Here is a 57482-nt window from a genome sequence, read left to right as displayed (position 1 = left end):
TCTCTACACCCCGCAAGAATGCTGGAACTACTTTTGCGAGGCCGGATATGCTTCTACGTAAACTGGAAAAGCTTTAGTGGGCAAGCAGCACCGGCAGGTCGGTCTGTTCGATCATCGTATGGGTAGTGCCGCCGAAGACCGTCTCGATCAGCCGGGCGTGACCGTATGCGCCCATGACGACAAGGTTCGCACCGGTCTCCTTGGCACGGTCCTGGATGCACTTGCCGATCTCGCGCCCCCCGCTGGGGAATTGCGACAGCGTGACCTTGCAGCCGTGATGGCTCAGCCATCCGGCAACGTCTGTGCCCGGGTCCACGCCCTGCATTTCCTCGGTCATCACCGGATCGAAACAGCCGATGGTCACTTCCTCGGCGGCCTTGAGCTGGGGAAGGGCGGCATGGACGGCTTTCGAGGCCGCTTCGCTGCTGTCCCAGGCAACGAAGACCCGCGCGGCCGGTTCGAGGGGAGAGCGATTGAGCATCAAGCCGATCGGCGAATGAAACAGAACGCCGTTCGCGGCCTCGCGGAAGATGTCGGGTGCCTCGCGCAGATTGTCGGCCAGGTAGGCCACGTCGCAAACACGGGCGCGTCGCGCGACCTGGCGTTTCATCTCGGCTGGCACGCAGAGCACGGGCTGCACGTCGCCGGGGGCCGCCGCCTTTGACAGGATCGCTTCGATCTCGTCGCCACGTGCCCTGTGCTTTTCATGGGCTTCCTCCACCAGTTCGGCCCAGTTATCGGGAATGTTCATCCCGCCGTAGGGTGGCACCCCGTAGGCATACATGGGCAGGGCAGGTGCGGGCCCGAGAAGCTGGCAGCTCAGATGCGTCTCGGACGCTGCTGCAGCCTCGGCCATCCGGGAAATCACATCATCGGGCGTTTCGGCGTTCACCAGGAACAGCGTGGTCAGGTTGCGCATGGTCTTCCTCCGTAAGGGTGCCTGCCTGTCTCATCGCGGGCAGGCCTTTTGCAATCTCTGGCACTTCAGGGAAACCCGGCACTGATTCAGATCAATTGCAGCGCCGAAATGTCTGGCAAGAGTATGCTTGGGAAGTTTCGGAATTTACGAAATGGAATACAAGGACTACTACGAAATCCTCGGCGTGAAACGGGACGCCAGCAAGGACGAAATCAAGAAGGCCTTTCGCAAGGCCGCACGCAAGTATCACCCAGACGTCAACCCCGGGGCCGAGACCGAGGCTAGGTTCAAGGACGTGAACGAGGCCTACGAGGTCCTGAAGGACGACGAACGCCGGGCGGCCTACGATCAGCTTGGCAAGTCGCCACCACCGGGTGGCGGGCCATTCCGGCCGCCACCCGATTGGGAGGGCGGGTTCGAGTTCACCGGCGGCGGGCCGGAGGCCGAGGGCGTTTTCAGCGATTTCTTCGAACAGCTCTTTCGCCGGGGCGGTGGCCGGCAGGCCGGGGCGGGCATGGGTCGTGGGCGGGGGTCCGATACCCATGCGCAGATCGAGATCGCCATCGAGGATGCCTATCGCGGTGCGAGCCGTACGCTCAGCATGCGCAGTCCCGTGATGAACCCTGACGGCAGCATGACCCTGCAGGACCGCAGCATCGCCGTGCAAATCCCCAAGGGCATTCAGGAAGGCCAGCACATCCGGCTGGGAGGGCAGGGCGCGCCGGGTTTCGGGGGCGGACCGGCGGGCGATCTCTTTCTTGAGGTGAGCTTTGCCGCGCATCCGGTCTACCGGGCGGAGGGTCGCGATCTGCATCTTGATCTGCCCATCGCCCCTTGGGAGGCTGCGCTGGGTGGCCATGTCGTCATGCCGACACCGGGCGGTAAGGTCGACCTGTTGATCCCCAAGAACGCCCGCAATGGCCAGAAGATGCGGCTCAAGGGCAAGGGGCTTCCGGGAACGCCCGCGGGCGACATCTATGCTACACTGAAGATCGTGAACCCGAAGGTCACGACGGAGGAAGGCCGCCGGTTCTTCGAGGACATGGCCAAGGCGATGCCTTTCGATCCCCGTGCGCATCTTGGAGGATAGGGAGATGAAGCGAACGACCCATCGCAGCGAGATCGTGGACGCACTCAGTCTTGAGGACCTGTGCCGCTTTTGTCAGGCGGATGAGGCCTGGGTGATGGAACTGGTCGAATATGGAGTGTTGGAGCCAAAGGGCGCGCGGGTGGAGACCTGGCTTTTCCGCGGGCCGAATATCGTGCGGGCCAAGAAAGCGCGCCGGCTGAACCGCGACCTTGGGATCAACGCGGCGGGGATCGCCATGGTGATCGACCTGCTGGAGCAGCGCGACGAGTTCCGCCGCAGGCTGTCGCGCTACGAGCCGGTCTAGCGTTTCAACCGGTTCTTGGATTTCTGGTAGAGACGCCTGTTGAGCGCGATGAAGTGCGACAGGGACTGCCCAAGCGGTCCGCCAGAGTCGCGCTTGAGGTAAAGATAGCCAATGAAACTGGCGATCAGGCTGCCCGCCGCGTCGATCATCAGATCGCCCATCGTATCGTCGAGCCCGGATTTCTGCATGTTGAGCCCGAAGATGTTGTCCATGCCGTATTCGAAGATCTCCCAGGTCGCGCCGACGGTGACGGCAAAGCAGAAGGTGATCAGCGCCACCGCCGAGGGTGGTGCGGCAAAACGGTCGCCTTCGAAAAGCATGAAGACAAACAGGAACCCGATCAGACCGAAACCGACCGCGGAAAAGCCGTGCAGGAACAGATCCCACCACCAGAGCCTTTCGTAGAAATCCAGCGCCTCGCCCAGAAAGATCGAGGCGAAGACGAAGAAGGTCGTGGCCAGCAGGAAAGGCATCGGCAGTTTAAGCTCGAACCGCGAGGCAAGGACGGGCGGCACCAGCGAAAGGGCAAGGGTGGAAAAGCTCACGAAGGCCATCGACCAGCGCCCCAGCGCCAGTGCGATCAGCGTGCCGATCAGCAGCGCCGTCCAGATGCCGAGCATCACCCGACCGTGTTCCCTGAGCGCATTCATTATCTCTCCCGCCGCGTGGCGTTTAATCGAGGGCTTTCTGCACATATATGGTTATTATGACAGGCACCAAGCTTCGCATCGCAAGTTACAACATCCGCAAGGCACGCGGCCTTGACCAAAAGCGCAATCCGGGCCGGACGCTTGAGGTGATCAACCGTCTCGATGCGGACATCGTTCTTTTGCAGGAGGCAGACAAGCGCCTTGGTATGCGAAAACCGGCGCTGCCCCCCGCCATGATCGAGGCGGAGACGGATTTCAGATTGCTCGAGGTATCGCGTAACGGCGTCTCGTTGGGCTGGCACGGAAATGCGGTATTGCTGCGCGACGGGCTCGAGGTGACGGATGTAGATCACATCGAACTCCCCGGGACCGAGCCACGTGGAGCGGTGCGGTTTCATCTTTCTGCGGGCCAGGGGCTGACGGTTTTCGCGGCGCATCTCGGCCTGATGCGGCGCGACCGGCGGGCGCAACTCAAGGTCCTGAGCGACAAGGCGGCAGATGCCCCGCATGCGGTCATCGCTGGGGATTTCAACGAATGGTCAAAGCGCAGGGGTCTGGAGCCGCTGGCCAAATCCTTCGACACTTTCGCGCCGGGCCGGTCCTTTCACGCGCGTCGTCCGATGGCGGCACTCGATCGATTTGCGCTGAGCAAGGGATTGGAACTGCGCGACGGCGGGGTCGAGCAGGGCACGCTGGCGCGGATCGCCTCGGATCATCTGCCGGTCTGGACAGATATCCGCGTGCCTGCCGCCCCGGCTATTTGCTGAACATCACGGGAAGCTTTGCGTCTTTCAGAAGCGCGTGCGTCGTTGCTCCGATGACGAAGTCATAGACCTTTGAGTGGCCGAAGGCGCCGGTGACGATCATATCTGCGCCTCTCTCGAAAGCCACCGCGCTCAGAACCTCCGCCACACCTTTCCCGTTGAGTTCGCGGTGCTGAAGCGTTGTCTTGAGCCCGTGCCGCGCCATGGTTTCGGCGATGTCGATCCCGTCAACGTCCTTCATCTCGTTCTTGGGTCCCTGGCCCACGCGCAGCAGACAAACCTCGGCAGCGGGTTCACAAAGGCTCAGCAGGTCGTGCGCGGCACGGGCGGCTTCGCGGGTGTCGCTCCATCCGATCACGATGTTCTTGCCCACCTCGGGGCCATCGTAGCCCAGCGGGACGATGATCACCGGTCGGCCGCTCTCGCGGATTACCTGAACCTGTGCGTGGCGCTGATCGTAGCGGTCTGCCAGCTTGTCCTCGTGGGACATGATTACAAGGTCGGCCGCGCGCGCGCTTTCCACCATGCGTTCGTTGGCCGAGACCGCCTCAGCCCTGACGAGCCGGTACTCACTCTGAAAGTTTTCGTTCTGGGTGTATTTCTGGAAGGTCGCCTTGATCTCGGCACTCTGCTCCTTCTGGCTTTCGTTGAAGGACGCGAAGGCGGGCTCGGGGATATGCATCGCGATGCCCGGATAGACCACCAGCGCCTCGACCGTGTGCAGGCCGATCAGGTGAGCCTCATGTTTGCGCGCAAGCGGGACTGCCACCTTCATCAGCGTTTCCGCGTGATCCGGCGTGGTGAGGCAGACGAGGATGGTTTTCAGCGCCATGGCATTTGTCCTTCAAAATGGCGGGACCGTGCCATTCATGACGGCGGAAGGCCCCGAGGGTCGGGCGGCCCGGGCGTTTTTGCAACGGCCGGGCCAGCAAGCGCACATTCGTCAACTTCGTGCCAGTAACCAAGAAAAGCTGGCCCCGATCGGCTTCGTTGGCCGCGCGAAAAGTCACCGCCGCGGACCGCCCGCATTCTTTCTAGCAGAACGATCCGGGTTTCGATTGATCCGGATCAATAGGTCGCTTTCACGCCGCCTTAGAAAGAGGATGAACCAGAACGGGAAAGGAGGGACCCATGTCCAAGCAAAAAGCCTGGCTTGCCTTCATCTTCGTCGCCCTGTGGGCCGCGGTTTGCCAAGCCGAGACGGTACAGGTCCAGCACGGTGGCGATACCTTCGTCTCTGGCGGGACGATCAGTCAGACGCTCGACAGCAGCGGTGACGCCTTTGTCACAGGTCGGCGGGTGGTTGCAGGGGGCACGTCGCAGGGCGACCTGCATGTCACCGGATTCGATCTGACCATAAATACCAACGCAGGAGAGGACCTCTATGCGGCTGGCGCGTCCGTTGATGTGCGCGGCACCGTTGCCCATGATCTCACTGCGGCGGGCTTTTCGGTCCGTACCGCGCCTTCGGCGGAAACGGCGGGCAACGTACGGCTCTTTGGAAACACCCTCACCATCGAGGGCCCGGTTTCAGGCGCGCTTTCGGCAGTGGGCATGGACGTGATCCTGAACGCCCCCGTCGCCGGCGACGCGCGTCTTTTGGCCAAGTCGATCTCCTTCGGCCCGGACGCCGTCATTGGCGGGACACTGACCTACAGCACCGAAGAGAAAATTGCAGTGCCCGAAAGGGTCGCACCGGCGGCGCGTGTCGTCTTTGAAGAGGTCGAACTCTCGGATGCCTGGGATGAGTGGGAAGGGGTGCGCAAGGAGATGCCCGTGCTGCCGGGGTTTGCTTCCGTCTTCTTCGGCTTTCTGATTTCGTTGCTGTTCTTCGTTGTGCTGGGTGCGCTGATGCTGACCTTCATGCCCCGCAGGCTGGAGCGGATGCGCAGCAGTGTGGCCGCAGCACCCGGCAAGTCGATTGTCCTTGGCATTCTTGGCCTCGCCCTGGTCTTCGGTATGGTGCCGATCACGGCGATGACCATTGTCGGCCTGCCCTTTGTGCCCATCGCGATCCTTGCGATCTTCGTCTTCTGGACCCTGGCCTATGCGCTGGGGGCCTACAGCGTTGCGATGTGGGTCTTTGGCGCCATAGGTGGAGGCGAAGAACCCGGAAACGTGACCCGGCTGCTTGTTTTTGCCGGTGCGATCTGCGTGATCGCCTTGCTGAATTTCATTCCCTTCGTCGGATGGGTGGCGAACTACACGCTGGTTCTGCTGGGGATGGGGGCAATGACGCACGCCTTGTTTCACGCCATGCTGGGCAGTCCCGATGTCGCGCTTGACGTGGACATGAAGCCAATCGAAGGCCGTGAAACCTGAAGGAGGAAACACATGTCAGACCAAGGTTTGCAGATGATCGACCACGCCGCACAGGTGACGCACGAATGGATCAATGAACTGGCGGAACGGCTGGACTGGTCTTCGAAGCGTAGCGCGCTGCGGCTGATGCGCGTAACGCTTCAGAACCTGCGTGACCACCTGCTGGTCAATGAACTGGCGCAGTTCTCGGCCCAGCTTCCGCTGCTGATCCGGGGCATTCTGTTTGAAGGCTGGGTGCCGAAACGCACGCCGGTGAAAGACCGGAGCGCCGCGACCTTCATCGCGGCCATCGAGGAGAAGCTGGGACAGACGGCAGAATACCGCGGGGCCGAGGATATCCGCTGCGTTTTCGATATGCTGAACAACCGGGTAAGCCGCGGCGAGATCGAGGATGTCCGCGCGAGCTTGCCGGAGGGGATCCGGGGGCTCTGGTCCGCGCCTTGATCAGCGAGAAACCCTAGTCGTCCGATCCCAACGACAGCTCGAGAAGCGCACTGGGTTTGCGGATGATGATGGTGTGAATGTTCTCGACCGCGATCACGCCGCGCTTTCGCAACTGGGTCAGGGTACGGCTGACAGTTTCCGTCGTGAGGCCGAGAAAATCGGCGATGTCACCACGGCGCATCGGAAGGTCGATCTTGCAGTCGACGCCACAGGCGTCGCCGACCCGGTCAGCAAGCACGCAGAGAAACGACGCAACCTTTTCCACGGCAGACTTGCGACCCAGCATCATGAAGTGATCCTGCATCGCGCTGATTTCGCGCAGGGCGGCCTGCAACAGCGCGCGGTGCAGTTCGGGATCGCCATCGCCGCTTTCCAGCGCTGTGCGGCGATAGGGCTGCAGCGTTGCATCGACCAATACGTCGCAATCGGTGTGGTGGTATCCTCCCGAAGGGAATCCTACGATGTCACCGGGATAGCCGAAGGCGATGACCTGCCGCCTGCCGTCTTCCAGAAGACGCGTCAGCCGCAGCACGCCGGTTTTCACTTGGAAAAGCCAGTCGACCGGATCGCCTTCGAAAAACAGGTATGACCCGACCTTGAGATGGGTTTCGTTGTTCTTCGCAACCGCGCTGACAATCGGGGTCACGGGACGATTGCGTGTATTCTCACTGGGAATGGTGACGTACATGGTGCAGAGCCCCCTCTGTTTGCAGGGGGTAACTTGTGCATCCGATGTAACCGGCGCTATTTTGGTTCTGTGTCGTTTTGTATCAATTTGTATGCAACCCATGATAGTATGGGTTTTGAAGGCTTCTGCGTGACCGAATTTGCCCGAAAATGTCCGAAAGGTGGGCCGTGAAAAGGACAATCCTGGTAGTCGAAGATGATCCGAAGATACGGAAACTCCTGCGCAATGTTATGGAGGCGGAGGGATTCGCCGTGCGCGAATCCGAGACAGGTTCCGACGTTCTCGATATCTTGGACGAATCCCAGGTCGCGCTGATCACGCTCGATATCCAGCTTGGGTCGGACAGCGGGGTCGAGCTTGCCAAGCAGATCCGGCAGAAATCCGCCGTGCCGCTGATCATGGTCACAGGCAAGGATGACGTGATCGACAGGGTGGTCGGCCTTGAGGTCGGCGCGGACGATTACGTGACCAAGCCCTTCCACGTGCGCGAGTTGGTTGCGCGGGTGCGCAGCGTGTTGCGACGCTCCGAGGGCCAGCCCGCTAAGGGCGAGCAGGTCACCAAGCCGAGCATTCTGGAAGAAACCGAAAAGAGCCCGCATTTCCGCTTCGACGGGATGACGGCGATCCCCGACCGTCTGGAGTTGCGGGACCGGGACGGGTCGTTTTGCGATTTGACCAGCGGCGACTTCAAGCTGCTCAGCGTGTTCATGGAGCGTCCCAAGAGAGTGCTTTCGCGGGATCAGCTGATGGACCTGATCGGCGGCCAGAGTTGGAGCCCGCTTGACCGGACGGTCGACAATCAGGTCGCCCGCCTGCGCAAGAAGATCGAGCGCGATCCCTCCGACCCGAAATTGATCAAGACCGTGCGCGGTGTGGGCTATACCTTTGCCTGCGACGTGGAAGTGCTTCAGCCGCCGTCGTCGTCGGCAAAGAGTGCCTGAAGTCTCTGTGCCAGATCGATCTGACGGTAGGGCTTGTGGAGGATATCGCGGGGCTGTCCCTTGGCGAGACCGCTCGTGACCACGTCGCTGGCATAGCCGGAGGTCAGCAGAACTTTGATGTCCGGGAATTCGCTGGCGATCAGCGCCGCAAGGTCATAGCCGTTCAACGTGCCCGGCATCACGAGATCGGAAAAGACCGCGTCCACCTTGGTGCCTGATTGCAGCAGCGCGTATGCCGCATCGCCGCTCTCGGCCTCGATAACCTCGAAGCCGAGATCGCGAATGCGCTCGACGGACAGCTTGCGCACCCTTGGGTTATCTTCGACCACGAGGATTCTCTTGCCGCGGCCCGCGATGCCCGGGCCCTCCGTATCGCTCCCGGACGCTGCCAAATCCCCATCATCGACGGTGCCGGTGGCCGGGAAGTAAAGCCCGAAGCTGGTTCCCAGACCCTGCTCGCTGTAAAGCGTGATATGGCCGCCCGATTGGCGGACGAACCCGTAGACCATGGCAAGGCCCAGACCCGTACCTCCGTTTTCGGCCTTGGTCGTAAAGAAAGGCTCGAACGCGCGTTTCTGCGCTTCGGCGTTCATGCCGGCCCCGTTGTCGCTGACGGACAGGCGGACGTAATCGCCGGCGGCGATGTCGGTCTCTTGCGCGATGTAACTGTCGTCGATCCGGACGTTTGTGACCGAGATCAGCAGCTCGCCATTGCCGTCCATCGCGTCACGCGCATTGAGCGCGAGGTTCAAAATTGCGGACTGCAGTTGCGAGGGGTCAATCAGGACCTTGTCGACCTGTCTGGCGAATTCCGTCTTGATCACGATGCCGGAGCCCAGCATCCGGCGCAGGATCGACAGGGCGTCCTCGCACAATTGTCGCAGGTCCGCCTCGACCGGCTTGAGATCGCTTTTTCGCGCAAAGACCATCAGTCGCGAGGTCAGATCGGCCCCAAGTTCCGCCGCGTCCAGTGCGTCCTTGATGAGATCGAAGTTACTGTCCTGCGCGTTCCGCATCTCGAGCAGTTCGAGGTTCCCGATCATGACGGTCAGCAGGTTGTTGAAATCATGCGCGATCCCACCGGTCATCTGCCCGATCGCCTCGAGCCGCTGCGACCGCGCAAGCGCCGCCTCCGCCGATTTCTGTCGCGTCAGGTCGTGGAGAATGCCCACGAACATGCGGTTGCCCGCCGCCGTGGTCTCGCCAATCGAGAGATGAAGGGGAAAGACCGTGCCATCGCGCCGCTGGCCTTCTACCTCACGGCCGATACCGATGATACGGTTCTCGCCCGTTTCGATGTGGTGACGCATGTAGCCGTCGTGCTCCTGTGCCACTTTTCGGGGCATCAGCATGTTGACGGTGTTTCCGATCATATCCGTGCGCGAATATTGAAAGAGGGCGCGGGCGGCAGGATTGGCTCGATGGACGATCCCGTGCGCGTCCGCTACGATGATTGCATCCGCCGCCGCGTCCAGAATGGCGTTCAGCAGAGCGCTGTCTTCGATATCGATGTCCATGTTCCTACCCCAACCCCTTTGGAAGCCTGCCAAATCGAAGCCCCAAAAAGCAAGCCTTTCGCGGCCGAGGATGAAACGGGTATGTCAGTATTGATCCAATCCTTCTCACCTGTGCCGCAGCATGTCGGCGATCTGGAGGTAATTCGTCAGATCGGCCAGGGTGATCACGCCAAGGAGGCGATGGTCCCTGACCACGAGGAATTTCCGCCGCCCGGTTTTGGCGATATGTGACATCAGGTCCTGCGCCGACATCTCGGGCGGAACAGTTGTCGAAGCATCGAGGCCCGCAAAGACGTCGCCGACCTGGGTATTGGCCCAGTTCTCGCGGTCTATGCCGGAAAGGACGTCGGCATCCAGATGGCCCAGAAGTGCGCCGTCCTCGACCACGGGTACGAATTGGCGGTGATGGCGCAGCATGATCTGGTTGACGAAGGCGGAGAGGCTCATCTCTGGCGCCGCCACGATGGGGTCTGTCACCATCAGGTCCCGCACGGTCTTGCCCTCGAAGACGCTCTGGGCAAGCTGGTGCTGATAGCTGGATCGCGCGGCGGCGAGGATGAAAAGTCCGATCATGATCTGCCAGAGACCTGCAGCGATACCCCCCTGGAACAGCGCCAGAACCCCCATGAGCATCAGCGCGTAGGCGAAGATGCTGCCGGATTTCGCCGCCGTTTCCGTGGCCCGCAGGATGTCCCCGTGCCGGTACCAGAGATAGGCACGCAGCACCCGCCCACCGTCGAGCGGGAAGGCGGGTATGAGATTGAAGACAGCCAGGATGAGATTGATCAGGGCGAGGTATGAGAGCACCTCGGTCAGGGCAGCGGCGTTCGTGGCAAAGGCCGAGAACTGCGCGAGTATCCAGAACCCTACCGCCAGCAGCAGGCTCATGATCGGCCCGGCGATTGCCACCAGAAGCTCCACGCTCGCCGAACGCGGTTCCGCCTCCAGTTCGGCCACTCCGCCGAAGAGGAACAGCGTGATGCCCTTGATCTCGATACCGTAGTGACGCGCGACCACTGAATGCGCCATCTCGTGCAGCAGAAGCGAGGCGAAGAAGGTCAGCATCGCGAAGATGGCCATCGTCAGATAGGTTTGCGTGTCGAGGCCGGGGAGCGTTTGGGGAAAGTACTGTTGCGCGAGGCTCCAGGTGATCAGGGCGGCAATCAGCAACCAGCTTGGGTCTAGCTTGATATCGAAGCCGCCGAAGGTGAATATCCTGATAGAATTTGAGAACATCGCCTCGCCCTCCCCATGGCAGCAGTTTAGCGCTGCGCATCTGGTTGAAATTGATCTTGCTCAAACGCTGCGGACCCGGGCATAGCCCGGGATTTCACGTTGACAAATATCAACCTCGGGGCGCTTAAAGAAGGGTAGATTGACCACAACGAAGGACCGTGACCGATGCCTACAACCGCCAACTGGCGCGCGCATTTTCCGGGCTTGGCGCACATATCTGCCGATGTCTCCGAGATGCTGGACAAGAAGGCAAAGAGCGCGAAAATCGCCAAGGGTACGGTGATCTTTGGCCCGGGCAATCCGGCGCAGAACCTTTTGTTGCTGGTTAAGGGAACCGTGCGGGTTCAGCAGCTATCCGAGGCCGGTCGTGAGATCGTGCTTTATCGTGTGCACGCCGGCGAGAGCTGTGTGTTGACAACGGCGTGTCTGCTGGCTTTCGAGGAATATTCCGCCGAAGGCATCGCCGAGACCGATGTCGAGGCGATCCTGATTTCGCGAGACGATTTCGACGAGCTGGTGTCGGTATCGAAAGAATTCCGGGCCTTTGTCTTCGAGGCGTATTCGCGGCGGATCACCGATCTTTTCCTCGTCATCGAGGAGATCGCCTTTAAGCGGATGGACATTCGCGTCGCGCAAAAGCTGCTCGAATTGCGCGGCGAAGACAGTACGCTGCACCTGACCCATCAGCAGCTTGCCGTCGAACTGGGCACCGCGCGCGAGGTGATCTCGCGCCAGCTCAAGGAATTCGAGCGGCGCAACTGGCTGACGCTAAGCCGTGGCGTGATCGAGTTGCGGGATGTCGAAGCCATAGAGGCGCTGGCGGAAGCTGCCTGAGCCTTTGTGACAAACTCACGGACGGGCGCGCGCAATTGCAATAAGAGCGGCGCCAGACACTGCATATGGAGGTCGAAATGACTGCGAATGTTGGAAGTGCGGACCGCGTGATCCGGCTGATTGCCGGGCTGGTTCTGTTTTTTGCGCCCCTGCTGAATATCCCCGCCATCTGGTCGAGCGGCGCTCTGGCTTACGGCAGCATGGCTGTTGGCCTGATCCTGGCGGTGACGGCGCTGGTGCGGTTTTGCCCGCTTTATCGCCTGATCGGCGTATCGACCTGCAAGGTGTAAGCCATGGAAACCACATTTACCCCTTACGCTTCGCTTGCCGGTGGCATTCTCATCGGTCTCGCCGCAGTGCTGCTGATGCTGCTGCGTGGCCGGATCATGGGTGCGACGGGCGTTCTGGCGGGTGCGCTGCGCCCGGCCAGCCGGTATGACTTTACCTGGCGCGCGCTGCTCCTGCTGGGGATGTTCACCGGGCCGTGGATTTACTTTCTTGCCACCGGGGCGCTCCCCGCGATCGAGGTGCCGGTATCCACCGCAATGCTGCTGATCGGCGGTTTTCTCGTCGGTATCGGTGTCACGCTCGGGTCCGGCTGTACCTCTGGCCACGGGGTCTGCGGGATGGCGCGGCTGTCGCCGCGGTCCTTCGCGGCCACGGGCACCTTCATGCTGACCACCGGCATCACCGTCTACATCGTTCGTCACGTTCTGGGGCTTTGATCATGCGCAACATTCTCACACTGATCACGGGCATGATTTTCGGCACCGGCATCGCCCTGTCTGGCATGGCGAACCCGGCCAAGGTCATCAACTTCTTTGACATCGCAGGCAGCTGGGATCCCAGTCTTGTCTTCGTGATGGGTGGTGCCGTCGTCGTGACGTTTATCGGCTACCGGCTGGTGCTGGGCCGGGAACGACCCATCTACGAGCCGCAATTCGATATCCCCCAGAACCGCAAACTGGACACCAAGCTGCTTGCAGGCGCGGGCATTTTCGGTGTTGGTTGGGGCATCGCGGGTTTCTGCCCCGGCGGGGCGCTGCCGGTGGTGGGCACAGGGAATATCAACGTGCTCCTCTTCATGGTGGCACTGATTGCCGGGATGTTCTTTGCCCGCTTCCTGATGTCCCGCAGCGGTACGGGCGGAAAGGCCACCCAGCCCGCTGAGTAAAGGCGAGAAGAAAGGGCGGCCAGATGATATTCGCACTGCTGATCGGGTCTTCGATGATGATCGGCTCTCTGGCTGCCGCGATCTTCTTCTTCGGCGTCGCGGCCCGCGTGTTGCGATGGCTCGAGGAAACGCAGGCCTTCGGATACCGCCGGTTCACGAACCTTTTTGAACTGGCGGTGACGTTTGTCTGGATCCTGTTCGTGTTGTCTTTCTCCGTCTGGGGTTGGGCGGTGTTGTATCTGTCGCTCGGCCTTTTTTCGGGGATGGAGCCCGCGCTCTACTTTGCCATCGCCTCCTTCACGACGGTGGGCTACGGCGACGTGGTGCTCGAACCGGGTTGGCGTCTTCTTGCGGGGATGACGGCGACCCACGGTCTTTTGACTTTTGGCCTTTTCACCGCCTTCCTCGTCGAGGTATTCAATCTGCCAGTGCGGTCGCGGCGCGGTTGATTTCCATCAAGGTGCGTCCGCAAACGGGCCACTAGCCTGATCGCTGACCGAAACGAAGGAAAGACCGATGGTTGACCAAGCACATTTCAAGAAAGTGATCCAGGCCCGGCTCGAGGAATTGGGCGTGCGGATACAAGATATCGACGAGGAGCTGAGCCACGAGATGGACAGCGACCTCGAAGATCAGGCCATCGATCTGGAGGACGACGAGGTGCTCGAAAGCCTCGGGAATGCCGCCGAGAAAGAGGTGGCTCTGCTTAATGCCGCTCTGAAACGCATCGAGGATGGGACCTATGGCACCTGCCTGAAATGCGAGGAGCCTATTTCGGAAGCCCGTCTTGAGGCGGTGCCCTATGCACCTCTGTGCAAGGATTGTGCGACGGGGGCAAAGCGCTAGCGCTGCGGCGCACGGCCCACATGGTGCAGAAGGGGCCGAGAAGCTCGAAAACCACAGTAGCACCGACCGTCAGGATCATGATCTCGTCCTTCCAGTCCGGCAGCGCCTGACCGGCCAACAGCGCCATGCCGATGGCGACACCCGCTTGCGGCAGCAGCGCCACGCCGAAGAGATTTCGATGCTCAGGCGCGGAACGGGCGAGGGCGGACCCAAGCCAACCGCCCAGAAGGCGCGCCACCGTGCGTAGCATGATGAACGCCGCCCCGATGGCCCCAAGTGCCATCACGGAAGGCAGATGGAGCGACGCGCCCGCGAGGATAAAGAAGAGGATCATGAAGGGCCACTGGATGTGCTCGATTTCGTGAAAGGCGCGATTGTGATGCCGGGCGAAATTGGCGATCAGCGCGCCGACGCACATGCCTGCGATCAGGAACGACACATGCAGCCAGAGTGCAAGCCCGGCAGTCAGAAAGGCGATGGCCAGCGCCTCCACCTCCAGGGGCTCACCTTCCTCGATCCGGCCTGTCAGGAAGGCGGCGGGCAGGCCGATGGCCAACCCGAGCAGGAGCGCGCCGCCGATCTCGGCGAAGGCTGACACGCCCGCCCCATTGTCAGACCCGCTCATCTGAAGAGCGACGCTGAGGCAGAGGCTGAAGGTGATCAGCCCCCAGGCATCGTCGATCGCGACGATGCCCTTCACGCTGCGGGTGAAATCGTTGTCGATGCCGGACTGTCGGATCACGTCGAGCGTAGCAGCCGGTGCGGTCGCCGTGGCGATACTGGCCAGCACGAGCGCCAAAGCCGGGTCTGTCCCGAGCGCGGTCAGACCAAGGGTGACAAGGGCGAGCGTCACAAGCACGATTGAGACGGAGACCACGATTATCTCGATCCCGTGCGCCTTAAGGCTGTCGAGCTTGAGCGATCCGCCCAGCAGGAAGGAGACGAAGGTCAGTGCCGCCACCATGATCGTGTCTGTCAGGGAGGATATTCGGTCGGGGAGCAAGCCGCCCCATCCCGCGGCCAGCCCGCAAAGCAACAGCAAGGTGACGCGCGGCACGCGCGTGCGGCGTCCGACCTGGTCGGCCAGCAAGCCGACGGAGAACAATGCCCCGAGCGTCAGCAATGCGTCGGAATAGATCATCTCTGGCGCATGTCCGTGGTGCAGGGGAAGCCCACGCGCGTCAGCCGACGGGTTGCTTCGAAATGTCTCCGGCCCGGTTCCATGATCCGCCGGATCATTCCTGGATACTTTCGAGGTAATTGGCGAGGGCGACCAGACCGGCGGGAACGACGATTTCCTTGCCGTCGCTTTCGACGCGTACCAGCGTGCCCAATTCGCCCGTGCCGAATTCGGGCATCGCGGCGGTTGGATGGTCGGGCCCGACCTTTCCCTGCACGATCTCGATCACGTAGGCGCGGGGAAAGCGTCCGCGGTTCTGCCGGGAGAGGCCCACGAGGGACGGCGGCACCTCGCCCAACCCCAGGGATGCCGCACCGGCGCCCCGCGCGTCCGTCCCGTGGCAGACGGCGCAGTTCTCGGCATAGAGCGTCATTCCGGTCGCCACATCCATGGTAACGGGGCCGGGCTCGGGCGTGCAGCCCGCTGCGGCTGCCACTATGGCGACTGTCAGGGCTTTCGGGATCATGCGGGCCAACCTCGCTTGTTCTGTTTTCGGTGTCCGCCCAGACTGGCAATGACGGGCGTAGACCGCATTGATCTACCGCAAGCGGCATCCGCCCGAAGACCATAGCTTGGATATATCGCAAATCGCGCGCAGCTGTCGCTTCCCGTATTTGGTGAATTCTCGATTCGGTGGTACCCTTGGGCATATTTCAGAAAACCCATTTCAAAAGGAGACCTTTCAATGACGCACCACATGCGCGCGGCCAGTGGCCTTTCGCCGTCTCCTTTCAGCAGTCAGGACAAAAGGCACATACACACCTTGTGCGCATAGGGCTGCGGCCTGACGTGAAGGAAGAATGGGCTCAACAAGGGTCGACAAGAAAGAGGGGGACAAGGATTTGGCACAAGACAGCTACAACAGCCTCGAACGCGGCGGGGTGCCCGAGGGACGTGACCCGCTATCGGTCGAGCTTGTCACCGCGGCACCGACGACCTCTGAGGCGATGAGGGCCCGGGTGGCCGCGGCGCTGCCCGACGCGGCATTCGATGTCGAAGCGACTTTCGACGCGGAAGAGGACCGGTATTTCTTTGTCGATTTTCCCGACATCGATCCGCATGGCCAAGAGATAAAGGTATTCGAGTTCGCCCGCGCGCTGCGTCGGGATACGGATGCACAAGAGTCAAACCCGGTTCTGCCGGACAGCCTTTTCGGGGCGCACCACGTGGCGGGGGAAAACGAGGGCCTCTTCAGTTTCTGCGAAACGCCGCGCGATAACGGGCGGCCCTTTGGCTGGCATCACCCGGAGATCGACACCATCGGGGCCTGGCAGCACACGCGGGGTGACGGTTCGGTGGTGGCGGTCATCGACACCGGCTACAGCGATCATGCGGAGCTGCAGGGCGTGACCACCTCGACCGGAGAGATCAACCTGGTCGAGGGCGGGACAGATGCCCATGATCAGTTCAGCACCGGGCTATTGAAGAACCCCGGGCATGGCACCCTGGTCATGTCCGTCGTGGCGTCACGCGGTACGGCGAACAGCGCAGGCCAGACCGGCGCGCCGGGGGCGGTTACCGGAACGGCACCCGCCGCCAAGGTCATGCCGATCCGCGCCATCCGGTCGGTGATCGACTTCAACCAGCGCCGGATTGCGACGGCGATCGACCACGCGGTCGCCAATGGTGCCGCCGTGATCGCCATGGCGCTGGGCGGACCCACCCGCGTGGCCAGCACAGAGGCCGCCTTGCGGCGCGCGGCGAATGCGGGCGTCGTGATCGTTTGTGCGGCAGGCAACTGCTGGCCTGCCGTCGTCTTTCCCGCAGCTTACGCGCCTCTCGGCGTCTGCACTGCCGTTGCCGCCCTGCAGCCCGATCGGCGACCCTGGAAGAAAAGCGGGCGTGGCGGGCAGGTCAGTTTCTCGGCCTTCGGGGAGCAGGTCTGGGGCGCGGCCAAGAACAAGGCGAGCGATCCCGACGGCGGCATCCGCGCCAGCCAGGGGACGACACTCGCCACGTCGATGACGGCGGGCGTCGCGGCGCTTTGGGTGGCGAAACACGGGGGGCGCGCTGCGCTCAAGCAGATCGCCGATCAGCGCGGCACAACGGTACAGGCGATGTGGATTAGCTGCGCGACACGCAACATGCAGCCGCCCGCCGTCTGGAACGGCGCGCTCGACCTTGGGGCGGGCGTGCTGAATGCGCATGCGGCGCTCGAGGCGGATTTGCCCGGGGCGACTGAAGCGCCTGCCGCGCCGGAGGCCGAGGCGGTTTCCACCCTCAACATCCTTCAGATGCATCTTGCCGGAAGCAGCGAAGCCATTGCAGCCGAAGCGGTGACAGCCGAGATGGCCGATCTCGCGCCCGAACTCATCTGGCTGAGTTACCGCCGGGGGGCCATGAAACGCATGCTGGAGACCGATAGTGAAGCCGCACTGAGCGAGGACGTGCCAAGTCCGGCGGTCGCCGCAGCCTTGGCGGCTTCGCCTGCGCTGCGATCGGCTATCGGAGGCTGATTTCGGACTAAAGGAAAGGGATGCCGATCACCGCTGAAAACCTGCGCGACGTTCTGCAGCGCCATGCTCCCGTGGTGGAACTGGCGCTTGAGCAGCTTTTCCCCGATCCGGTACGGCCCATGAACCTCGACGGGCTGCGGGTGCTGGCACAGGACGGCCAGGACCTTGCCGATGTGCTGAAACAGGTGATCGACCAAAGGAACCTCGGCGACAGCGTCGAGGCCTTCCTCAACGCCCGTGGGATCGAGCTGATTCCCCGAAGCGAGGCGGAAACATGGGACCAGAACATCCCGCCGCTGGCCGGTGCCGCCATCCCCGAGCCGGTGCCCAACGACTTCCCGCTTGAAAAGATCGGCGGATTTGCCCTGCGCGCCTCGGCCTTTCGTTGCCGGATCGAAGTGGACGGAGTGACCGAGGGGTCGGGGGCCTTCATCTCGAACCGGCTGGTGCTCACCGCTGCGCATGTCATCGACAAGGTGATTGCCGCCGAACGGCAGGCGGAAGAGGACGGGGGCGCGGCCCCCGCTTTGCCCAAGATCACCGTCAAAACATCGGACGGGCGCGAGTACGAGGCGCGCTGCGTCTGGTACTCTCCGGTCCATGACAGCGAGCGCAACGGCCAGTTGCCGCCTGCAGCCGAGGTGGACAAGCACCGGGATGCAGCGCTTTTGCGGGTGGGGTTGCCGCTGGGGCTCAGCTATGGCTATTGCACGCTGCCAGAGCCCCCGGTCGACTGGGTCGGGTCGCGGCTGATGACGCTGGTGCATTATCCGCAAGGTAATATCCGTGGGCTGACGCGGGGACGGGTTCTTCGCGACGGGCTGGACGACATCCGCTTGCGGCACGACGTGGATACCGCGGGCGGCTCTTCGGGCGGGCTGGCCTTCGATCGCGACCTGCAGTTCATCGGCATCCATCAGGGCCGCTGGAACGATTTCCGCAAGCTCGTCCCGCACGCGGTCTTTGCCTCCGCCCCGGGCTTCGTCGATGCCATCGCGCGGGACAGGCCAAGACGCTATCTCTGGTCACTCGACGACGACATCGACGGCCAGTTGATCATCGGACGCGGCCAGTTCTTCGCGGGTTTGGCGAAAATGGTGGAGGAGCCTGCCTCGCTCATGCGGGGGATCTGGGTGCGCCGGACGGATACGACAAAGACCACGGGTCTGAGCTTCAGTTTCGAGATGCTCAGGGCCTTCCTGAAGAACCGCATCCGCCCGTCCGATCCGGAAACAAAGCACCTCTGCTTCCAGATCGCCACCGACCTTGAAGAGACCGATCTGATTTCGACGTTGGCGCTGGAGGTTTTGGGAGCGCTCGCTGCCGGGGCCGCCCCCGGAGTGCGCGCCGGAGAGACGAGCGACGTGGCAGAAGCACGCGACCGCGCGGTGAGGCTTGCGCAGGATCTGCAGCGGCGGGCGGCCGACGAGGGTGCGACTTTCTGGCTGTTCTTCGAACCGCCCCCCGATGGCAAGCTTTCGGACAGCGCGCGCACCCAGTTCGAACACCTGGCCGAATGGCTGGTCACTCACAGAAATCTGCGGCTCGTCCTTGTCGGGTTCGAGCAGTATGCCTTGGCCCCGTTGAAATTCCAGCGTGCCCAGGAGGCGGATACCGCGCGCAAGCCCGGACTGCTGGTCGATCCGCTGGGCCGGTTTACCGATGCCGATGTGCAGGTAACGCTGCAGGCGATGCTGTCGGATTTGAACAAGGAGGACAACATCAACCCGATCATCATGCAGGACCTCGTCCAGCAGGTGACCAACGGGCTCGATGATCAAAGCACCGGGGTCTACATATTCGATGAGCTTGAGCGCGCTGTGAAACGGATCAGGCTGCTGGTCAAATTGCGTACGGGGGTTGGCCTGTGACCGACGACCAGACGCAATACGAAGATTTGCGCGCGGCGCTCTTTCTGCAAGCGGCCCTCGTGGACGACTTCCTGCCGCGTGACCTTCTGACCGAGGTGGTGCCGGCAGAATTCGCCGACGATATCGTCCTGCGTGGCCAGCTTCTGTCGAGCCTGCGTGAGAAATGCGCGACGCGCGGCGAAAGATGGGAAATGCGCCCCATCGCCAGGCGCAAGATACTCAGCAAGGACCCACCACAGGGCGCGCTGCCCGACACCGAGATCAGCGCGGCACTGAAAGGAGAAAGCATCTATGCGCCCGAAGGGCTGGAAAAGATGGTCCGCGATACCGCGCCCATCGACACGCTTTCGGTCGCGGTGGCCACGCTGGAGCAGGCCGGACCGGCGGCACCCGGCTACGGTCAGCTTCTCGCGCTGAGCAGCAAGCTGGACCTTGCCCGCCGTCAGCAGGCGACGGATGCGCTGTTGGGAGATGCCTTCGTCGGGCGGGAGCAGGAGATCGCGGCACTGCTGGATGTGCTGGACAACCCCGAGCGCGCCGCCCCTCTGCACACGCTTCACATCCAGGGGCTGCCCGGCGTCGGCAAGACCTTCCTGTTGGAGCAGCTTAGCAAGCTCTGCCGCGCGCGCCCGCGCATCGTCATGGTGCGCCTTGACTTCGACAGGTCGTCCCTCAGCGCGGGCGCGACAGACGCCGTTTTCGACGAAATTTCCCGCCAGATTGGCACCGCCATTCCGGAGATTGCCGGCGATCTGCACGAGCTGCGTCTGCGCAGCGCCGAACGGCGCACGCGGATCGGGACAGAGCGGGCCGATGCCGTGCCCTTCGACCTGCTGCACCGGATGATCGACATCATGGCCGGAAGGGACCGGCAACTTCTCTTCCTGCTCGACACGCTGGAGGTGTTGCATGGCCATGGCGCAACTTTCGTGCACCGCCTCCTGGGCGATCTGGACCGCTTTGCCGACAAGGAGCGGTTGGAGATCAGTATGATCTCGGCGGGGCGTGGCCCGATCTTTGCCGAGGACGATGCGCGGTTGCGCAGCCTGATGCGGCTGGAGGAATTGGACGACGAGGTCACGCGCGCGATCCTGCACAAGCGCAACGTGCCGCCCGAGCTGCACGAGCGCATCGCTTCGTTGTCGAAGGGCAATCCCCTGCGCTTGATACTGGTTGCACGCGCCTTGCAGGAGGGGAACGGGGACGGGACGCTTGCAGACGATCAGATCAGGGATGCCGGCACCGGATATCTCTATCGTGCGATCCTGTCGCGCGTTCCGACCGAGATCCGCGAGATCGCCGCCGAAGGGCTGATCCTGCCGGAACTTGGGAACTGGGAGCTTCGCAAGATCATCGGCCCGGCGCTGGAAATCCCGATGGACGAGGTCCAGGCGGGCGAGCTTCTCGACCTGCTGGAAATGCAGCGATGGATGGTCCGGCCTGTGGGCGACGGTCGTTTTGCCCACATCGACGACGTGCGGCGCGAGATACTGGAGCTGACTTATTCCGAGAGCCCCGCGCATACCCGGCGGATCAATGAGGTGGCGGCGGAGGTATTCGCAGACATCGACCCGGTGCGTGCCCTTTACCACAGTCTGCAACTGACCCGCGCGGGCGCGGAGATGCCCGGCATCGACCCTGAACTGGCGCGGCAACTGACCGAAGCGTTGCTGGAAGACCTGCCACCGGATGCGCAGGACGCTGTCCTTCGGGCACAGGGCCAGCGGTCGCGGGTGGTGGAAAGCGTCGAGACATCGGCACCCCCCGACGATGGCTATCGACGGCTCGCACAGAAAAGCGCCGTCACGGCACCGCCCGAGGCGGTCTGGCTTCGCGCGCTTCCCGAGGTATCACACAGCCGCCTTGCGCTTGTGGACTTCGATGGGGATGCCGCGCCCATCGACACGGGCGGGCTGGCCGATCTGCGCAACATGCTTGAATCCCGCGAACGGCGCGAGGCCTCCTTCATCATGAAACGACTGCTGGCCCAGCCCTTCCGGCTGGAGGGAGAAGCCGCGCTGCTGGCGGTCACGCACCAGTGGCAGACCGGCCATTGGTCGATGGCACGGACGCTTTTCGAGAAGCTGCCGGATGACCTGATCGATCATGCGATTGAAGAGGACATCGGCCTCAGCGGTCTGGCCCTTCTGGAAATCTGGGCCGAGTTCCGCTTTGACCGTCTCTGTAAACGCATGGAGGAGCCGCATGTCTTTGACGCAGTCCAGCACGCGGTCAGTCTCAGCCAGCGCACGGGACTTTCTGGCGGCGCGCTGGCCTTTGCGCATCTCGTTGCCGCGGGGCCCGAGATGGCAAGCGAGCACGGCAGCCTTGGGATGGTGTCGCGGTTCATGCCCGAGCAAGCCACGCGGTTCGATCGCGCAAGCGCAGAGCGCAGCAACGCGTTCCGGGCGGAATACGGCTTGTTCTTCAAACCCGGAGAGCAGGATCCGGCATCGCTGGACCTGCCCGCGGTTACGCAGGTCATGGCACCGCTCAATCCCTATGCGGAGCCTATCCGCGCCCTGCTGGAGGATCTCTCCGGTGACGCGGACAGCAAGGTGCTGCGTGACGCAGCGGCGCTGGGCGGGATGTTGGCCGAGCTTGCGGAGCTTTTCGTGCCTGACATGGAGGGCACGGCTGAGGCGCAGGCGCGCGCGGGTGACAGGGCCGAGGAGGCGGTGCTGCTTATCCATGCGCTGGGTCTGATCGCCGAATTCGCGAGAGGCTACAGCTTCTTTTCGCCCATTCCCGATCTGCCGACCATCGCCCGCGCGGCCGAGCGCTGGCAACAGGCGACGCTTGGCATCTGGCGCTTTGGCAGGGGCATGCCCGAGGGCTGGGAAGGGCCTTCTCAAGATGCGCTGGTGCAGAAGCGCGCCGAAGTGTTGCTGGGCTCATCTGACCCGAGGGGGCGTGCCCTTCGGATGATCCGCATCTGGGACGATCCGGGCGGCGTCACCGGCGATGCGGGTGCTGCGATCCTGGGCCGCCGTCTGCAAGCGCCCTACGCGAGGATATCCGGTCTGCAAACGCTGGAAGACAGGCTCGCCGCGCTCGACGATATGGGGCTCGCCGGGGTTCTGCAGGCCCCGGTCGCGGTCCTTTCCCAACTTGGCGTGCCGGAGGCCGAAATTTTCTGAGGCGTGCTCGCCTGGCCTAAACGATTGAAAAAAGGAGATTTGACATGGGCAATCGCGAAGAAGAGAGCCGTGGACGGCTGGAACGGCTGAGCGCCAGCGGCGCAATCGAAAAGGCCCGCGCGGTGATCGACGCGTCGCCGCCGATCCTTGAGGAACTGGGGATGAGCGTGGACATGGCTACGGAACTGATGGACAAGCCAATCTCGGGGTTGGAAGCGGCGGGCGGTGAGCCCTCTCAGCTTGAAGCACTTGTCCTGATGGTCGGCCGTCCGCCTCTGATCGTCAAAGATGGCGAGGTGCAGGGCAAGCATACCCTGAACGAGGATTTCCCGCCCGGCATCGACGGGCTCATTACCGGGGTCGAACCGATCCTGCCTTTCGTGGGTCGGGTGGAATTCCTGCACCATGACATGGCTTGGGGCGGTACGGCCTGGGTGATCAAGGAAGAGACCGATCATTTCCTCATCTGCACGAACCGACACGTGGCCGAGATCGTCGCGCGGCGCACCTTCAGGGGCGATGGTGTGTTCACGTTCGCCCCGGCCAACGTGCCTTACGGTGCGCAGGTCGATTTCGTGGAGGAACTAGACGCCGATCCAAATCCCGATGCCGTTTTTCGCATCGACAAGTTTACCTACTTGGCCGACGACGCCTCGGCCGATGTGGCCATCGGCCGGATCGAGAAGCCCCGTGCCGACGCGCCTTTCAAACTCAAGGCGCTCGATCTTGCCGACGCGGATGGCGAGGACGACGACATCGTCGCCGTCGTGGGCTACCCGGCGCGGGACGGGCTGCGCAACGATCCCACGCAGATGGAAAAGTATTTCAAGGGCCTCTACGATATCAAACGCTTCGCGCCCGGCAAGCTGAAGGTTCGGGACGGTGTCAGCATCCTCGGTCACGACTGCACCACACTCGGCGGCAATTCCGGCAGCCCGGTGATCCGCCTGTCGGATGGTAAAGTCGTCGGTCTGCATTTCGCGGGGCGCTTTGCCGTGGGCAATTCGGCGGTGCGTGCAAGCACGCTGAAAAAGGTGCTGGACGGTACAGCCAAGCCGCAGGTGCTGGTCTCGGAAGGGTTTCAGCCGGAGCGCCCGGATGGCGCGCATGATGCGGACCACTTCGACGGGCGCAGCGGGTACGACCCGGCTTTTCTGCAGGTCGCGCCCGTGCCCTTGCCGAAGACACCGGCCGGCATCACGCTTTCGAAGCCGTCGGATGCCACGGCGGAAAGGCCGCACGAACTGCGTTACCAGAACTTCGGGGTCCTCTATTCCGGTGAACTGAAAAGCCCGATCCTCGCGGCGATGAACCTCGACGGAACGCTGACCAGGCCGCAGAAGCGGGGCAGCGACAAGTGGTTCTCGGACGGGCGACTGCCCGCTGCCGACCAGCTTGGCAAGAACGACTACGATGATTCCGCCATCGACCGTGGGCATCTCGTTCGCCGCGCGGCGACCAATTGGGGCGAGACGGAGGAACAGGCGAAGCAGTCGAATGCCGACAGTTTCCATTACACGGTGGCAAGCCCCCAGCACATGTCCTTCAACCGCAGCCGCTCACAATGGCTGGGAATCGAGGACTACATCATGTCGAACGCGCGCACCCACGGGTTCAAATGCTGCGTCTTTACGGGGCCGATCCTTGTCGGCGATGAGCCAATGCTCAAGGACACGGGCTCACCCATTCCGCTCAACTTTTTCAAGGTGGTTACGATGCTGGCGGAAGAGGAAGGTTCGCTCGGCATCCTGCGCCCGCACGCGACTGCCTATGTGCTGAGCCAGGGGCAGCTGATCCAGCGGTTGCTGATGGATCAGGGTGATAGGGAGACAGTGGAGGGCTTTGAGTTCGGTGCCTTCAAGACCTTCCAGACCCGGATCGCGGACCTGGAGGAAATGAGCGGCTTTGATTTCGGGGATCTGAAGTCTGCTGACCCGCTGGCCCGACGCGTGGCGCAATTGGCCAGTGAAGGCCCCGCACCACGGCCCGTGGTCACGGTGCATGGCTACGAGAATATCGTCCTCTGAAGAGGGCTATCAGTAAGACTTTCCGCGTGCGTTGACAGGCCAAAGCGTCTCGACCTTGCCGTTTCGCAGCCCGACGTACCAGTCGTGCAGATTGCAGGTCGGGTCGCAGTGGCCGGGAACAAGCCGCAGCGTGTCATTGATCTGCAGAGCACTCTCAGGGTCGGTGACCACGCCATGTTCGTCCGTGCACTGCACATATTCGACATCCGTCCGGCCAAAGACAACGGGGAGCCCGCTGTCGACCGATTGCACCTTGAGCCCCGCATCGACGATGGCGCGCCCCCGTTTGACATGGCTCATCACTCGGGTCAGCAGGAAAAAGGCATTCTCCCATGCGCCCGCGTCGATGCGTTCCCCATTTTCGTCAAGGACGCGGCCGTAGTCCGCATCCATGAAAGCGTAGGAGCCGCATTGAACCTCTTTGTAGATGCCTGACGCCCCCTCGAATGGGTAGGAACCGGTGCCACCGCCGCCGATGATGTCACAGGCCAGCCCCTCGGTATCGAGCGCGGCCACAAGGGTCTTTACCTGCGCAATGGCGACGTCGGCCTTCGCTTTGCGTTCCGCGTAAGACCGCAGATGTTGCATCGCGCCCTGGTAGGCTTGGATGCCGGCGAATTTCAGACCCGGTGCCGCGTCAATCGCCCTGGCGATGGCGACGGCATCGGCCGTCTCGGTCACACCGCAGCGGTTTGCGCCGCAGTCGATCTCGACCAGCGCCTCAATCTCGGTGCCGTTGGACTGCGCGGCTTTGGAAAGCTCGGCGACGTTGTCCAGATCGTCGACGCAGACCAGCGCGCGTGCGCCCAGTTTGGGCAGCCGCGCAAGGCGGTCGATCATCACTGGGTGTCGGACCTGGTTGGTGATCATCACATCCGTGATCCCGCCCCGGACGAAGGCCTCTGCCTCGGACACCTTCTGGCAGCAGACGCCGCAGGCGCCGCCCAGACGCTGCTGCAGAAGGGCGATGTCCACTGATTTGTGCATCTTGCCATGTACCCGGTGCCGCATCCCTTGGGCGCGGGCCCAGTCGCCCATCTTGCGGATGTTGCGTTCGAGCGCATCCAGGTCGAGGACAAGGCAGGGGGTGACGATATCGGATTCGTCCATACCGATGGTGGCGGGCACGTCATAGCCAAGTTCCAGGTTCTCCGATCGATCCTCGCCCTGCATGGTTCTGCCTCCGTGCGTATTGGTCTTCTGTCCTGAGGTAGCGAAGTGAGATCGAGAAGAAAAGACAGGTGAGAAGCGGATCGTCCGATCTGGAGTTCGTGGCGTCGATGAAGGGGATGTCGTCAAACCCGGTTCGCCGGAAATGCCCGCTCAAGCAGGTGGCCGAGTGCTTGCTATCTCCGCGCCAACGGAACAAATGCTGGGATGAATGAGCACAATGCGCACGACAAGTCCGTCGACGTCCGGGTGTCTTCCAACTTAGCCCGAGTCAGAACAATTGACGCAAGAAAGAAGGGGCCCCGCTGATTGATAAGGTTCCGATCCTCAGGGTGCAATCGAGAAGGCATTCACCGTTGCGGAGACATTACGCAGATCCACCGCGCCCAAGGGTGTCACGCGGGCGTCTTTGCCCACTACCCTTTCGGTCGCAACGATGGCGTGCTCCGTCATCTTTCCACGGTCACAAAGCCGTGCAGCGACATTCGCCGCATGGCCGATCACCGTGAAATCCAGCCGCTCGCGCGAACCGACATTGCCGTAGAGCACGCTGCCGAAGTCGATCCCTATGGCGGAACTGCAGGTCGGCGTGTCTGCCCCGCGTGGCTGGTCGAGCGCGGCAACAATCGCCCTTGCTGCCTCGATCGCCTGCGCGCAGGCGGCCTCGGCATCGTCCCCTGCTGGGAAGACGGCGAGCACGGCATCGCCGATGAATTTGAGCACTTCGCCGCCGTGTGCGTCGGCAAGGGTCGAGACGGTCTCGAAGAAATGGTTGAGCAGGTCGAGGTAGACATCCCTTTCCAGGCTTTCGGCCAGGCGGGTCGAGTCGCGCATGTCGCAGAACATGATGGCTGCGTCGATCTTGTCCCCGTCTCCACGGCGGATTTCACCGCCAAGGACTCGCGCGCCGGACCTCTTGCCGACGTAGGTCTCCAGCAAAGACCGGGCGTTTTCGCGCTGGGTGAAGACTTCGTAGAACCGGCTGATGGTGGAGGCACATTCGAAGACCAACCCGAGGTTCGCGGTGGTGAACCCGTCGGGATGATCGCTGGCAAGGGTCAGCACGTTCATCTGCCCGTTCGAGAAGGGAAGCGGCATCGCGACATAGTCCGTCGCGCCGCGGTCCTGCAGGTCCTGCAGGATCGGAAAGCTGTTCTCGGCGATCTTCTCACCGAGCTTCTGCCGGATGCCACCAAGTCCTTCGGAAACATGCCGGAGGGGCGAATTTACGAAGCCCGGATGATCGTAGATCTCGTATGACGGGGCGAAGGTCGTGACCTTACCCGTCGCCTTGTCCCAGACATAGTTCTTGCCCGCGATCAGCGGGTGCAGGGACCAGATCATCACGCTCAGCCGCGACAGGCGGATGCCCTGGTCAGACAATCTCTCGCAGAGCGCGGTGGTCAATTCCTCGGGCGATCCGATATAGGCGGCCTCTCGCAGCAGCCAGTCGGTGAGCTGCCCACTGATGTGACCGGACCTGTCCGGCTCCAGCCGGTTTTCGCCGATGTCGATCTCCGCTCCCACGGTCGGCATGAATCCCAGGTGCCCCTCGATCCCGCGACTTTCCGGAAGGGCGTCGTCGTAGGACCAGACGGCGTTCGGAAAGGATTGACCGTCGATAGTGAGGTCGCGGTAGCGGGCGGTGCCTTTGAAGGGGCAAAAGGTCTGCAACTCGGTCTGCGGCCCCAGATCGGCCAGCACGTCCTCTTGCGGGAAATAGACGACAGGGGGCAGCCTTGTCTCGTACATGACCTTCGCCGACGTACTTGAGGCGAGAACCGCTCCGTCGCGCACCGCGGTCACGCGCCCGACGAGCGGCACGGTGCGAATGCCGTAGCCCTCGCTCTTGGTGTCGGTACTTCGAGACATACCAGCCTGTAGTTCCTTCCTGATCCTGTCACCTCTGCACATAAGGCTGGCTGCCGGATGCCGAGCCGTCAAGGCCAGGCGGCGAGGGCGCGCTTCACCTGCGCGTGAGCGGTTGATCCAAATCATGGGACGGCAGGGCGAATTGGTCGATCCTGAAACGAGCACGGCGATGAGGGTTACGCGGTCGATCGGCGCGGGACGTGCCCAAGGGTTTGCTGCCCTCGCAATGTGCTGAAATGAACCGAGACCCGGAAAAGCATCCTGACATGGAAGGCGACACCCTGAACCAGCTTGAGATCGGCACCGGATTGATCGGCGGGCTTGCGCTGTTTCTATTCGGGCTGGATATCCTGACGCGCGCGCTCAAGCAGATCGCGGGCGCATCGCTCAAGGACGTATTGGGGCGGATGACGGGAAACCGGGTAAAGGGGCTCCTCGCCGGTGCGGGGATCACGGCCGTGATCCAGTCGTCCTCGGTCACCACGGTCCTGCTGGTGGGCTTTGTATCGGCGGGGCTGATGAGCACCGCTCAGTCGGTTCCCGTCATCATAGGGGCCAACATCGGTACAACGATCACCGCGCAGGTTCTGGCCTTCAAGGTTACCGCGCTTGCGCTACCGCTCTTGTCGGTGGGTTTCTTCGCGGGATTGATCGCCAAGAGCAGGTCAACCCGCGAGTACGGTCGCATCCTGCTGGGGCTTGGCATGGTGTTCTTCGGCATGTCGATCATGGGGGATGCCATGGCGCCGCTGCGGGTCCATGGCCCGGTGATCGACTTTCTCGCTTCGCTCGACAACGTCTGGCTTGCTGTGGTCATCGGCGCAGGCTTCACCGCGTTGGTCCAGTCTTCTTCGGCAACGACGGGCATTCTGATCGTGATCGCGGGGCAGGGGTTGATGTCGCTTGAATCCGCCGTCGCCGTGATGCTCGGCGCGAACATCGGCACCTGTGTCACCGCGCTGCTCGCCTCCATCGGTCACCCGCGCGAGGCCGTGCGCGCGGCGCTTGTGCATACGCTGTTCAACGTGGGCGGCGTCATGATCTGGATCTGGTTCATCCCGCAACTGGCGGGTTTCGCCACTTCTCTCTCGCCCGCGGGGGAGGTAAACATGCCGCGTCAGCTTGCCAATGCGCATACGCTCTTCAACGTCCTGAACGCGCTTTTCTTCATCGGCTTCACCGGACCGATGGCGGCCCTGTCACTCCGGCTTCTGCCTGACCGTGCGGGACGGGAAGAACCCGAGTTCGCTCCGCATTTCCTCAATTCCGAGTTTCTCGGTGTGCCCGCGCTTTCGATTGACGCGCTGCGCCGCGAGATACATCGCCTGGGCGGACTGGTGCGCGAGATGCTGGAGGCGGCTGTCCCGGCGCTGACGTCCGGCAGCCCGCTCGACGTTGACCGGGTGGCGGTCATGGACCGGCCTGTCGATCTGCTGCACCGCGAGATCGTGCGCTATACCCGCGAGATTTCGCTGCGCAGCCTGCCAGCCGATCAGTCGGACCTGTTGGTGGGGCTGATCAAGATCGCCAACGACCTCGAACATGCGGGCGACCTCGTCGCGACCAGCCTTGTCACATCGGCGCGCAAGCGCATGGAGGAGGGGATCGACATCAGCCCGGCGACCGCGGGCATTATCGCCGAGCTGCACCGCGAGGTTGTCGATGCCTTCGATGGCACCATGCAGGCGCTTGATGCCCAAGACGCAAGTCTGGCCGAGGCGGTGCGGGCGCGCAAGCCGACCTTTTCCAGCATGATCGACCGTTTCGCCCTGCACGAGTCCGAGCGCCTGCGCATCGGAGACGGCAAGCGGCTTCAGACATACACGCGCGAGATCGAGTTGACCGAAACGCTCGATGACCTCTTCAAGATCATCCGCCGTATCGCGCGGACCGAGCTTGGTCTGTTCCGGGCGCCGCCGGAAGCCAAGCCGGACTGACCGAGATCAAGGGGGCAGGAATTCTGGCGTCCTAGTCTGAATGCGGGCGTGAGGAGGAGAACAAGAATGGAAGAGGCGCAGCATCACATCGTCGGTGCCGGGATCGCGGGGCTTGCGGCGGCCGTTTACCTGATCCGGGATGCCGGTTGCGCGGGGCGGGACATCCATATCTACGAACAACTCGATGTGGCGGGCGGTGCGCTGGACGGATCGGGGGATGCCGAAGCGGGATATCTCACCCGGGGCGGGCGCATGTTCGAGGAGCATTTCGCCTGCACCTTCGATCTGCTGGACACGATCCCCTCTGCCGACGATCCTTCCGTCTCTGTCACGCAAGACATCATGGCCTTCAACCGGATGGTGCCCGGCTCCTCCAACTGTCGCCTTGTGCGCGGGGGCAAGCCTGCGGAGGACCGGTTCGAACTCACGCTCCATGCGCAGGATATCGTCGATATCAACCGGCTGATCCTGATGTCGGAAAGGTCCTTGGCCGGGCGCAGGATCGAGGATTTCTTTCAGCCGTCTTTCTTCGAGAGCAACTTCTGGCTGATGTGGTCAACGATGTTTTCGTTTCAGCCCTGGCATGCGCTTGTCGAGATGCGCCGCTACTTGCGCCGGTTCATACATCTCTTTCCCGGTTTCACACGGATCGCCGGGATCCTGCGCACCCGGTATAACCAGTACGATTCGCTCATCGCGCCTGTTCTTCGATGGCTGGAGGAGAAGGGGACCGTCGTTAAGAAGGGCCGCCGATTGACCGATGTTAAGATCGACGGAACGCTCGACGACCGCCGGATCACGGCCCTGGTCTTTGAAGATGGGGGCAAGGTGGATATGTCGGACAAGGACCGGGTCTACCTCACGCTTGGTTCCATGACAGACGGGGCTGTCGAGGGGACCAACGATCGCGCACCAAGCCTTGACGACACCTTCGGCGGCGCCTGGCGTCTCTGGCACCGGCTCGCCGCACGGCACGAAGGTCTCGGGCGGCCGGAGGTCTTTTGCAGTGATCCCCAGAAGACGGCATGGCATTCGTTTACCGTGACGCTGGACGGCCCGGAGTTCTTCGAATTCATGGAGGATTTCACCAACAATCGCACCGGAACGGGCGGGCTTGTCACTTTCGCGGACTCAGGCTGGCTGCTTTCTGTCGTGCTTTTTCATCAACCCCATTTCCGCGATCAGAAGCGTGGCAAATACGTGCTCTGGGGCTACGGGTTGCGCGGCGACCGGGACGGCGATTTCGTGGGCAAACCCATGTGGCAGGCCACCGGCAACGAGATCATCGAGGAGCTGTGCGGCCAGCTCCGGCTTGCCGACACCCAGAGGAGATGGTTCGCTGGGGCGCCGGTGAAGCCCTGCCGCATGCCTTTCATCACCAGCCAGTTCATGCCGCGCCAGCCCGGTGACCGGCCGGCTGTCCTGCCGCAGGGTGCCGCTAACTTTGCCGTGATCGGGCAGTTTTGCGAGCAGCCAAGGGACTGTGTCTTCACGGTGGAATACTCCGTGCGCTCGGCACGCAACGCGGTTGCGGGTCTCACCGGGCGCGTCAGTCCGCCGCCGCCGGTCGCGCGGACCGACATGGACCCGATGGTCCTGATCCGGGCGGCGCGGGTGCTGGTGGGGATGTAGACGTGCGTCCGGGGGCAGCTCTCCAAAGCTCTGAAATGCCGGAAATCCAGGCAGTTCTTACTATTCTGAGCGGTTCCGGAAGAGCCGATCAGACCCTTCGGTTGAATTTCCAGAGCTTGAATTGCGCGCCGCAGTCAACTGCGCCGTCCTTCCATCAACCCGCTCGATTCAAAAAGGATATCGGGCTAAGCTTTGGTGCGGAGACCTGCATGAAACGACATTTGCGCGCGATACTTGCCGCCGACATGGTCGGCTACAGCCGGCTGATCGAGGCGGACGAGTTCGGCGTGGTGCAGCGGCAAAAGGCGCATCTTTCGGAACTGATTGAGCCGCTGCTGGCCAAGCATGACGGCCGCCTCGTCAAGCTCATGGGAGACGGTGTTCTTGCCACCTTCGATAGCGTGATCGACGCGGTTTCATTCGCGGTAGAGGTCCAAAGAGCGATGCCGGGGCGCGAGGCCGCGCATCCCGAAGAAACGCGCATTCGGTACCGGATCGGCGTGAACCTCGGTGACGTCCTAGAGGATGAGGGGGACATATTCGGCGACGGCGTGAACATCGCCGCACGGCTGGAGGAAATGGCCGATCCCGGCGGAATTTGCATCTCCGGCACGGCTTATGACCATTTGAAATCGCAGGTCGACGTGGGCTATGAGCCGCTGGGCGAGGTCAGCGTCAAGAACATCGAACATCCGGTTCGGGCCTACAGGGTATTGCTTGATGCGGACGCGGCCATTGTACCGGCAGAAAAGCGACGCAAGCGTCCGTTCATTCCAGCAGTTCTGGTTGCCCTGCTTGCGCTGGGCGTAGGGGGCTGGCTCGCCGTCGACCGCTTGGGATTTCCTTCATCCGACACGCAGACCGATATGCTGGTATCCGAAAACCGGCAGGATGACAGACCATCCATCGCGGTGCTGCCGTTCAACAACCTCGGTGGCGGGCCGGAGCAGGATTATTTCTCGGACGGGATGACGGAGGATCTGATTACCGATCTCAGCCAGGTCTCCGGCCTGTTCGTGCTCGCCCGGAATACCACCTTTGCCTACAAGAACCGTGCCGTGAACGTCCAGAAGGTCGGTGAGGAACTCGACGTCGCATTCGTGCTCGAAGGCAGCGTCCGAAAGGCGGGCGAGCGGGTGCGCATCAATGCCCAGCTGATCGACGCCAAGACAGGCGGGCATGTCTGGGCCGCGCGCTACGACGGAGAGCTGACCAATGTCTTTGCCTTGCAGGACACGGTCGTTCAGCAGATCGTCGAGGCGCTGTCGGTCGAGCTTGAGGCGGATGAGGAGGAACGCCTGAAGCGGGATGTCCAGGTCAATTCAGAGGCCTACGACCTGGTGCTGCGCGGGCTTGAACGGATGCGGCGCTTTTCCCCGAATACGAACCTCGAGGCGCGGGAGTTCTTCGAGGCCGCGCTGGAGGTCGACCCCGATTATGGGCGTGCCCTTGCCGATCTTGCCCTGACCTACGCCATGGAGGCCGAACAGCACTGGACGGATTCGCCGCAGGTGGCCGGGCAGAAGGCGATCCAACTGGCAGAGGAGGCGCGCGCCATTGATCCGCGGGTGGCGCAGACGCATTTCGTTCTTACCGTGGCCTACCGCGTGGTGGGTCGAGTCGAGGACTCTATCGATGCGGCCCATGCCGCGCTGAAGCTTGATCCGAACTACGCCGATGGCTATGCCACGCTGGCCAGCAGCCTGAATTACGCCAACCGTCCCGAGGAAGCGCTTGCCGCGATCCGCCTGGCGATTGAGCTGAACCCGATTGCCGCCTTCTTCTACACCTGGATCGAGGGACAATCCTACTACATCCGCGGCGATCTGAGCCGCGCGCGGGAATTGTTCGAACGCGTGGTAGAGCGCAACCCCGCATTCACCGCCGGGCATCGCATGCTGGCTGCGACTTATGTCGAGCTGGACATGCAGGACGATGCCGAATGGGCCGCGCACGAGGTCATCGCGACGGCGCCCGGTTTCACCGTGGATACGGATCCGACCTTCCTGACGTTCACCGACGAGGCGACCCGTCTGCGCTACAAATCCAGTCTGCGCTCCGCTGGATTGCCCTGAGCGCAGATTCGCAGCTGGGATGTCTGGTTTGCGAAGTCGGCGATTGGAAACTCAATGCCTACGGGGAGCTTTGGAATAGCGCAATCAGAACGGCCATGTTTCCCGCTGTGTACCGCGTGGTTTCCTGAAAGGTCCTCGAAACAGGTCCTGCATGCGCGATGGCAAAGGTGATCGTGTCCCCCCTGTATAGGACGTCATTGCGGGACTTGCCGCGCAGGAAAGGTCACCCCGACACTCAGCCCGCCCGCCCGGTCGCATAGAGAGGCGACGTGGTATCCATGCTTTTCTGCAATCTCGTTCACGATCGACAGGCCCAGCCCCTTGCCCTCCTTGCCTTCTGCGGTTTCGAAGATACGGGTGGACCGGCCCTTGGCGCGTTCGAACTCCGCACTGGACAGCCCCGGGCCGGTGTCGTGAATTTCGACCCGCAGATCGTCACCCCGACGACGGACACAAAAGAGAATCTTGCCGCTGTCGGTGTACTTTATGGCATTCGACAGCAGGTTGGAAATCACCCGCATCGCCGCAAGGGGTTCGACGCCGATGTCGTTGCTTGACGGATAGTACCGCAGATCCAGCCCCTTCGCCGTCGCATCGGGCAGGAACATCTGCATCACGCTGTCGGTGACCTTGCGCAGCCCGAAGGCATTCGCATCGTCCGCTGGCCGGTGGGTCGCCAACGTCTCTGCCGTCACCTCGTTCTCGCGCTGCTGGGTGGCGGCGGCCATCAGGTCCTCGATATAGGCGAACGAACTCTCCATCTCCTCAACCGCTGCCGGAGTATCGCGTTTCTTGTCGAGCATCGCCCGAATGTTCAGCCGTAGCACGGCGAGGGGCTGTTGCAGGTCGTGCAGGGTGTCGGCGCTGGCGATGTCACGGTCGCGCAGTTTTTCGGTCTCTTGCGCATAGCGCTTCTCGAGGTCGGCCAGACGGGCCAGCAGTTTCAGATTGCGGTTCTCTTCCTCGTAGCGTTCGGCGATGGCCTTCTGCCGCGACTGGCGCAGCTGATTGTAGCGATCTGCGATGGACAGACCCATAAGCGTCGCGTCGATCACCATGACCGAGCGGATGGCATCGTTCTGGAAGTCCTGCGAAATTTCGATCCCCAGCCAGTGCCGCATGCTCATGATCGCAGCAGCACAGAGGAAACCGATCCATGCAAGCACGAAGAATCGGACTTCTTTGAAGCGGGTCAGGGCAGCAACAAAGCCGGAGAAGGCGCACATGCTGACAGAGATCAGCGACAAAAGCACGAGGACCTTTTTCAGCATCTGTCGGTCAAGGAACAGTGAGGAGATCACAAGGGCGGTGGCCACGATGATCACCGCCCAGAGCAGCTTGTCGATGACCGGGTTGTTCACCCGCGTGTTCAGGAAAACACGCGCGAAATTCGGTGCAAATATGATGATCGCCGCACCCAGGGGAATCGAGGCAAAGCTGTTCCACGCGGGGCTTTCCGGCCAGAGGTACTGAAATGTCACCCCGTCGCTGTGCATCACGTAGAGAAGGGCCGCCATCCAGTTGCAGATATAGGCGGGAAAAACAGCGTGCCGGTACACCGCAAATCCCAGCAGGGCGAGCAGCACCGGCAGGATCATCATCCCGTAGTAAAGGAAGTTCTTGGCTGTGCGCGTGGCCGCCGTCGCCGCGAAGCTTGCCGCTGTTTCGAACGCAAAGGCCAGGTGCGACGAGCCTTCCGACCAATAGGTGATGTAGAGAGTTGCGGTTTCGCCCGGCGCCAGCTCCATCGGCGCGACCATTTCGGGGTAGGGAATAGGGCGTTTGTCGAACCCGTCTGTCAAGCCAACGTCATAGGTGGTGTCGATGCTTCCGTCGGACCTGACGATGTGCACTGCCAAGAACTGTTTGAAGTTCTCCCGGAAATGAATGCGCCATGAATGGATGTCGTCTGTCGCGTTGAAAATCTCGAGGCGCAGCCAGATGTTCTCGTCGACATAGCCGAAGTCGGGAAAGGTGGTCTCGACCGGTCTGAAATCTTCCCTCGGCAGGTCCGCCACTTCGTCGATGCCCAGTGCGCGCGTCGGGTCCAGCAAGTACGCAATATGGCCTTCAAGGGTGTCGGGCAGGCGTGGACCGGTAAGCTCGGTCACGGAAACTTGCGCGGACACGGGTCCTGCCTGGGCCGTCAAAACGCTTGTGACGACCAGAAAAACAACCAAGATGGAGCCAAGACACCGCAGAAGCGGCGGAAGGAGCCGATGGCAAAGGGCAGTCACTACCGCACCATCGTCGCGGACGATCATCGGCTCATCGCCTCCGGCCTTGCGGTCGAGCTTGAGTTGCGCGGCCACGATGTCGCGGGTATTGCCGAGAACGGTCTCGATGCCATCTCGATGATCAAGGCGCTCCAGCCCGATTGCGCGGTCCTTGACATCAACATGCCCGGCGCCAACGGGGCCGAGGTCTTTCTAGAGGCCAAGCGTTGGTCTCCCGAAACCCAGTTCGCCATCCTGACGGCCCACCCTTCGGCAAGTCTGTTTGCCAGCCTGATCGAGGCGGGTGTGAACGCGATCTTTCTCAAATCTGATGATCCAGCCGAGATCTGTGACGGTATCGCACGGATGCTGAGGGGACAGACGGTGCTGTCCCGCTCGGTCGTCGGGGTGGTCACACCACAGACCGAGACACAGGAGCTGACCAATCGCGAATTGCAGGTGCTACAGGGCATTGCGCGCGGGCTTTCCAATGTCGCGATGGCCGAAGACATGGGCATCAGCGCCAAGACCGTGGATACGCATCGGACCAACCTGATGAAAAAGCTTTCGGTTCATTCATCCGCGACGCTCCTGATGAAGGCGGTCAAGCTTGGCCTGATCTCGGTCGACAGCTAGATCGGCCGCGCCGTTGGCAGGCCCTTGCCAGTTTTCGGTAGCTACAGCCTACGCGCAAGAAAAAACCGTGCACATCAGGCGATCACACCAATTGCCCATCGCGGCACCCCAGTGCATTGCGGCACATGAACGGGTCGGTCAGCGAGTGTCAGAGATCGAGCGCTCTCCGCAGTTGGCGCGTCAATTGTCGGCAGAGGCGAGGGCGTCAGCGTAGGTGTCGCGCAGCACGTTCTTCTGAACCTTTCCCATGGTATTTCTGGGAAGGTCGTCGATCAGAAGAAGCTTTCGGGGATGCTTGAACCGCGCCAGTGATTTGCCCGTCTCGGCGGCAATTGCATCGAGGTCCGGATCGGCGCCCGGTTCAGGCACGATCAGCCCCAGGACCGTTTCACCGAAGTCTGCATGCGGCACGCCGATCACGGCACTTTCCAGGACGCCGGGTTGCGCGTCGAGCACCAGTTCGATTTCCTTTGGGTAGATGTTGTACCCGCCCGAGATGATCAGGTCCTTGTCCCGCCCGACGATCGACACGTAGCCGTCCTCGTCGATCTGGCCCAGGTCGCCTGTGATGAAGAAACCGTCTTCCCGCAGGTCCTCCGCCGTCTTTTCAGGCATCTGCCAGTAGCCCTTGAAGACGTTTGGACCGCGCACTTCGATCTGTCCGATCTCGCCCTGAGGCAGAGCTTTCCCCGTCGCCGGATCGGTGATCTTCAGCTCGACGCCCGGCAGCAGAAATCCCACGGTCCCCGCGCGGCGTTCGCCGTCGTAGGGGTTGGAGGTGTTCATGTTCGTCTCGGTCATGCCATAGCGTTCGAGGATACGGTGACCGGTGCGCGCCTCGAAGGCCTTGTGCGTCTCTGCCAGCAGCGGAGCGGAACCAGAGACGAAGAGGCGCATGTCGGCGACAAGCTCGGCAGTGAAACGCGGATCGTCGAGAAGGCGTGTATAGAAGGTGGGTACGCCCATCAGGGTGGTCGCCTTTGGCAATGCGGCGATCATCTGGTCAAGGTCGAATTTAGGGAGGAAGATCATCGCGCCCCCCGCCGCGAGAATGACGTTCGTCGCCACGAAGAGACCATGGGTATGAAAGATCGGAAGCGCGTGAAGCAGCACGTCGTCCGATGAAAAGTGCCAGTAATCTACCAGCGTCTCGGCATTGGACAGCAGATTGTTCTGCGTCAGCATCGCCCCCTTGGACCGTCCCGTGGTGCCGGAGGTGTAGAGAAATGCGGCCAGATCATCGGGAGCCCGCGCAACCGTGTCGAACTGCAGGGGCAGGTCCTTGGCTGCCTCGCTCAGGCTCCCGCTGCCATCGGCGTTCAGCGTCTCGATCCTTGCGCCATAGCTTTCGGCCAGTGGCGCGAGATCGGCGCGCTTGGTTTCGTCGCAGAGAACCAGCTTTGCGCCGCTGTTCTCTATGAAATAGGCCAGTTCGCTTGTCTTATAGGCGGTATTCAGCGGCAGGAACACCACGCCCGCCTGCACGCAGGCCCCATAGAGCGCGAGCGCCTGGGGTGTTTTCTCGAGTTGCGCCGCCAGCCGGTCACCGGGTGCAAGCCCCGCCTGTGTGATCGCATGGGCGATTTGCGCGACCTTGCCGAGAAAGTCTTCGTAGCTCCAGATGCTGCCGTCAGCCAGATGAAGGAAGGCCTCCGACTTGCCTGCGTGGGCACCGAAAAGGGTGTCGTAAAGCGGGTTTGTCATGCGCGACTCCTAGGGTGTGAGCTTTTCCGCAGCCGCGCTCAGCGACCGGATTTCGGACGACATTGCGACTTCCTGGGCGCTGGCGAAACGCTCGTGGTTCTGCGAGACGCGCTCGAGGTCATAGAGGTAGTTGACCATCACCCCATGCGACTCGCGCAGGCCCTTGTCGGAGGTATCCGCGCCGGCATGCACGCGGTAAACCTCTGCACCATTGCCGAGGTGAAATCGGGCAACGGGGTCCAGCGGCAGGTTGTCGGGCCGTTTCGCGGAGGTCAAATAGTGTGCCGCCAGCGCCTTGAGGCGATCGGCATCGTCGGGCTCGGCGGTATCCGTCCGGTCGTCAAGCCAGCGTCCAAAGCCCGGGATGGGTGACAGGGTCACGAAGGTCTTCAGCCCGGAAAGCGCGAGCGACAAATCGGCCGCCACCTGCTTGATCAGCGAGTTCCCGAAGGAGATGCTTGCGAGCCCAGCCTGACAGTTCGAGATCGAGTAGAATGTCGCGGTGTCCGCGTCCTCCGCTGCCAGCGGCGCGCGGTCCTCGGCAAGCAGATCCTGAATGGAGCTTGGAACGCCCGTCGTCAGCGCCACCTCGACAAAGATCAGCGGCTCGTCCGGGATCGCAGGGTGAAAGAAGGCAAAGCAGCGCCGGTCGGCGGGCTCCAGCCTGCGGCGCAGATCGTCCCAGCTGTCGATGGCATGGACCGCCTCGTAGGCGATGATTTTCTCGAGGATATGCGCGGGGCTCTCCCAATTGATCGGGCGCAGCACCAGAAAGCCGCGATTGAACCAGCTTGCAAAAAGGTGTCGGAAGTCGAGATCGAGCGCTTCGAGCGCGGGCTCGCCCCGGCCCAGCCGCAGAAGGTCCGCCCGCATCGCGACGAGCGCCTTGGTCGCGCCCGGTACTTGGTTCAGTCGCCGGATCAGTTCCTGCCGCGGCGGTTCGGCCGCCATCATGAACGCGCGGTAACTGTTCTTGGTCTGGCCCTGCTCGTAGGCATCAAGCGCGTCACGCACGGCGCTTGGCAGGATCGTCATGTCCTCGGCAAGGTGGTGGAAAAAGGCGCGTTTTTCCGCGTCGTCGGCCCGGGCAAAACGGGCAAGGATGCTGCGCGCGACGGCCACGCCAGACACCTCTCCGGTGGACCCCATAAGGTCGACAGTGAGCGCCTGGAATGGCCGGTCGTCGTCTACAGCGCCCCGGCCCGAGCGGTTGTAACGCCGCTCGAAAACCGTCGAGAGCAGATCGGCCAGAAGGGTCATAGCGCGGGGCCCATCACCATGTCCGGCAGCCAGAGCGCGAGGCCCGGGAAGAGGCAGAGCAGGATGATCGCCACCACCATGCAGCCCACGTAGGGCATGGAACCCACGAGAATCGTCTTGAGCTTGATATCGGGCGCGATGCCATTGATCACGTAAAGGTTCAGGCCCACCGGGGGCGAGATCAGGCCGATTTCCATGTTGATCGTCAGGACAACGGCAAACCAGATCGGATCGAATCCAGCGGTCGTGATGATCGGCAACAGGATCGGTGCCGCCATCAGGATCACCGCGACGGGCGGCAGGAAGAAACCCGCAACCAGCAGGAAGAGATTGATCATCCCCATCAGCACCCAACGGTTCACGTCAAGCGAGCCGATCCATTCGGCGATGGATTGCGTGATGAAGAGCGAGGACAGCATGTAGCTGAAGACGCCCGCCGCGCCGATGATGAACAGGATCATCACCGATTCCTTGGTGCTGTCGCGCAGCACTTCCCAAATCTTGAGAGGGCTCCAGAGTTTGTAGATCACCATGGCGATCACGAGGCACAGCAGGGCACCGACTGCTGCCGTTTCGGACGGAGTCGCGATGCCGCCGTACATGGCATAGAGCACGCCGAGGATGATCAGGATAAAGGGCAGGACGCGGGGCAGGATTTCGAACCGCTCGCGCCAGGTGTAGGAGCCCGCGCGCAGCACGTGGGCGTCGCCGGACTTCCAGGTGGAATAGAGCGACCAGAGCATGAATAGTCCGACCAGCATCAGCCCCGGAATAACGCCCGCGAGGAACAGCCGTCCGATGGAAGTCTCTGTTGCGATGCCGTAGACGATCATCGTGACGGATGGCGGGATCAAGATGCCCAGCGTACCGCCCGCCGCGATGGAGCCTGCGGCAACCTCGTCCGGGTAGCCGCGCTTGCGCATCTCGGGGATGCCCATCTTGCCGATGGCCGCGCAGGTTGCGGGGCTTGAACCGGACATGGCCGAGAACAGGGCACAGGCGCCGAGGTTCGACACCACGAGGCCACCCGGCACACGGGTCAGCCAACGCTCCAGCGCCTCGTAAAGGTCTGCGCCCGCGCGGGTCGAGGCGATCGCCGCCCCCATGATGATGAACATCGGGATCGACAGCAGGGCAAAGTTGTCGAGTTTGCCGAAGAAAATCTCGGGCATGAGGCTGAGCGCCGACATGCCGTCAAAGACGATCAGGAAACCCGCCGAGACGACCAGCAGGCCTGCCGCGACCGAAATGCCTGAGAAAAGCACGCCGACCGTCGCAATCGCGACGATTGCGCCAAGTGTCAAAGGGTCCATCAGTCAGCCCTTTCCGCGATATCGGCGAGTGTCGCCTCGGCACCGAGGCCGAAGGGATCCTCGATCTTGAGGAGCATTGCAAAAAAATCGGCCGCCAGTTGCAGTGCATAAAGGCCAAAGCCAACAGGCAGCGCGAGGTAGGGCACCCAGAGCTTGGGGTTCCAGGGCGTGTTGGACGTCTCGCCCCAGTCCCACGCCTCATGCCAGAAGTGATAGCCGTACCACAGCATCGCCCCCGTGATGGCGATGGTGAGCAGCAGCACGAAGAAGGCCAGCAGCTTGCGCAGACCAATCGGCAGCATCAGGGGCAGAAGGTCTACGTTCACGTGGCCACGCAGGTACTGGACGTATGGCAGGCCAAGCATTGTCGCGGCGATCATCATGTAGGTCACGCCCTCGGTCTGCCAGATCGTCGAGCCGTTCAGCACGAACCGGATAAATATCATCTGGCAGGTGATCGCCACGGCGGCGAGGATTAGCAGCGCCGCGACGATCCCGGAGAGCTGGCTGAGCCAGCCGATGACGCGGATCACGGGGTTGCCACCATGGGGCGCGGTGACATGGGGATGGGACGAGCCGGACATGTCGGCCTCTCTCTTCTTGGCAGGAGAAATGAAAAAGGCCGGACAGCGCGTTGCGCGTCCGGCCTGTCAGGTCACTCGACGGCGAGTGCCAGATCGAGCAGTTTCTGGCCTTCGGGAGAGCCTTCGAGGAATGCCTTGTACGCAGTCTCTTGCGCGATGGCACGCCATGCGTTGAACTCTTCCTCGGACATCTCGGCGATCTCCACGCCGTTCTTGGCAAATGTCTCGCGTGCCGCGCCGTCTTCCTTCTTGGCCTCTTCGAGGTAGAAGGCCTCGGCCTTAGCGGAGGCATCCATCAGCGCCTTCTGCTGATCGGCATTCAGACCGTCAAAAACGGATTTGTTCATCAGCATCGGCTGGTACATGAACCACAGCGCGTAATCGCCAGCGGGCGTAAAGCAGGCAACCTGCTCGTAAATGCGATAGCTGACAAAGGACGAAGAGGAGGTGTTGGCCGCATCCAGAACGCCGGTCTGCATGGCGTTGTAGATCTCGGCCGAGGACATCGAGGCGATCGAGGCGCCCGCACCTGCCAGCATCTGCTCGAATGCCTTGCCGGCCGCACGGGTCTGAAGGCCCTGAACGTCATCGGGGCCTGTGATGCACTTCTCCTTACCGGCGAAGCCGCCCGCAAGATAGCCGTGCACCAGAACCATGACGTCATCCTCGGCCATGATCTTTTCGATCTCTTCCATGAACGGGCTCTCGTTCAGGCGCGCGGCGTGATCGTGGTTCTTCACGAGGCCCGGCATTAGCGTCAGGTTATAGGCGTTGCGCAGGCCGCCCGCGTAGGACAGGGGAAAGACGATCATGTCCACCTGGCCGCGGGACAGGGGCTTGTACTGCTCACGCGCCTTGAAAAGCGACTGGCTGGGGAAAATCTTGATATCGAGGCCGACATTCGCAGCCGCAACTTCGTCCGCGACGATCTGGGCGACCTTATGGCGCACGTCGCCCTCAGACCATTGGTGCGAGACGCGAAGCTCCTGCTGGGCCTCGGCGGAAAACGCGAAAACGGATAGTGCCGCGGCGGCGGCGATTGCAGTAAATTTCATGCTGGTTCCTCCCAATTGCGGCGCGCAGCACGCCACTTCACGACAGACGTTTTAGTGCATCGTGATCGATGGTCAATATTTTTGTATACAAGAAAGCAATTATTGTCCTCTAGAGAATTTGACTGTATACAAGGCTTATGGAAAGAAAACGCTCAGATCTGATTGCCGACGCGCTTGAGGCGCTGATCCTCGAAGGTGGATTTGCCGACGGCGAACGGCTAGACGAACAGCAGCTTGCCCAGCGCTTCGATGTGTCCCGCACGCCGCTGCGCGAGGCCTTTCAACGGCTGGCGCTTTCGGGACTGGTCGAGCAGATACCGCGCCGGGGCGTCTTTGTTCGCCAGCCCGGGCCGGTGGAAATGATGGAGATGTTCGAGGTCATGGCCGAGCTTGAGGCGGCCTGCGCCCGCCTGGCTGCCGCGCGCATCAGCGAGGAAGCCCTCCAAAACCTGCATGCCACCAACGAGCGCTGCAATGCCGCCGTCGAAGCGCGCGACCACGACGGCTATTACCGCGAGAACGAGCGGTTTCACGCGATCCTGTACCAGCAGTCCGGCAACGGCTTTCTCGAGCAGGAGTGCCAGCGCCTGCACAAGCTTCTACATCCCTTCCGCCGTTTGCAGCTGCGCCTGCGCGGGCGCCTGCGACAGTCCATGGCCGAGCACGAAGAGATCGTTTCGGCGCTCGAGGCAGGGGACGGGCACCGGGCCGCCGAGGCCATGCGTGCCCATGTCGCCGTGCAGGGCGAAAAGTTTCACCACCTGGTCGCGTCACTGAAACACGCCGCCGAATAAGGCATGTTCCGCATGGCCGGGCGCACCTCCGCTTGTTGATCATCGCGGTCGACATGCATTACCAAAACACACAATGACTTGGTGACCGCAACAGTCGGGGAGGCCGTCGATGAATGGGCCGGATGCCATCCCGGGTCCGGAATACGTTGCCTGGGCAAAAGCACAGACGCAGGCTCTGGGGTTGTCAGCCGAACGCGCGCAGAACCCTCCGGCGGAGCGAATTGCACAGCTCGCCTCGATGTTTCACGAGGGGCAGTACCTCGCAGTCACCGAACGCATCCGGCGCGAACTGGTTACATATCCGGCCTCCTTCCAGCTTCTGAACATCGCGGGCATGGCGCTGCGGAAACTTGGTCAGTTCAGCAAAGCAACCGATGCATTTCAGAAGGTCGCGGCCCTCTTGCCGGGCAGCGCTGCGCCGCTGAACAGCCTCGGCGTGGCGTTTCAGGAGGAGGGAATTCTACGCGCCGCAGCGCGGTGTTTCGAGAGGGCCATCGAACTCGAACCCGATCTGGCGGGGGCGCACTACAACCTCGGCAACCTGCGACGAGACCAGGGGGCACCGGAAGAGGCGCTCGCGGCTTACCGCAGGGCCGCGTCCCTTGCCCCGAAGAATGCCGAGGTATTCAACAACATGGCGAACATGTTGCAGGACATGGGGCAACCTGAGGAAGCTGTCGCATCTTATGAACAAGCCGTGGCGGCCTGCCCTGACTAAGCGGAAGCCCATTACAACATGGCTCGCTCCCTGAAACGCCAGGGCAGGATCGACGCTGCAATCGCGGCGCATCGGCGCGTGCTTTCACTGAGGCCGGATCATTTCAACGCCCGCGTCGGCTTGGCCAATGCCTTGAAAGAGGCCGGTGAAATGGACAAGGCGATCAACACCTACGCCGGGGTCGTGTTTTCGGAAGCCCCCGACCTCCCTGCCGAGGCACGGTTCGACGCGGTGCGCAACTTGCTTGCCCTTCCCATCGGGACGCTGGACCGCGGGATGATCGACCGATTGGCGACACGGATGAAGGATGTGGTGCGCGACCAGCCTGTGCCGTCCCGCGCTCAATTCATGCGAGCCAATCTTCTTGCGCACCAAGGCAAGATCGCCGAAGCGGCGAGGGTGTTCAAAGAGGCGAATGCGGCGAAACATTCCGAGATATCTGCCGAAGTCACCGCAGAGAGCCATTCGTGGCAAGGCACCTGGGACACGCCCAATCCTCCGCCGCTGGCTGGTCGAAGGCCAGGGGACATGCCATTCGAAGTCCTGCTCCTTCTGGGGCCAACGCGGTCCGGCAAATCCTCTGTCGAGCAGGCTTTGGCCGGTGATCCGTCCGTCCTGCCCCGATATGAGGCCATAAATTTCGGTTTGCTCCGCGCGCACGGGCCGGAGGACCTGGCAAGGCTTCCGACCGAAGAAAGGGGCGGCCTACTACGGCAGGCTCTTTATCTCAGCAGGGTAACGCAGGATCAATTGGCGGGCCGTATCGTGGTCTGCACCAATCCCAATCTTGTCCATGTCGTCCCGGCTCTGCTGGCCCTGGTGGGTCGTCTTAACATCGTCTGGATCGACCGGGGCGGTCCCGGCCACATGGCCGATATCTTCGCCTCTGATTACGTGGACGGGAATTTCTATGCCTACGATATCGACAACATCACGAGCTACTTGTCTGCCTATGCCAAGCGCATGAGCGAGTTGATGAAGGCGCTTCCGGATCAGGCAATCAGGGTCGCTTTCGCGGATTTCCTGAACGACCCGGCAGCACAGATCGGTCGCATCGCAGCGTTGGTCGGCAGGCCTCTCGTTCAGGGTGGTGTCCCTGATGCCGCGGCCGCGAGACGCCATTGCGCTTATACCGAAGACCTGGCGCGTCATCTGCTTTGACACAGCCTCGCCGTCCGGACGCCGCGCGGGATGCGCAAGAACAAAAGGCGCGCGACAAAGACTTGTCGAGCGCCCTCTCCCGTGCAGAGCACCGCGCCAGTCTCAATTGCCGGGCGGATGGCCTGATCGTCAGGCCGCCGATCAGATTTCCAGAACTGTGCTGCCCGTGGTCTGACGGCCCTCCAGCGCCTCATGCGCCTTTGCCACGTCGCGCAGGGCAAACCGCTGACCGATCTGGATAGTGACGTCCTTCGCCAGCACCTTGTCGAACAGATGTTTCGCCATGGCCTGGCAGTCCTCATGCTGTGCGATATGGGTGAAGAGCGTGGGGCGGGTGAGCTTGAGAGACCCCTTCTGCCCGAGAACGGCGAGGTTGAAAGGGGGGACCGGGCCAGATGCGTTACCAAACGAAATCATCATGCCCAGCGGTGCCAGCGAATCCAGCGAACCATCGAAGGTATCCTTGCCCACGGCGTCCATCACCACTTTGACACCCTTGCCCTCGGTCAGGTCACGGACCTTCCGGACCCAGTCGCCCCCGCGGTAATTGATGCAATGCGCCGCGCCATGATCGAGCGCAAGCTGGCACTTCTCGTCCGATCCGGCGGTTCCGATCAAGGTGATCCCTTCCGAACGCGCCCACTGACAGGCGATCAGGCCGACACCTCCGGCAGCGGCGTGGAAAAGGACGGTGTCCCCCTTCTCGATCGGCGTCGTGCGGTGGAAGAGGTATTGCACGGTCAGCCCCTTGAGCATCATTGCCGCCCCTTCCTCGAAGGAGATGCCCTCGGGCAGCGGGCAGACCTGCGCGGCCGGCATGACCCGCGCCTCCGTATAGGCTCCGGGCGGGTTGGCGGCATAGGCGGCGCGATCGCCGACTTTGAGATGCGTCACCCCTTCGCCCACCGCCTCGATCACGCCTGCGGCTTCCATCCCCATGGCGTGGGGCAGGGTCATCGGATAGAGGCCGCTGCGCTGGTAGACGTCGATGAAGTTCAGCCCGACGGCCTTGTGGGCGATGCGCACCTCACCCTTGCCCGGCGCGCCGACCTCGATATCGGTCAGCTTGAATTTCTCCGGTCCGCCATGTTCTTCGATGATTGCTGTAAGTGCCATGAATTACCTCCCAGTTGGAGGCAAATAGAAACATCGAGAGGCGCATGTCCAGACGATTCGGGAATTCGGGCAACGCGGAAATCCGGCGACGGAGCCAGGCCCCGAAGGCACCTTGCATAGTCTACATTCCGGTCGTTCCGTCCAGGTCACCCTCCGCGAGGAGCGTCTCGATGCTGGCAAAATCCGCCATCTCGAATATCTCTGTCGGGGAGAGCTGGCGGCCCAATATCTCCTCGATCGCGGCGACCACACGGAAATGGGCCAGGCTGTCCCAACTGTTGCAGCTCTCAAAGCTGGTGTCCTGCCCGATTTCCGATGGGGCGAGCCCCAGCGCATCGGCGAGCAGCTGTTTCGCCTTCGTTGTTTCCGTCATCCTGGCTCAAGCCCGCGAGACGCGCGCCAGTCTTCGGCGAGACACTCGAAATACATGGTATCCATCAGTTCTCCGGTCAGCGGGGACCGCCAGGATTTGCAATCATGGCCGATGAAGCGGAAGCCGAGCTTTTTGTAGTTGTAAACCGAACTGACGTTGCGGGCGAGGACGCGGCCCGCGAACCGGACGACCCTGGGCGACTGGCTGAAATGATCCATCAGTCCGCCTCTGACTTCTTCAAAGACACCCTTCCCCCACCACGTCTTGTCCGTGAGTGCGATCCCCATGTTCGCGGTGCCGGACCGGTTGAGCCGGATACGGTGCGCCCCGATCGTCTCGTTGCCGTCTTTTGTCACGATGGCATGAAAGAACAGGTTCCGCCCGTCCGGAACATCAAGCTGTGCGGCCCAGTGCAGGCGTGAATAGGAAGTGCTTTCGTACATCAGCGCGTGCAAGGTATCCGGATCGTTTGCCCAGGGCAGGGTGGTTCTGACGGCCTGAAGCCATGAGCAATTCACCAGTTTGAACCGCTCGGTCCGGACTGTCTCGACGAGGTAGCAGTCCTTTGGCCTGCTGAGGAATCCTAACGCCATCTGTCGATCATCTCTTGCTGAATGGCCTGGCGCGCCAGCTTGCCGCGATCGTTCTTCGCGATTTCGCTCACGATTTCGATGCGGCTCGGGACAGCCTCGGAGCGGGCCTGGGTGCGGCACCAGGCCATAAGGTCAAGGTCGGTGACCTGCGCCCCATCATTCGCGCGGACCACTGCCCCGACGAGTTCGCCCGCGATGGTGTCCGGAATGCCGAATGCACAGGCCTCGGCAATGGCCGGATGCCGTTCAAGGAGCATATCGACCTCTTCGGCCAGGACCTTGATTCCCCCCCGGTTAATTTCATTCTTTGCCCGCCCGACGAGCCTGAGGCTCTGATCCCCGGCAAGCTCACCGATATCGCCGGTCAGGAACCCACCCTGTTCGTGGTCTGCCAATCCCGCCTCACCCCACAGCCCCAGCATCATGGTGGGTGACATCAGCGCCACCTCTCCACGTCCGCTGTCGTGCAATCCGCCATCCCTCAGCACGCGGAACGCGCCTCCCCAGGGTTTTCCGACAAACCCATCGGCATCTCGTTCCGGCCGCCTGCCGCCGGATATCCAATTCGCGGTTTCTGTCATGCCGTAGGTATTGAAGACATCTCGGGTGCCGCACCACTCTTCGATGCGTTCCCAAAGGTCCTGCGTCAGCGGGGCCGATCCGACGTGGACGCGGAGCGGTGGCGACGCAGGTGGTGCCGACATCCGCAGGACCATGCGCCACATCGAGGGGACTGAGCTGAGGAAAGTGATACCAAGTTTGTCGAGCAGTGCACCGAACTCCGACAGATCCTTAAGGTCGGGTTTGTCCAGAATATGAAGGCTCTGACCGGCGTAAAGAGCCGTCAGGCAATTGCCGATCAGGCCATGGCCGAAGAACAGCGGAAGCGGACAAAGCGTGCGGGCCAGCACTGGTAAGCCGATCTCGCCCACGTTCAGCCTGAGTCGTGTCTCCAGTGTCTTGAGGTCGTGTGTCACCCCCTTCGGCACGCCTGTCGTGCCGGAAGTCATCAGAATGAGCGCCGCGTCGGGCCAGATCGGTGCGGCTGGCGTTTGGCCCTGAACACTGTGCAGGCCGTTATCGTCGATCCACAGGAGCGGTGTCACGCTTGCCCGCACGCGCGTCTTCTCGTCATGAGCTAGCCCGGGGTTCACGAGCACCGAACAATGTCCAGCTGCCCATGTCGCGAAGAGGTTCACAAGAACGTCCAGCGGATCGGAAACGCCGATGACAACCCGCGACGGACCGTGGGCGCACAAAATTGACAGCGCGTGAACCCTGTCCGCCACGCGACGCGCTGTTTCGGCATAGTCCAGTGTTTCGCCGCGCCGGACGGAATGGATTGTCATGCTTTCGGGCAAGGCCCTGAGCAAGGCCGTCGTCTGAAGTACGTTCTTGTGTGTCCGAGGGTTCAAATCAGGTATCCCGGGGCTCTGCGACGTTCGTGCCGGATCGGCACTCCCAATCATGTGGGTTACAAGGCACCGCATGCGGGAGATCGTGTCAACATGGTCCCACCCGGTGATCCCCTTGACGAGTGCGGCGGGCGGAAGCCGGATGTTCACGGTCGATGAAGACTGGGCACCGCTTGCCCGCAAAGGAACGTGCCGGCCTTCACCCAAGGTGGGGTTTATCCCATGATTTCGGTCGCGAAAGCCGCTATGCAGGGGAAGAACGTCTTTCTACGGGGGAATGAAGAGGTGCTCAGGACGGCAGAGCTGCATACCGCGACAGATCAGACGGACTACGACATCGCCATGGGCATGATGGTCCTTCTCGGTGCGACGTCCGCCTTTGGTGCACTGCCGTTGACACAAGCTGTCGCCGTCGTTCACGGCGCGCTCAGATCCGAGAAATTCCGCATCTACCTTGGCAGCAACGATCGGCCGAGCGCGGCTCTGCTCTGGGCACATCTCGGCGATGAGTCCGCGGCGGACTACCTTGAAAGGGATACCTCGTGGACCCGCGCGCCTGGAGCAGCGGAAATGATCTGTGGTTTATTCACGTCATCGCCGATGGCGGCAAGATCAAGGATATCATCGCCGACGCGGTGGAAAGCCCGATCTTTCGGGATCACGAACGCGCCTTCATGCTGCGCGTCGGCCCGACGGGCCGACGTCGCATTGTCAGCTTCACGAGAGATGGGATGCAGTTGGTCAGAACCCTAGCGCAATAGACGAAGTACAGCCACAGGACATTATCCGGCGCCTCCCACCGGTCCTTCCCGCTCCGTCATGAACTCCGATCCGAGGCTCGTGTCAGGCTTTCCGGGTCAGGTCCTTGTCGAGCATCTGCTTCATCTCGGTGATCAAGTCCGCGAAATCGTCGATCATCCTCGATTCAACGTCTTTGTTGTGACCCGGCCCTTTCCAGGGACCTTTGTACCTTGGACCGTTCATGATCCGGACGATATTTTCATCTGTCATTTCTGTAACCCCAAATCTGAAAAGTGAGTTTTCAAGCGAATAATACAGGGCACGGAACCCCCGCCCATGCTCCTGAGCCTCCTCATCAGAGGCCTGTTTGTCAAGAAATGCACGATCCCGTCACCCTGCCGGCAGGGCGTTCGAAGCAGGTGGAATCCGGCAATTGGGAGTTCAGTCGCATCGGAAACCGCCTCCGACAGTCACCGGGCCTCGTAGCTTGTCAGCCGCAGGTAGCCGTATCTGAAGGGCCCCTCCGGCAGATGCCAGATCGCCTCGCCTTCACTGGCCAGCCGCCAGCCACCGAAATCGCGGTAGTTTCCTAAAGGCGTGCTCCATCGGAGAATGCGCAGTGTTCCGTCCTTCTCCAGCATCCCCCGGTCGTCCGAGATGAAATCGACCAATTCGCCCGCTGCATTGAAGATCAACTCGGCCGATACGGCGTTGTCGCCGACGGAATAGGTGACGCCCGCCCGGCGCTCGTCGATCTCCGTCCAATCGAGGCGCGGATCGATAAGGCGGGAGGGCGCGAAAAACGCCAGGTCGTTCAGGATCGTGACCGTTTCGGTTCGGGTCAGCTCCGGTCCGCCGATGTCGACGACATTGAAAAGCCCGGCAAGGCGTACCCGCATTGTCGCTCCGTTCCGGCCGAAATCGTGCAGGACAGCCACCGGCAGCCCTTTCATGCGCGATGTCATCAGAAACAGACGCTCCGGCGTGTCGAAACGTTCGTATTGCAGCACCGGGCCCGGCATTCCCGCCGCATTGGGGGCGTCGTACATCTCGGCATCAAAGCGCGTGGTGATTTCGGTTACGATGGGCCGTCCGATGGAGCCGGTCAGAGCGATGTATTCCCTGACGGGCTTCGGCAGATGCGCAATGTCCTCTTCGGTGAGAGTGTCGGCGGCATCGCGCGGGATCGCCATCGCCTCCGCTCTGCGGGTCTCGAAGGCCCGCGGCAGGCTGTTCGACCGGGTCGCAAACCAAAGCCCTGATCCAACAAGCGCGACAATGCCCAATATCCAGATCATCGAACTTCTCCTCACATGCCGTCGCCCTCGGTCCCGACGAAACCCTTTACCAGGTCGGCCACTGTGTCATCCCGGCCCAGCCAGATATGTCCACCGGAAGGGAAGATCATCAGTTCTGCGCCGGGAATGCGGTCCGCGAGAAGGCGCGCGGTGCCGGCCGTCCCGAAGAGATCGTCCTCGCACGAGACGATCAGCGTTGGCACGGCGATGCGCTCGTAAGCGGTGGGCGAAGGCGCGCCGGCCCAATGGCCGTCGTTCTGTAGTCCATTGATCTTGCGGCTGATCGGAAAGAGCTGTTCGAGAATGGCTTGCGCCCTTCGCTGTTCTTCCGTTGATACGGTATCGAGAAGCGCCGGATCTGTGGCCAGCAATGTCCGCATCAATTGCGCCGGGGTCAGGCGGAGCAGAGACCAGAACCAGAAATCAGACCCCAGAACAGCGCGCACGGCCAGCCGTTGCAGCCATGTGAATTCCACCGGGTCGCGGTTCGTGAGATTGGCCGCCGGCACCAGCAGACCCAGATGCGAACATCTGCCAGGGTGCCGCAGCGCGAATTCGGCCGCCGTCAGCGCACCGGCAGAGCCCCCCAGCACGGGGAGCCTGTCGATCCCCAGATGATCCAGCAACGCGACAAGGATGTCCGCCTGCTGAGGCGGCGACGCATCGGCAGGGAAGGCGCTGCCGAGGTATCCAAAGCGCGAGGGGGCGATGATCCGAAACCCCCGTTCCCGTATTTTTGCAGCGAAAAGAAGCCCCTGATCAAAACCGCCACCTGTGCCATGGATCATCATCAGCGGTGGACCGTCCCCTGCCACGGCGTATTCCAGCGGACCCAAGCCGGTGTCGATAGCGCTCGACCGGCCGAGCAATCGGCCTTGCGCTTGTTTGCGTGCTTCGCGAAAGGCCCCGGTTGCATAGCCGGCCGAGGCTAGCGCGAGTCCCACGAAACCGCCGATCAAGGCGCGTCGTGTCACCATGACGTCACCCGCGCGCCTTTCGGATCGGCTTTCTTCCAACGGCTGGCTGCAAGTGTTTCCCCATCCGGAACAGCTTCCCGGCCATCATGATGGCAGCGCGTAAGAACTCTGCAGGCGGCAGAAAGCATTCCCGAATGCGCGTCACGATCTGCCGCGAGGCGTTCGAACATCCGAACGAACCCCGACGTGCCGCAGGCCCCGCTGACGCGACCAGAATTGGCGCGACCGAAGCGGTTCAATGTTTTCCGCCGAGTGGCATTGACCTGAGTCCTCGCATCAGACGATCACCTCGTTGACAGGCCGCCTCAGTGACATCGGCATCGTGGGCGCGCGCCCGAAACGGATGACCAGATCGGGGCGCGCCTCAGGCATGCCCAGCCAGGCGGCGAACGCGAGGCGAACCGACAGGGCTTCGGTGGGTTGGTTAAGATGCGCGTTTCGAATGCCGAGCGCCGTCGCCTGCAAGGCAAAGCGCTCGAAACTGCGCCCCACCTTGATCCAGTGCTCCGGATCAGCCTGGTCCGCGACGAAGACGGCGATGCCGGCGGACGAGCGTATCTGGTCTACGTATTTCTGGTTCTCCGCTTCTTTCTGGAAGAATGCGTCGAAAAGGTAGCCGCCGATCCAGTCGGGCGCGACCGGATTGCCCGCACAGGCAGAGAAAAGCCCGTCGCCTTCCGCGACCGCGCGGGAAGGGCTGAAACGCAGCCAGTCTCGCAATTCTTGCACGAAGGCCGGGTCGTCCATCTGGGCGCTGTTGCCAGCGATCACGAAATCGATGATTTCATCGCGCTTGCCAACGTTAGTGATGAGTTGCACCGATACACCGTCCTCCTTCGCCGCCGCTTCCAAAAGGCGCATGTCCTCTGCCGAGACAGGCTGTCCATCGTAGAGGCTGCGGGTGGACTGGCGCAGCGGGATGGCCTCGTAGAGTGTCCCGGCGACGGGCGCTGCGGCGGCCAGGTTGATGTCGATCCGAGTTTCGTCTTCATCCTCGACCGCAATTTCGGCAGCCCGGCCCGCGGCGGCTGCGGCCAGCGCAAGGTTTTCCGCAGCACAGCCTAGGCTGACGTAGAGATGATGGTCATCCGGGTCGACGACTTCTGTACGCCGTGTCAGGTCTGGCAGGATGCTGATACGCTGATCTTCCAGCCGAAACCGCCAGGGTTGGGTGTTATGTCCGTTGGCCGCGAGCGTCGCCATCCGAACGAGGTCGGTCAACTCCGGATCGGCTGACAGAAGCTGGCGTTGCCGCGCCACCTCCTTTCTGTAGCCGTCCATGCGGGGCCAGAACCCATAGCCGATGCCGCCAAGTGCCGCGAGTGAAAGACCAGTTCCGATGACAGTCCTGCGGGACACAAGTGCCATGTCGGGCTCCCCTGCCGAGAATCACGGGGGTATCTGACCGCTTCTCCGGGTATGCGCCTTGATAAAGCGCAAACCGGGGCCGCGTCCTCGGCGCCTTGGTGAAAAGGTAGCGCTTGCGTCCGGATGCGCCGCCCCGATCCGCTGGACCGTTTTCCGCAGTCTCCCTACATCAGGGCCGCGAAAGGATCATCGACCACGCCCGTCAATTTGACCGTTGTCTCCTCCGCACCGGATGCGAACCCGTCGATCACCGTCTTGGCTTCGAGCAGACTGCCCGGTCGATCGCCGGTATCATAGACCGCAAGTGCGGAAGTTGCCTGGGCGACATTCGAGATCCCCTGGATCGCCGCAAAGTACAGCCCGATGTCGATCTGGTCCTGAAGTGTGATCTCGTCAGGCGATCCGGCCCTCACGCCATCGCCGAGCGCGCTGAAGAACTGTGCCGGGGTGATGATGCCAAGTTCCAGCAGCCCGCCCCAGAACAGACGCCCGGCCAGATCGCCCCCGCGGTCGAAGAAGTTCTCGTAGGCCTCTGCGACGATCTCATTCGAACTCGGCGCGCTGCCGTAAAGCGCGATTGCCTCGGGGCTGTCGATGAACGCCTGCGCGATGGTATCGAGCGCCACGCCATTGGCGAGTTGCGTGGCCCAGAAGAGCAGCCCCAGCGCATCCGGCGCGCGGTCGTAGAGGCCGATGTAGAACATCGTGATCATCTCGAGCTGCGCTTCGGTGATGCCTGCGGCCCCGGCGATCTCGGCCAGATCGACCTCCGTTCCGGTGTCGGGGTTTTCCGTGGGATTATCGCTGAAACGGATGATCTCGATATCGACCAGCCTGTCGCTGCCGCTGCCATCGGCGCGCCGGTCCGTGACGATCGTGCCCGTGGGTGTGACGGTGATCGTGAAGTTTTCGGCAGGGCCCTGGAAGACCGCGACATCGCCGTCGCCCGCGCCACCGTCCAGCAGATCGTTCGCGCCAAGGCCGATCAGGGTGTCATTGCCGCCCAGACCGAACAGGCTGTCGCCCGCCGGTGTCCCGATCAGCAGGTCATCGGTCGCCGCGCCGGTCTGATTGCTGTCGTAGACCGGTAGGGAGAGAAGGACGCTGGCCTCCGGCCCCGCCCCAATTCCGGGATCGTTCACCAACAGCGTCACATCCAGCGCAGGGCTGATGGCATGATCGAGCGAGATGCTTGAACGCAGGTAGAGCGTATTGCCGTCGATCTCGAAGAAGCTTGCATCCTCGCCCGAAAAGCTCAGGATGTTCGTCCCCAAGGCATCGTCCGTCACGGTGAGCGTCGCAACAGCGGTCCGACCTGGCCCGTAGGTGCCTTCGCCAAGCCCGTCGACAAGCGGCGCCACGGTCAGCGTCGGGGGATCGTTGGCATCCGTCACCGCGATGCTGATCGTATCGCTGGACGCCATTCCGCCGGGCACGCTGGAATCGGCGACGGTGATCGTTGCTTCCAGAAGCGGGTTTGTCTCGAAATCCAGCACGCTGCCTGCCCGGATGAAGAGGTCGCTGCCGTTGATTTCGAAGAAACCGGCATCGGGGCCGGTAATCGACACCGTGTTGCTGCCGCCCGCATCGTCGAACACCTGAACGTCACCAACCCTGATCCTCAGGGCTGTGCTTGCGTCCTCGGCGATCTCGCTCAGTGTTCTGAACACCTCGACCGACGGTGCCTCGTTGATATCGTTCACGGTCAGCGAGAAGGGAGCGCTGTCTTCGAAGGTGGACCCGAGCGCCGGGTCGTCCAATTCGACGACGATGTCGAGAGAGGGATTGCCTTCGAAATCGAGCGCTGTGCCCGCGCGCAGGAACAACTCCATGCCGTCGATCTCAAAGACCCCTGCGTCCGGGCCGGTGATGCTGAGCAGGTTGCTGCCGAGCGTGTCGTCGGTGATGGCAAGGTCGGCCACCTTGAGACGGGTGGCGATAACGGTGTTTTCGTCCTGCGCTGTCACCAGCGGCGTCAGCGTCAAAAACGGTGGGTCGTTGACAGCAATCAGCGTGATCTCAAGATCGGCCGGATCAGAAGCCGGAAACGTAGCATCCTCGAGCGTTGCGCGGATGGTTCGGGTGCCCGAGAAATCCGTGTCGGTGTTGGCATAGGTCAGCGCGGCGATCAGCTTTTCCGCGGTGTCGTAGGGCGTACCGCCGGCGCGGCTGAGCGTCACGATGAGGTCTTGACCGCCAACCCCGGTCGCTCCGGCCGCAATCGTTCCGACCGGTTCTCTGAAGGTGTTTTCGATGCGTGCGCCGTCGAACTGACCTTCGAACACCAGACCGGCGACCGGCGCAAACCACATCGCCTCGGCAGCCGACCCTCCGCCAACGAGCTTGAAAACCAGTGTCAGGTGATCGTCGTCGTCATTGTCGATGACCGACACGCTGGCATCTGCATCGACGACGACGGCTCCGGCACCTTCGAGATAGTCGATTGTCGGTCCAAACCCGACGATATTAGGCCGGTCCTCGATCCTGATGTCGATATCATCGACGTCGGCATTCCCGTCTCCATCGACCGTGGTCATACGGAAAGTATCGTAAGCGGAGGCGTCGGTATTTGGCAGGAACGAGAGCGCGGCGAGCGTCGCGTTCACGTCAGCCAAGGTGCCGGTGAGTTCGATTGTGCCCGTGTTCTGGCCGGAAATCGTGGCAGGTCCGCTGGTAGAGAAGATACCATTGTTTCCAAGGATCGAGAGCGTGGTGGTCACCGTGGTGCTGTCGATATCGGCGACCGACAGGCCGGGCAATCCGCTGCTCACGCCATCGAAAAAACGTGGAAATCCTGTCGGCACCGTGTTCACCGGCGGCGCGGTGATTTCAACGGAAAAGCTGACCGGCTCGGCGATACCGGCAAGGCTGGACGATCCGTCGGAAAGGGAGACGTCGAAGGTATGCGTACCAAGTTCGGCTGAGCTGTAGGTGATGTTCTGCAGAATTGTGGCTACGGATTCGGGACCATCGCCTGTGTCGATCACGATAGACAGCGCATTGCCGGATTTTCCATCAAAGCCCCCCCGGACCGAGCCGAGGATGTCACCGTTTCTTTCACCGAAAGCTGTGATGATAAAATCGCCCGCATCGGCGACACCGTCGCCCTGAATTGGAAGGTTGCCGTTCTCGGCCACGACGGTCGGGAAATTCGTTCCGCCCCGAACGCCCAGGTTGCCAAGGTAACTGCTTGTCGGTGTAATGGTCAGGACGCCGCCGCCGAAATTGATCGTGTCCGCATCTGTGACCGTAGCATCGCCACCCGCATCGACCAGGACCGGTACCCCGGCTGCGGTACGGACATCGTCACCGTCGAGGTTGCCGATCACGGGGGGAGTGGATTTCACGCCGATGGTGAAAGTGCCGGAGGTGTCATCGTCACCCCCGTTCGCGGTACCGTCACCGTCCGTGAGGGTCAGATCGAACTGGCGATTGCCAATGCCGGAGGGCGCATCGAAGGTGAGCGCACTCAAGAGGGTCTCGATCCTGGCGGATGTGGCGTCAGAAAGGAAGTCGATCCGAAGGGGAGTGCCCCCTTGTCCGGTGGCGTTGGGTCTGATCAAGCCAACCTGAACACCATCAACCGCGACAGCCTCACCCCCCGCGATTGCGGCATCGCCGCCCGAAGTGACCCGCAGGCCGTCAAACCCCCAGGAACCATTTGCGGTTCCAGATGTCTGACCGATGGTCAGAAACCCAGTGGCGTAATTCGGCGAGTCGATGTCGGAGACCGTCGCGTCGTCAAAAAGGGTCACGTTCTGTGCCCCTAAACCAGAGGAGATGAAGGACACCTCTCCAAAGACATTGCCAACCACGGGCGCATCGTTGACCGGAGTGATCAGAATCGTCTTAGACTGCGTGACCACCCCTCCCACCATATCATCGAGCATTAATGTCAACGTGGCGGATGGGGGCGGATCGTCACTGGAGTTCACATATTTTAGCGTTCCCAGGATGCTATTCATCTGACTGGGAGTGAGGTTAAACGACAATGACTCAGTAGTGTAGGTGGCTCCGTTGAAAACAAACTCAAGGTGACCGACATCGACACCCAGGACCGCTAGGAGCCGGTCGTTATCAATATCTGCAACAGATATGCCCGAAATTGTTGACGGAACCTGTTCTGTTGCAGCGTAGCCCTCTGAAGGAAAGGTAATCTCCGGCGGGTCGTTCTCAGGAGCTACGGTGATCGTGAAAGTCTGCGTGGCACTTGTATCAACGCCACCGTTAGCGGTACCTCCATCGTCCATCAAAGCGACAGAGATCGTCGCCGAACCATTGGCGTTTGTCGTGGTCTGATAGCTCAGCGTGCCATCGGCGGAGATCGTAGGCCCTACTGAAAACAGCGCCGCGTTCGTATTGCCCACGATGTTGAAACTCACCGTCTGCCCCGCTTCCGACGCGCTGATGCCCGTGGCCCAGCCCAGAACCGTTTGCTGTCCGGCATCCTCTAACACCATCTGATCCGGGCCTTTGGTGAAGCGCGGCACATCGTTCACCGCAGAAACCGTGATGGTCGCGGTTTCGACAGCGGTGGAAAGCGACGCACTGCCGCCCGTACTTGCCCCGCCCGTCTGGCCGGCCGTTCCGGTGGTCTTGTCCCACGCCCGGTAGGTGAATGTCGCCGTGCCATTGTAGTCGGCGTTCGGAACAAAACGGACGAGGTTGTTGGTATCCAACAGACGCGGCGCGGAGAGAGCTACGTTGCCGGTCGAGCTCGAGAAGTTGGTCCAGGTGGTTCCGTTGTCTGTCGAATATTGCCAGACACCGTTCGTATTATCGACGCCCGTCACGGCCATCGCCTCGACCGACGTGCCGTCGGGGTCTGAAATGCTGCCGTTGACGATGATCGTCCCGACGGTCGTGCCGGCGTTATTGAAATTCTGCGTGGCGTCGTCGTCGCCGTCCGCGCCGCTGCCGTCATCGTCTCCGGCATCCTCGACGATTGTGGTCAGGACGGGGCTGCCGGAGATGTTCAGGACAGGTGCATCGTTCACCGAGGTGATGTTGATCGTGACCGTGTCAGCCGTGCCATTCACGGTACCATCGTTCGGCGTGACGGTGAGCGTCG

Annotated in this window: 49 protein-coding genes and 1 pseudogene (1 of these 50 cut by a window edge); 25 read left to right on the top strand and 25 right to left on the bottom strand. The window is 62.0% G+C overall.

Annotation, left to right across the window (positions count from 1 at the left end):
* Positions 1–73: 73 nt before the first annotated feature.
* Positions 74–919: a universal stress protein gene (locus AB2B41_RS15200; RefSeq protein ID WP_367878662.1), complete on the bottom strand. Its 846-nt coding sequence runs from the start codon at positions 917–919 to the stop codon at positions 74–76.
* A gap of 127 nt (positions 920–1046) precedes the next feature.
* Between AB2B41_RS15200 and AB2B41_RS15195 the strand changes: the two genes are divergently transcribed.
* Both AB2B41_RS15195 and AB2B41_RS15190 read left to right on the top strand, forming a co-directional pair.
* Positions 1047–2009, top strand: coding sequence for a DnaJ C-terminal domain-containing protein (locus AB2B41_RS15195; protein WP_367878661.1), 963 nt, complete (start codon positions 1047–1049; stop codon positions 2007–2009).
* Positions 2010–2013: 4 nt separating this feature from the next.
* Positions 2014–2313 (top strand): chaperone modulator CbpM, encoded by a 300-nt coding sequence (locus AB2B41_RS15190; protein WP_367878660.1) that lies wholly within the window; start codon positions 2014–2016, stop codon positions 2311–2313.
* Here AB2B41_RS15190 and AB2B41_RS15185 read toward each other — a convergent pair.
* On the bottom strand, positions 2310–2963 hold the full coding sequence (locus tag AB2B41_RS15185) for a DUF2238 domain-containing protein (protein ID WP_367878659.1): 654 nt from the start codon (positions 2961–2963) through the stop codon (positions 2310–2312). The genes AB2B41_RS15190 and AB2B41_RS15185 overlap by 4 nt on opposite strands.
* A 56-nt stretch (positions 2964–3019) precedes the next feature.
* On the opposite strand from AB2B41_RS15185, the gene AB2B41_RS15180 reads away from it, so the two are divergent.
* Positions 3020–3730: an endonuclease/exonuclease/phosphatase family protein gene (locus AB2B41_RS15180; protein WP_367878658.1), complete on the top strand. Its 711-nt coding sequence runs from the start codon at positions 3020–3022 to the stop codon at positions 3728–3730.
* Here AB2B41_RS15180 and AB2B41_RS15175 read toward each other — a convergent pair.
* Entirely contained in the window at positions 3720–4559 is an 840-nt protein-coding gene (locus tag AB2B41_RS15175) for a universal stress protein (protein ID WP_367878657.1), read from the bottom strand. The two genes, AB2B41_RS15180 and AB2B41_RS15175, sit on opposite strands and share 11 nt — an antisense overlap.
* A gap of 299 nt (positions 4560–4858) precedes the next feature.
* On the opposite strand from AB2B41_RS15175, the gene AB2B41_RS15170 reads away from it, so the two are divergent.
* Together AB2B41_RS15170 and AB2B41_RS15165 are read left to right on the top strand one after the other, a co-directional pair.
* A complete protein-coding gene (locus tag AB2B41_RS15170) occupies positions 4859–6049 on the top strand; it encodes a DUF8173 domain-containing protein (protein WP_367878656.1) in 1191 nt (396 codons plus the stop codon).
* A gap of 12 nt (positions 6050–6061) precedes the next feature.
* Positions 6062–6493, top strand: coding sequence for a DUF2267 domain-containing protein (locus AB2B41_RS15165; RefSeq protein ID WP_367878655.1), 432 nt, complete (start codon positions 6062–6064; stop codon positions 6491–6493).
* A 13-nt stretch (positions 6494–6506) separates the two neighbouring features.
* Here AB2B41_RS15165 and AB2B41_RS15160 read toward each other — a convergent pair whose 3' ends face one another.
* On the bottom strand, positions 6507–7181 hold the full coding sequence (locus AB2B41_RS15160; protein WP_367878654.1) for a helix-turn-helix domain-containing protein: 675 nt from the start codon (positions 7179–7181) through the stop codon (positions 6507–6509).
* Between the two features lie 167 nt (positions 7182–7348).
* Here AB2B41_RS15160 and AB2B41_RS15155 point away from each other — a divergent pair, with 167 nt between their 5' ends.
* Entirely contained in the window at positions 7349–8122 is a 774-nt protein-coding gene (locus AB2B41_RS15155; protein WP_367878653.1) for a response regulator, read from the top strand.
* On the opposite strand, the gene AB2B41_RS15150 is transcribed toward AB2B41_RS15155, so the two are convergent.
* On the bottom strand, positions 8089–9639 hold the full coding sequence (locus tag AB2B41_RS15150; protein ID WP_367878652.1) for a PAS domain S-box protein: 1551 nt from the start codon (positions 9637–9639) through the stop codon (positions 8089–8091). The genes AB2B41_RS15155 and AB2B41_RS15150 overlap by 34 nt on opposite strands.
* Positions 9640–9744: 105 nt before the next feature.
* Positions 9745–10875: a site-2 protease family protein gene (locus AB2B41_RS15145; RefSeq protein ID WP_367878651.1), complete on the bottom strand. Its 1131-nt coding sequence runs from the start codon at positions 10873–10875 to the stop codon at positions 9745–9747.
* Positions 10876–11040: 165 nt separating this feature from the next.
* On the opposite strand from AB2B41_RS15145, the gene AB2B41_RS15140 reads away from it, so the two are divergent.
* From AB2B41_RS15140 to AB2B41_RS15115, 6 genes are all read left to right on the top strand, one after another.
* Positions 11041–11709 carry a Crp/Fnr family transcriptional regulator gene (locus AB2B41_RS15140; RefSeq protein WP_420014303.1) on the top strand — a complete coding sequence of 223 codons (669 nt, stop codon included), beginning with the start codon at positions 11041–11043 and terminating at the stop codon, positions 11707–11709.
* A 77-nt stretch (positions 11710–11786) separates the two neighbouring features.
* The gene (locus AB2B41_RS15135; protein ID WP_367878650.1) at positions 11787–11999 is read left to right on the top strand and encodes a YgaP family membrane protein; all 213 of its coding nucleotides are present in this window, start codon (positions 11787–11789) and stop codon (positions 11997–11999) included.
* A gap of 3 nt (positions 12000–12002) precedes the next feature.
* Positions 12003–12434, top strand: a complete 432-nt coding sequence (locus AB2B41_RS15130) for a YeeE/YedE family protein (protein WP_367878649.1) — start codon at positions 12003–12005, stop codon at positions 12432–12434.
* A gap of 2 nt (positions 12435–12436) precedes the next feature.
* Positions 12437–12883, top strand: a complete 447-nt coding sequence (locus AB2B41_RS15125; RefSeq protein WP_367878648.1) for a DUF6691 family protein — start codon at positions 12437–12439, stop codon at positions 12881–12883.
* 23 nt (positions 12884–12906) lie between these two features.
* Positions 12907–13332 carry an ion channel gene (locus tag AB2B41_RS15120; protein ID WP_367878647.1) on the top strand — a complete coding sequence of 142 codons (426 nt, stop codon included), beginning with the start codon at positions 12907–12909 and terminating at the stop codon, positions 13330–13332.
* A 67-nt stretch (positions 13333–13399) separates the two neighbouring features.
* Positions 13400–13729, top strand: coding sequence for a TraR/DksA family transcriptional regulator (locus AB2B41_RS15115; RefSeq protein WP_367878646.1), 330 nt, complete (start codon positions 13400–13402; stop codon positions 13727–13729).
* Here the strand turns inward: AB2B41_RS15115 and AB2B41_RS15110 are convergent.
* Together AB2B41_RS15110 and AB2B41_RS15105 are read right to left on the bottom strand one after the other, a co-directional pair.
* Positions 13653–14870 (bottom strand): cation:proton antiporter, encoded by a 1218-nt coding sequence (locus AB2B41_RS15110; protein ID WP_367878645.1) that lies wholly within the window; start codon positions 14868–14870, stop codon positions 13653–13655. The genes AB2B41_RS15115 and AB2B41_RS15110 overlap by 77 nt on opposite strands.
* A gap of 94 nt (positions 14871–14964) precedes the next feature.
* The gene (locus tag AB2B41_RS15105; protein ID WP_367878644.1) at positions 14965–15375 is read right to left on the bottom strand and encodes a c-type cytochrome; all 411 of its coding nucleotides are present in this window, start codon (positions 15373–15375) and stop codon (positions 14965–14967) included.
* 334 nt (positions 15376–15709) lie between these two features.
* Between AB2B41_RS15105 and AB2B41_RS15100 the strand changes: the two genes are divergently transcribed.
* The 4 genes from AB2B41_RS15100 to AB2B41_RS15085 are packed head-to-tail and all read left to right on the top strand — an operon-like array spanning position 15710 to position 24403.
* Positions 15710–17365 (top strand): S8 family serine peptidase, encoded by a 1656-nt coding sequence (locus tag AB2B41_RS15100; RefSeq protein WP_367878643.1) that lies wholly within the window; start codon positions 15710–15712, stop codon positions 17363–17365.
* Positions 17366–17385: 20 nt separating this feature from the next.
* Positions 17386–19236, top strand: a complete 1851-nt coding sequence (locus AB2B41_RS15095; RefSeq protein WP_367878642.1) for a trypsin-like serine peptidase — start codon at positions 17386–17388, stop codon at positions 19234–19236.
* Complete coding sequence (locus tag AB2B41_RS15090) at positions 19233–22376, top strand: ATP-binding protein (RefSeq protein ID WP_367878641.1); 3144 nt, start codon at positions 19233–19235, stop codon at positions 22374–22376. The genes AB2B41_RS15095 and AB2B41_RS15090 overlap by 4 nt, the downstream gene beginning before the upstream one ends.
* A gap of 44 nt (positions 22377–22420) precedes the next feature.
* A complete protein-coding gene (locus AB2B41_RS15085) occupies positions 22421–24403 on the top strand; it encodes a DNA/RNA non-specific endonuclease (RefSeq protein WP_367878640.1) in 1983 nt (660 codons plus the stop codon).
* A 9-nt stretch (positions 24404–24412) separates the two neighbouring features.
* On the opposite strand, the gene bhcC is transcribed toward AB2B41_RS15085, so the two are convergent.
* Positions 24413–25576 (bottom strand): 3-hydroxy-D-aspartate aldolase BhcC, encoded by a 1164-nt coding sequence (gene bhcC, locus AB2B41_RS15080; RefSeq protein WP_367878639.1) that lies wholly within the window; start codon positions 25574–25576, stop codon positions 24413–24415.
* A 324-nt stretch (positions 25577–25900) separates the two neighbouring features.
* Positions 25901–27445 carry a DUF427 domain-containing protein gene (locus tag AB2B41_RS15075; RefSeq protein WP_367878638.1) on the bottom strand — a complete coding sequence of 515 codons (1545 nt, stop codon included), beginning with the start codon at positions 27443–27445 and terminating at the stop codon, positions 25901–25903.
* Between the two features lie 266 nt (positions 27446–27711).
* Between AB2B41_RS15075 and AB2B41_RS15070 the strand changes: the two genes are divergently transcribed.
* The 3 genes from AB2B41_RS15070 (at position 27712) to AB2B41_RS15060 (ending at position 33089) form a co-directional block, all read left to right on the top strand.
* The gene (locus AB2B41_RS15070; RefSeq protein WP_367878637.1) at positions 27712–29382 is read left to right on the top strand and encodes a Na/Pi cotransporter family protein; all 1671 of its coding nucleotides are present in this window, start codon (positions 27712–27714) and stop codon (positions 29380–29382) included.
* A gap of 48 nt (positions 29383–29430) precedes the next feature.
* Positions 29431–31014, top strand: a complete 1584-nt coding sequence (locus AB2B41_RS15065; protein WP_367878636.1) for an oleate hydratase — start codon at positions 29431–29433, stop codon at positions 31012–31014.
* 209 nt (positions 31015–31223) lie between these two features.
* Positions 31224–33089, top strand: coding sequence for an adenylate/guanylate cyclase domain-containing protein (locus AB2B41_RS15060; protein ID WP_367878635.1), 1866 nt, complete (start codon positions 31224–31226; stop codon positions 33087–33089).
* A 194-nt stretch (positions 33090–33283) separates the two neighbouring features.
* On the opposite strand, the gene AB2B41_RS15055 is transcribed toward AB2B41_RS15060, so the two are convergent.
* Complete coding sequence (locus AB2B41_RS15055; protein ID WP_367878634.1) at positions 33284–35200, bottom strand: sensor histidine kinase; 1917 nt, start codon at positions 35198–35200, stop codon at positions 33284–33286.
* Between the two features lie 108 nt (positions 35201–35308).
* On the opposite strand from AB2B41_RS15055, the gene AB2B41_RS15050 reads away from it, so the two are divergent.
* Positions 35309–35941 (top strand): response regulator, encoded by a 633-nt coding sequence (locus AB2B41_RS15050; RefSeq protein WP_367878633.1) that lies wholly within the window; start codon positions 35309–35311, stop codon positions 35939–35941.
* 180 nt (positions 35942–36121) lie between these two features.
* Here AB2B41_RS15050 and AB2B41_RS15045 read toward each other — a convergent pair whose 3' ends face one another.
* The 5 genes from AB2B41_RS15045 to dctP form a co-directional block, all read right to left on the bottom strand.
* Positions 36122–37645, bottom strand: a complete 1524-nt coding sequence (locus tag AB2B41_RS15045; protein ID WP_367878632.1) for a malonate--CoA ligase — start codon at positions 37643–37645, stop codon at positions 36122–36124.
* A 9-nt stretch (positions 37646–37654) separates the two neighbouring features.
* Positions 37655–38905, bottom strand: coding sequence for a malonyl-CoA decarboxylase (locus tag AB2B41_RS15040; RefSeq protein WP_367878631.1), 1251 nt, complete (start codon positions 38903–38905; stop codon positions 37655–37657).
* Positions 38902–40218 carry a TRAP transporter large permease gene (locus tag AB2B41_RS15035; RefSeq protein WP_367878630.1) on the bottom strand — a complete coding sequence of 439 codons (1317 nt, stop codon included), beginning with the start codon at positions 40216–40218 and terminating at the stop codon, positions 38902–38904. Before AB2B41_RS15035 ends, AB2B41_RS15040 begins: the two co-directional genes overlap by 4 nt.
* Entirely contained in the window at positions 40218–40802 is a 585-nt protein-coding gene (locus AB2B41_RS15030; RefSeq protein WP_367878629.1) for a TRAP transporter small permease, read from the bottom strand. Before AB2B41_RS15030 ends, AB2B41_RS15035 begins: the two co-directional genes overlap by 1 nt.
* A gap of 71 nt (positions 40803–40873) precedes the next feature.
* Positions 40874–41857 carry a TRAP transporter substrate-binding protein DctP gene (dctP, locus tag AB2B41_RS15025; RefSeq protein ID WP_367878628.1) on the bottom strand — a complete coding sequence of 328 codons (984 nt, stop codon included), beginning with the start codon at positions 41855–41857 and terminating at the stop codon, positions 40874–40876.
* Positions 41858–41994: 137 nt separating this feature from the next.
* On the opposite strand from dctP, the gene AB2B41_RS15020 reads away from it, so the two are divergent.
* The 4 genes and pseudogenes from AB2B41_RS15020 to AB2B41_RS15005 all read left to right on the top strand — a co-directional run bounded on the left by AB2B41_RS15020 (position 41995) and on the right by AB2B41_RS15005 (position 44530).
* Positions 41995–42651 (top strand): GntR family transcriptional regulator, encoded by a 657-nt coding sequence (locus tag AB2B41_RS15020; RefSeq protein WP_367878627.1) that lies wholly within the window; start codon positions 41995–41997, stop codon positions 42649–42651.
* A gap of 109 nt (positions 42652–42760) precedes the next feature.
* On the top strand, positions 42761–43369 hold the full coding sequence (locus AB2B41_RS15015) for a tetratricopeptide repeat protein (RefSeq protein WP_367878626.1): 609 nt from the start codon (positions 42761–42763) through the stop codon (positions 43367–43369).
* A 12-nt stretch (positions 43370–43381) separates the two neighbouring features.
* Positions 43382–43558, top strand: a pseudogene (locus AB2B41_RS15010) (tetratricopeptide repeat protein); the annotation flags it as partial.
* Between the two features lie 87 nt (positions 43559–43645).
* Positions 43646–44530 carry a sulfotransferase gene (locus AB2B41_RS15005; protein ID WP_367878664.1) on the top strand — a complete coding sequence of 295 codons (885 nt, stop codon included), beginning with the start codon at positions 43646–43648 and terminating at the stop codon, positions 44528–44530.
* A 141-nt stretch (positions 44531–44671) separates the two neighbouring features.
* Here the strand turns inward: AB2B41_RS15005 and AB2B41_RS15000 are convergent, their stop codons facing one another.
* From AB2B41_RS15000 to AB2B41_RS14985, 4 genes are all read right to left on the bottom strand, one after another.
* Positions 44672–45646 (bottom strand): quinone oxidoreductase family protein, encoded by a 975-nt coding sequence (locus AB2B41_RS15000; protein ID WP_367878625.1) that lies wholly within the window; start codon positions 45644–45646, stop codon positions 44672–44674.
* A 121-nt stretch (positions 45647–45767) separates the two neighbouring features.
* Positions 45768–46019, bottom strand: a complete 252-nt coding sequence (locus AB2B41_RS14995; protein ID WP_367878624.1) for an acyl carrier protein — start codon at positions 46017–46019, stop codon at positions 45768–45770.
* Positions 46016–46612 carry a GNAT family N-acetyltransferase gene (locus AB2B41_RS14990; RefSeq protein WP_367878623.1) on the bottom strand — a complete coding sequence of 199 codons (597 nt, stop codon included), beginning with the start codon at positions 46610–46612 and terminating at the stop codon, positions 46016–46018. Before AB2B41_RS14990 ends, AB2B41_RS14995 begins: the two co-directional genes overlap by 4 nt.
* Positions 46603–47961 carry a class I adenylate-forming enzyme family protein gene (locus AB2B41_RS14985; protein ID WP_367878622.1) on the bottom strand — a complete coding sequence of 453 codons (1359 nt, stop codon included), beginning with the start codon at positions 47959–47961 and terminating at the stop codon, positions 46603–46605. The genes AB2B41_RS14990 and AB2B41_RS14985 overlap by 10 nt, the downstream gene beginning before the upstream one ends.
* A 608-nt stretch (positions 47962–48569) precedes the next feature.
* On the opposite strand from AB2B41_RS14985, the gene AB2B41_RS14980 reads away from it, so the two are divergent.
* Entirely contained in the window at positions 48570–48788 is a 219-nt protein-coding gene (locus AB2B41_RS14980) for a hypothetical protein (protein WP_367878621.1), read from the top strand.
* 82 nt (positions 48789–48870) lie between these two features.
* Here the strand turns inward: AB2B41_RS14980 and AB2B41_RS14975 are convergent, their stop codons facing one another.
* From AB2B41_RS14975 to AB2B41_RS14955, 5 genes are all read right to left on the bottom strand, one after another.
* On the bottom strand, positions 48871–49038 hold the full coding sequence (locus AB2B41_RS14975) for a hypothetical protein (protein ID WP_367878620.1): 168 nt from the start codon (positions 49036–49038) through the stop codon (positions 48871–48873).
* A gap of 200 nt (positions 49039–49238) precedes the next feature.
* A complete protein-coding gene (locus AB2B41_RS14970; RefSeq protein ID WP_367878619.1) occupies positions 49239–50066 on the bottom strand; it encodes a DUF6544 family protein in 828 nt (275 codons plus the stop codon).
* 11 nt (positions 50067–50077) lie between these two features.
* Positions 50078–51043: an alpha/beta fold hydrolase gene (locus AB2B41_RS14965; protein WP_367878618.1), complete on the bottom strand. Its 966-nt coding sequence runs from the start codon at positions 51041–51043 to the stop codon at positions 50078–50080.
* Positions 51044–51319: 276 nt separating this feature from the next.
* Entirely contained in the window at positions 51320–52411 is a 1092-nt protein-coding gene (locus AB2B41_RS14960) for an Acg family FMN-binding oxidoreductase (RefSeq protein WP_367878617.1), read from the bottom strand.
* A gap of 164 nt (positions 52412–52575) precedes the next feature.
* Positions 52576–57482, bottom strand: the 3' portion of a protein-coding gene (locus AB2B41_RS14955; protein ID WP_367878616.1) for a DUF4214 domain-containing protein. 787 nt of this gene lie beyond the right edge of the window; only the last 4907 of its 5694 coding nucleotides appear in the window; the start codon falls outside the window, past its right edge; the stop codon is at positions 52576–52578.

Source organism: Sulfitobacter sediminis, assembly GCF_040811725.1.
GTDB classification, from domain to species: domain Bacteria; phylum Pseudomonadota; class Alphaproteobacteria; order Rhodobacterales; family Rhodobacteraceae; genus Sulfitobacter; species Sulfitobacter sediminis.
This window is presented reverse-complemented; position numbering and strand designations above follow the sequence as displayed.

What these genes read in the sequence shown, in the direction of transcription:
- AB2B41_RS15005 (WP_367878664.1), top strand. Translation starts at nt 43,646, where the DNA reads ATGATCGACCGATTGGCGACACGGATGAAGGATGTGGTGCGCGACCAG.
- AB2B41_RS15125 (WP_367878648.1), top strand. Translation starts at nt 12,437, where the DNA reads ATGCGCAACATTCTCACACTGATCACGGGCATGATTTTCGGCACCGGC.
- AB2B41_RS15150 (WP_367878652.1), bottom strand. Translation starts at nt 9,639, where the DNA reads ATGGACATCGATATCGAAGACAGCGCTCTGCTGAACGCCATTCTGGAC.
- AB2B41_RS15040 (WP_367878631.1), bottom strand. Translation starts at nt 38,905, where the DNA reads ATGACCCTTCTGGCCGATCTGCTCTCGACGGTTTTCGAGCGGCGTTAC.
- AB2B41_RS14995 (WP_367878624.1), bottom strand. Translation starts at nt 46,019, where the DNA reads ATGACGGAAACAACGAAGGCGAAACAGCTGCTCGCCGATGCGCTGGGG.
- AB2B41_RS15110 (WP_367878645.1), bottom strand. Translation starts at nt 14,870, where the DNA reads ATGATCTATTCCGACGCATTGCTGACGCTCGGGGCATTGTTCTCCGTC.
- AB2B41_RS15160 (WP_367878654.1), bottom strand. Translation starts at nt 7,181, where the DNA reads ATGTACGTCACCATTCCCAGTGAGAATACACGCAATCGTCCCGTGACC.
- AB2B41_RS15075 (WP_367878638.1), bottom strand. Translation starts at nt 27,445, where the DNA reads ATGTCTCGAAGTACCGACACCAAGAGCGAGGGCTACGGCATTCGCACC.
- AB2B41_RS15120 (WP_367878647.1), top strand. Translation starts at nt 12,907, where the DNA reads ATGATATTCGCACTGCTGATCGGGTCTTCGATGATGATCGGCTCTCTG.
- AB2B41_RS15135 (WP_367878650.1), top strand. Translation starts at nt 11,787, where the DNA reads ATGACTGCGAATGTTGGAAGTGCGGACCGCGTGATCCGGCTGATTGCC.
- AB2B41_RS15145 (WP_367878651.1), bottom strand. Translation starts at nt 10,875, where the DNA reads ATGTTCTCAAATTCTATCAGGATATTCACCTTCGGCGGCTTCGATATC.
- AB2B41_RS15060 (WP_367878635.1), top strand. Translation starts at nt 31,224, where the DNA reads ATGAAACGACATTTGCGCGCGATACTTGCCGCCGACATGGTCGGCTAC.
- bhcC (WP_367878639.1), bottom strand. Translation starts at nt 25,576, where the DNA reads ATGCAGGGCGAGGATCGATCGGAGAACCTGGAACTTGGCTATGACGTG.
- dctP (WP_367878628.1), bottom strand. Translation starts at nt 41,857, where the DNA reads ATGAAATTTACTGCAATCGCCGCCGCCGCGGCACTATCCGTTTTCGCG.
- AB2B41_RS15020 (WP_367878627.1), top strand. Translation starts at nt 41,995, where the DNA reads ATGGAAAGAAAACGCTCAGATCTGATTGCCGACGCGCTTGAGGCGCTG.
- AB2B41_RS15070 (WP_367878637.1), top strand. Translation starts at nt 27,712, where the DNA reads ATGGAAGGCGACACCCTGAACCAGCTTGAGATCGGCACCGGATTGATC.
- AB2B41_RS14970 (WP_367878619.1), bottom strand. Translation starts at nt 50,066, where the DNA reads ATGATCTGGATATTGGGCATTGTCGCGCTTGTTGGATCAGGGCTTTGG.
- AB2B41_RS15045 (WP_367878632.1), bottom strand. Translation starts at nt 37,645, where the DNA reads ATGACAAACCCGCTTTACGACACCCTTTTCGGTGCCCACGCAGGCAAG.
- AB2B41_RS15115 (WP_367878646.1), top strand. Translation starts at nt 13,400, where the DNA reads ATGGTTGACCAAGCACATTTCAAGAAAGTGATCCAGGCCCGGCTCGAG.
- AB2B41_RS15105 (WP_367878644.1), bottom strand. Translation starts at nt 15,375, where the DNA reads ATGATCCCGAAAGCCCTGACAGTCGCCATAGTGGCAGCCGCAGCGGGC.
- AB2B41_RS15200 (WP_367878662.1), bottom strand. Translation starts at nt 919, where the DNA reads ATGCGCAACCTGACCACGCTGTTCCTGGTGAACGCCGAAACGCCCGAT.
- AB2B41_RS15170 (WP_367878656.1), top strand. Translation starts at nt 4,859, where the DNA reads ATGTCCAAGCAAAAAGCCTGGCTTGCCTTCATCTTCGTCGCCCTGTGG.
- AB2B41_RS15015 (WP_367878626.1), top strand. Translation starts at nt 42,761, where the DNA reads ATGAATGGGCCGGATGCCATCCCGGGTCCGGAATACGTTGCCTGGGCA.
- AB2B41_RS14985 (WP_367878622.1), bottom strand. Translation starts at nt 47,961, where the DNA reads ATGACAATCCATTCCGTCCGGCGCGGCGAAACACTGGACTATGCCGAA.
- AB2B41_RS15190 (WP_367878660.1), top strand. Translation starts at nt 2,014, where the DNA reads ATGAAGCGAACGACCCATCGCAGCGAGATCGTGGACGCACTCAGTCTT.
- AB2B41_RS15140 (WP_420014303.1), top strand. Translation starts at nt 11,041, where the DNA reads ATGCCTACAACCGCCAACTGGCGCGCGCATTTTCCGGGCTTGGCGCAC.
- AB2B41_RS15050 (WP_367878633.1), top strand. Translation starts at nt 35,309, where the DNA reads ATGGCAAAGGGCAGTCACTACCGCACCATCGTCGCGGACGATCATCGG.
- AB2B41_RS15185 (WP_367878659.1), bottom strand. Translation starts at nt 2,963, where the DNA reads ATGAATGCGCTCAGGGAACACGGTCGGGTGATGCTCGGCATCTGGACG.
- AB2B41_RS14965 (WP_367878618.1), bottom strand. Translation starts at nt 51,043, where the DNA reads ATGGTGACACGACGCGCCTTGATCGGCGGTTTCGTGGGACTCGCGCTA.
- AB2B41_RS15030 (WP_367878629.1), bottom strand. Translation starts at nt 40,802, where the DNA reads ATGTCCGGCTCGTCCCATCCCCATGTCACCGCGCCCCATGGTGGCAAC.
- AB2B41_RS14990 (WP_367878623.1), bottom strand. Translation starts at nt 46,612, where the DNA reads ATGGCGTTAGGATTCCTCAGCAGGCCAAAGGACTGCTACCTCGTCGAG.
- AB2B41_RS15100 (WP_367878643.1), top strand. Translation starts at nt 15,710, where the DNA reads ATGGGCTCAACAAGGGTCGACAAGAAAGAGGGGGACAAGGATTTGGCA.
- AB2B41_RS14975 (WP_367878620.1), bottom strand. Translation starts at nt 49,038, where the DNA reads ATGACAGATGAAAATATCGTCCGGATCATGAACGGTCCAAGGTACAAA.
- AB2B41_RS15180 (WP_367878658.1), top strand. Translation starts at nt 3,020, where the DNA reads ATGACAGGCACCAAGCTTCGCATCGCAAGTTACAACATCCGCAAGGCA.
- AB2B41_RS15165 (WP_367878655.1), top strand. Translation starts at nt 6,062, where the DNA reads ATGTCAGACCAAGGTTTGCAGATGATCGACCACGCCGCACAGGTGACG.
- AB2B41_RS15095 (WP_367878642.1), top strand. Translation starts at nt 17,386, where the DNA reads ATGCCGATCACCGCTGAAAACCTGCGCGACGTTCTGCAGCGCCATGCT.
- AB2B41_RS15085 (WP_367878640.1), top strand. Translation starts at nt 22,421, where the DNA reads ATGGGCAATCGCGAAGAAGAGAGCCGTGGACGGCTGGAACGGCTGAGC.
- AB2B41_RS15035 (WP_367878630.1), bottom strand. Translation starts at nt 40,218, where the DNA reads ATGGACCCTTTGACACTTGGCGCAATCGTCGCGATTGCGACGGTCGGC.
- AB2B41_RS15000 (WP_367878625.1), bottom strand. Translation starts at nt 45,646, where the DNA reads ATGGCACTTACAGCAATCATCGAAGAACATGGCGGACCGGAGAAATTC.
- AB2B41_RS14960 (WP_367878617.1), bottom strand. Translation starts at nt 52,411, where the DNA reads ATGGCACTTGTGTCCCGCAGGACTGTCATCGGAACTGGTCTTTCACTC.
- AB2B41_RS15130 (WP_367878649.1), top strand. Translation starts at nt 12,003, where the DNA reads ATGGAAACCACATTTACCCCTTACGCTTCGCTTGCCGGTGGCATTCTC.
- AB2B41_RS15175 (WP_367878657.1), bottom strand. Translation starts at nt 4,559, where the DNA reads ATGGCGCTGAAAACCATCCTCGTCTGCCTCACCACGCCGGATCACGCG.